Source organism: Cellulomonas sp. P5_E12 (assembly GCF_054049315.1).
Genome location: NZ_JBFUMP010000004.1, coordinates 115344 through 172450, shown reverse-complemented (window position 1 = coordinate 172450; position 57107 = coordinate 115344). Strand labels below are relative to the sequence as shown.

The following is a 57107-nucleotide window of genomic DNA, read 5'->3' as shown; positions in this document are numbered from 1 at the left end:
CGGCGCCGCCGACGCGGGGCTCGTACTCCATGGGCCACAGCCAGCCGCCGTTCCCGTCGGTGATCGCGTCCCAGACCTCCTCCGCGGGGGCGTCGATGTCGTGCTCGCGGACGATCTCGAACTCGCGGGCCATGTCAGTTCTCCTTGGTCGAGGTGATCGGTGTCTTGAGGGCGGGGTGCAGGGCGACGACGAACCGGTGGTCGCGGCCGTCGGGGGCGTCGTACCTGCCGACGAGGTCGGCGAGCAGGACGGACAGCTCGTCGGCGAACGAGGCGCGGGAGGCCGCGCTGGCGAACCGAACCTGGCCGTCGACGGCGTAGGTGGCCAGCCGCTGGCCGGCTTGCTGGGCGCCGATGATGAGCGAGCCCATCTCGTGCACGAGCCGGGCGCCGAGCGCGAGCATCCACTGCGCGGAGAGCTGGTCGCGCAGGGCGTCGGCGTCCGGCGCCACGGCGGGCAGCGCGACGGGTGAGATCACGTACGACGCCGCGGTCGCCTGGAGCACGCGCTCGGTCATGTTGCCCTTGCGGCGCTCGTCGACGAGGACGACCAGGCCGTGCTTCTCGAGCGTGCGCAGGTGGTAGTTGACCTGCTGGCGGGACAGCCCGAGCGGACCCGACAGGGACGTGGCCGACCCGGGCGAGGCGAGCGCCGCCAGCAGCCGTGCGCGGGTCGGGTCGAGCGCGGCCTCGGCGACGGCGGGGTCCTCGATGACGGTGATGTCGAGCATGGGGACGACCGTGTCACCGAAAACAAGTCATGTCAAGAAAGGGACTGCTTTCAAGCCAGTGCCGCGAGCGCCGCGTGGAGGTTCGCCGAGACAGTCGCGCGGTGGCCGTCGACCCAGTCGCCCTCGAACTTCCGCGGCGTGATCTCGATCGCCATCACGAGGCAGTGCCGCATCCGGTACAGCTCCAGGCGCGTGCGGGCGGACCCACTGGTGACGTCGAGCCCGGGGCCGTACCCCTCGAGCAGGGCGGCCGGCGGGGGGTCGCGGCGCATCTGGTGCACGCCGACGAGCTCGAGCACGGGGTCGCCCCACAACGCGCGCTCCGGGTCGATGACCCCGACCAGCGCCCCGGTCCCCGGCGTGACGAACAGGTTCCCCGCCCAGAGGTCCGTGTGCACGAGCGCGGGCCTGTCGACGGACGCCAGCACGTGCGCGTGCCGGGCCACGGCCGCGCGGACCTCGGCGGCGGGCACGGCGACGGACCACCGGTCGGCGTCGGCGAGGAGGTCCTCGACCATCCGCTCGAACGCGATCCGCCAGGTGGGCGCCGGCGCCGACGGGTACCCGAACGCGTCCCCGGTCAGACCGTGCAGCGCCGCCATCACCGAGCCGAGGTCGCGCATGGTCCGGGGGTCGTCGTCGGCGAGGCCCGAGTCGACCATCGGGACGCCGGGCAGGTGGCTGACCACGAGGACGTCGCTGGGCAGGACGGTGCGCGAGAAGTCCGTGAGCAGCACCCGCGGCATCAGCAGCTCCGGGACCGACGCGGCGAGCCCGTAGACCAGCGCCTCCGCGCGCAGGAGGTCGCGCTCGTAGGTCAGCAGCTGGTCGGTGCCCACCGGGGCGGTCTTCACGACCACCCGGGAGCCGTCGGTCATCGTCACGCGGTACGTCGTCGCGAACTGGCCCCCCGTGAGCAGGTCGGCGTCCTTCAGGGTGCCGAGGGGGGCGACCAGCGAAGTGAGGGCGTCGATCACGGCCCGAGGGTACCCACCGACCGTGCCGGTTCCACGGCTTCCGCGACCTCGCACGCCGCCACGGCCGCGCCCCCGGTCGCGGACGGCGACCCGGCCTCGACGGAGTCGTGGACGTGCTCGCCGGCATCGCCGCGCAGGGTCCGGAAGGCCGCCAGCGTGGCGACGACCGCGAACCCGGCGGAGACGACGACCACGAGGAACCCGGCGTGCGAGCCGTTCGCGTCGATCTGCGCTCCCGCGATGGACGAGCCCACCGACACGCCGACGCCCAGCGAGGTGCCCACCCAGGTCAGCCCCTCGGTCAGCCGCTCCCGGGGCACCAGGTCCTGCACCAGCCCGTTGCCGTTGATGAGCGTCGGAGCGATGGCGAACCCGGTGACGAACATCACGGCCGCGAGCGCCACGAGGGACTGCACGAGGAAGAAGAAGCAGACGCCGACGGCGAGCGCGACGACGCCCGTGGCGAACCGCAGGTGCAGCGGCCGCTTCCACTGCCGGGTGCCGTAGAGCAGGCCGGAGATCAGCGAGCCGAGCGCGAAGATCGCCAGGATGATGCCGGCGGTGCCCTTGTGACCGGACTCGTCGGCGAAGGCCACGGTCGAGACGTCGGTGGCGCCGAAGATCGAGCCCATGGCGACGAACACGAGCGCCAGGACGATCATGCCGGGCCGTGCCAGCACCGAGCCGCGGGGGCGCGGGCTGCCGACGGGCGCGGCCGGGGGCTCGGTGTGCCGCAGCGAGAGGAACCAGTAGCCGCCCACGATCATCGCGACGAGGGGCACGACGAGCCCGGCGGTGGGGGCGACGCCGGTGGCGAGGAGCGTGGCGAGCACGGGGCCGACGATGAAGACCAGCTCGTCGAGCGCCGACTCCAGCGAGTAGGCGGTGTGCATCCGGTGGGCGTCGTCGCCGAGCACCCGCGCCCAGCGCGCCCGGACCAGCGACCCGAACGACCCGATGGCCGCGCCGGTGACGACCGCCGCGAGGTAGAGCCAGACCTCGTGTGCCCGGGTCGAGGCCGCGACCACGAGACCGACCAGCCCGACGGCCGCGATCGCGATGGCGGGGCGCATGACCCGCGACTGTCCGTGCCGGTCGACGAGGCGGGCCAGCTGGGGCGAGCACAACGCCTGCGCGACGACGTAGACCGCGGACACCTTGCCGGCCAGCCCGTAGGAGTCGTAGAGCGACGAGACCATGAGCACGATGCCGATGCCGACCATCGACATGGGCAGCCGGGCGACCACGCCCGAGCCGGAGAACGCGAGCGCCCCGGGACGCGACAGCACGTCTCGGTAGGGCTGGAGCATGAAGTCAGTGTGTCATCAGGTCTACCGCCGTCGCCCGTCGTGCCCCACCATCGATGGCATGACAGACGTGCAGGTCAGCGACGCCCCCGACGAGCACCGGTTCGAGGCGCGCAGCGCCGACGGCGAGCTGATGGGGTTCTCGGTGTACGACACGATCGGCCCGACGGTGATCTTCACGCACACCGAGGTCGACCCGAAGTTCGAGGGCCAGGGCGTCGCGTCGACGCTGGTGAAGGAAGCCCTCGACGCGGTCCGCGCGAGCGGTCGGGACGTGGTCGCGTTCTGCCCGTACGTGAAGGCGTGGATCGCGCGGCACCCCGACTACCAGGATCTGCTGCGGCCCGCCCGGAGCTGACGGCTACCCGCCGAGCGCCGCCGAGACCACGTCCTTCGCCTCGGCCTGCACCTGCGCCAGGTGCTCGGCGGACACGAACGACTCGGCGTAGATCTTGTAGACGTCCTCGGTGCCCGACGGCCGCGCGGCGAACCACGCGTTCTGGGTGGTGACCTTGAGGCCGCCGATCGCCGCGTCGTTGCCCGGCGCGTTGGTCAGCTTGGCGGTGATCGTCTCGCCCGCCAGCGTCGTGGCGGTCACCTGGTCGGGCGTGAGCTTCGAGAGGGTCGCCTTCTGTTCGCGGGAGGCGGCCGCGTCGACCCGCGCGTACCAGGACTCGCCGAACTCGGCGACGAGGTCGCGGTGGTGGGCCGAGGGCGACTTACCGGTGGTCGCCAGGATCTCCGATGCCAGCAGCGCCGGCAGTATGCCGTCCTTGTCGGTGGTCCACACGGTGCCGTCCTTGCGCAGGAACGACGCCCCGGCGGACTCCTCGCCGCCGAACCCGACCGACCCGTCCACCAGCCCGGGCACGAACCACTTGAACCCGACGGGCACCTCGAGCAGCCTCCGCCCGAGCTTGCCGGCCACGCGGTCGATGAGGCTGGACGAGACGAGCGTCTTGCCGATGGCCGTCCCGGCGGGCCAGCCCTGCCGAGCCCCGCCGTACAGGTAGGAGATGGCGACCGCGAGGTAGTGGTTCGGGTTCATCAGGCCGTCGGGCGTGACGATGCCGTGCCGGTCGGCGTCCGCGTCGTTGCCGGTCGCGATGTCGAAGGGTGCCGGGTCGCCGGCCATGCGAGCCACCAGCGACGCCATCGCGTACGGCGACGAGCAGTCCATCCGGATCTTGCCGTCCCAGTCGAGCGTCATGAACGCCCATCGCGGGTCGACGGTCGGGTTCACCACGGTGAGGTCGAGCCCGTAGTACTCGCCGATCTCGCCCCAGTACTCGACGGACGCGCCACCGAGCGGGTCGGCGCCGATGCGGACGCCCGACGCGCGGATGGCCTCGACGTCGATGACGTTGGCCAGGTCCGCGACGTACGACGACAGGTAGTCGTGCTTGAGGGTGGTGTCCGCCGCCAGCGCGGTCTCGGCGCTCACGCGCGCGACGCTCTTCCACCCGGTCGCCAGGATCTCGTTGGCGCGGTCGGCGATCCACCCGGTCGCCTCGGACCCCGCGGGGCCGCCGTGTGGCGGGTTGTACTTGAAGCCGCCGTCGCGCGGCGGGTTGTGCGACGGGGTGACGACGATGCCGTCGGCCAGCCCGGGACCCTGCGTGCGCACGCCCTCGGAGCTGCCCGCGCCGTTGTGCCGCAGGATCGCGTGCGAGACGCCCGGCGTCGGGGTCCACGAGTCGCGGGCGTCGACGTGCACCTCGACGTCGGCGGCGGCGAGCACCTCGAGCGCGGACCGCCAGGCGGGGTCGGACAGCGCGTGGGTGTCGCGGCCGATGAACAGGGGGCCGTCGGTGCCCTGATCCCGGCGGTACTCGACGATCGCGGCGGTGATGGCGACGATGTGCGCCTCGTTGAACGCGGTGTCCAGCGCCGACCCGCGGTGGCCGCTGGTGCCGAAGACCACGCGCTGCCCGGGGTCGTCGAGGTCGGGTTCACGGTCGTAGTACGCGCTGGTCAGGGCGTCGAGATCGACGAGGTCGGACGGCTGGGCGGGTGTTCCGGCGCGCGGGTCCATGTCGCGATCCTCCCCTAACGCCCCGTCCGCCGCGACCCCCTGCCGGACCGACCGGGCGAGACGTGGACCGGTCGGCCCGGCTGGTCGGTCCCGGAGGGACCGGTAACCTTTGCGCCATGGCCAAGAACTCGTCCGACTTCGTGCTGCGCCCGTTCGAGGGGCTCCCCGGTGAGCCCGACTGGGTCGCGCTCAAGGAGCTGGTCCCCGCGGCCACGGCGACCGCCCGCACCACGAAGGAGCACGGCGCGCGCGAGGTGCTGGTCACCACCGTCCTGCCCACCAGCTGGCCGGCGCTGCACCGCGCCGACGGCGTCGTCCTCCTGGCCCTGCAGACCACCAGCAGCTCCAACGACGTCAGCCGCGACCTCGCGCACGCGCTGCTGGAGGCCCTCGAGGTCGAGGCCGGCACCGCCGTCGAGACCATCGGCCTGCCCGAGCCCGGCCCGCGCCTGCAGGACGTGCTCGACCTGTCCGTGCCGTTCGACGTGACCGTGCAGGACTCGTTCGCGTACTGGCTCGCCCCCGACACCGAGCGCACCCCCGACCTGCAGGCCGCCATCGAGGAGGCCGACGCCGGCATCATCGACACGGTCAAGCTCGAGTCCGCCGACGCCGCGTACTGGTGCCGGATGGGCGCCCGCGAGTTCCTCCGCTGGGCCCAGCCGCACGAGGAGCAGGTCGTGCTCGACGGCCTCGCCCGCCTGCACGCCAAGCGCGAGTCCGGGTTCGAGGGTGCGAAGTTCGTCGGCTACTTCCGCTCCGCGGGCCTCGTGGTCCCGGTGTGGGAACTGGCAAAGGGGTCCGAGGCCGAGGACATCGAGAAGCCGGTCGCCGACTTCCTGCCCCGGTTCACCGCCGCCCTCGAGGACTCCTCGCCGCTCGACGCGAACGAGCGCCGCGCGCGCGCCGGCCTCGTCGCCCGCCAGGTCACGCTGCGCTGACGCCGTCCACAGACCGGTGTCGCCGCGGGCGGCGCCCGCGACGATGGATAGGGTGGCGGACGTGATGCGCAAGGGCCGACGGGCCGCCGACCAGCCGGCGGGAACCTCCGTGCCGACCCCCGACGACGCCACCCCGACCGAGGTCGTCGACCCGCCCGCGGCACCTGTCGTCGCGCCGCCGACCGTCGCCGACGTGCGCAAGGCCGCGGTCGACGAGCGCAAGGCGGCCGCGCACAAGGCCCGCCAGCGGGTGGCCGTGATCATCCCCGCCAAGGACGAGTCCCGGCGCATCGCCGCGACCGTCCGGTCGGCCCGCGCGATCCCTCACGTGGACCTGGTCCTGGTGGTCGACGACGGCTCCGAGGACAACACCCAGCACGTCGCGCGCGAGGCCGGCGCGGTCGTCGTCCGGCACTCGCACAACCGGGGCAAGGCCGCCGCGATGGAGACCGGCGCCGCCGTGGTCGCCATGCGCGACGCCCCCGACCGGCAGCCGCGCATCCTGCTGTTCATCGACGGCGACCTGGGCGAGACCGCGGTCAACACCGCGCCGCTGGTGCCGCCGGTGTTCGAGGGCCACGCCGACCTCGCGATCGCCCTGATCCCGCCGCAGCCCGGTGCGGGGGGCCGCGGGATCGTCGTCGGCGCCGCCCGTCGCGCCATCGCGTCGATGACCGGCTGGACGCCGACCCAGCCGCTGTCCGGCATGCGCTGCCTGACCCGTGCGGCCTTCGAGGCGGCGACGCCGCTGGCACACGGGTGGGGCGTCGAGACGGGCATGACGATCGACCTGCTGCGCCGCGGGTTCCGCGTCGTGGAGATCCCGTGCGACCTCAAGCACCGGCCGTCGGGATCGGACCTCAAGGGCCAGATGCACCGCGCCGCGCAGTACCGGGACGTCCAGCTGGCGGTCAACGCGCGCCGCGTACGCCGCGCGGCCGGTGCCGTGAAGCGGACCGTCACACCGGCGCAGAAGCCTCCGCAGACTCACCGGTAGACGCCGAGCCGGTCGGCGTCGAGCCGAGAGACGCCGCGGCGGTCTCCTCCAGCTCGCCGTCCGGCGCGCCCAGCCGCCACTGCGCGGCCGCGGCCACCAGGCACGGCACCGCGAGCGCGATGCCCGTGGCCGGCACGACGATGCCGGAGTCGTTCATGAGGAACCCGATGGTCAGCGCCGCGGCGATCGCCGCCACCGCGGGCCGCAGGAGCGGGACGGCCCGCTGCAGGCCGGCCATCGAGCTGCCCGTGCCCATGAGCGCGCCGCGCCGGGGTCGACCACCGGCGATGACGAGCCAGGTCAGCAGCACGCCGCCGATGGCGAGCACGAGGTAGCGCCAGGAGGTCAGGACGCGGAGGTTCACGGCGATCTTGCGGCCGACCACGTCCCACAGCCCGCCGTCGAGCACGGTCGCGAAGAAGCGGCCGAGGTGGGTGCGGTCGGCGGGCGGTCGCAGCCAGTCGAGGACCGCGAAGCCGCCGACGACCACGACCCCCGCCAGGGCGATGAGCCCGATCCACTTCCAGCTGACCTTGCGGCCGCTCACCACGATCGTGAGCATCGCGAACGCGAGGATGAGCGCGGGCGGGCCGCCGAAGTCGCTGCCCAGCCCGGGGGTGCCGTCGACGACCACGAGCAGCAGCCCGAGCCCCGCGACCGCGGCGGTGGCCAGCCGCCGACGACCGCGCCGCAGCAGCGGGTCCGCGATCGCGACCGCGAGCAGCAGCCCCGCGGCCGTGAGCAGCGCGAACGCCTGGTTGCTCAAGCCGTAGAAGCGCGCGGCGAGCACCCGGTGGGCGCCCATCGGGGAGTCGATGACGAGTGTCGAGCCGGTGCAGGCGTCGACCACCAGCACGAGGACCGTCACCCCGGCGACGGTGCCCGTGGGCCCCAGCAGGTTGCGCCGCCACGGCCCGACCAGGGCCACAGCCGTGACGAGCGCGATCCACCCGAGCAGCACCCACCAGAACGTCGTGACCGGCCTGTCCGCGCTCCACCACGGCACGAGGTTGGTGAGGAACGACGCCACCGGCGCGGCGGCGAGGGCCAGCGCGGCGACCCGGAGCACCCGCAGTGCGGGCCGCAGGGGCGTGCGGTCGGATCGGCCCTTGCGGGTGAGGATGATCGCCGCGGCGATGAACAGCACGGCCTGCACGAGCACCAGGCGGGTCGAGTACGCACCGGCGACGCGGGTGACCATCGTGGCGTGCCGCTGGATGTCGAGGAGGCGGTCCACGCGGGCGGTCGCGACGGCGGTCGACGGTCCGGGCAGGATCACGGCGCCGCTCAGCGCGGCGGCGCTGTCGTCGAGCCCGATGCCGTCGAGCAGCGTCGGCGTGACGTCGACCGTCTGGATGAGGCCGGCCTGCCGGGTCGAGCCCGAGGTCAGCAGGCTGTCGGCGTACTCGGCACCGTTCGGCGCGCGCCCCGTCGCGGCGGCCAGCTGCAGCGCGGTGCGGCCGGAGTCCGCCAGGGAGACGACGAGGACGGTCGCACCGGAGCGCTGCGCCCCCGCGATCGCGGCGCCGATCCGGTCGTCGATCACCTGGGCCTGCAGGGCGCGCGACGGCTCGATGATCGCGTCCGGCGTCGACACCTCGGGCGCGACCGGCTCGTCGACGTCATCGCCCGGTGCCGACTCGGTGGGCTGCGGGGTGCTGGGCCGGGCGGCGGTGGCGTAGCCGGGGTCGCGCAGCGAGCCGGCGTCGATGACCACGAGCTGCGAGGTGTCGAGGGCGTCGCGCACCGCGCGCGTGATGCCGGAGCCGGAGGTCGGCAGGTTCAGGTACGCGCCGACGGGGACGCCCTGCTCGTCGGCCAGCGCGATCGCGGCGCCCGGGCCGATCCCGGTGACGTCGGATCCCGCCTCCGCGAGCATGTTCCCGAACAACCCCGGGGTCGCGCCGTACGACTCCGCGTCCGCGGCGGCGACGTAGTCGTCCCAGCCGGGTACCTTTCCGCTCTCGTCGGGGTCGCGGAGGGTCCGGCACGTGCCGTCGTCGGCCCGCACGTCGGCCGCGCGGGTACCGGTGGAGACCGCCAGCCAGCCGTCGGCCGGGCAGGAGCGGGACGCGACGCTGCGGGCGGCGACCAGGCCGACCGATCCCTCGCGCGAGACGCTCCACAGCGCGGGCGTCGTGAGCGTGGTGACGTCGTCCCAGCGGACCCCGGTCACACCGACCAGGAGCACGGGTGGCTCGTCCGCGGCCTGCGCCGGGGTGGCCAGGAGCAGTCCCGCCAGGCCCAGCACGAGGGTGAGCACCACGCCGCGGAGCAGGGACGCGCGCGAGCGGGCAGGGGTCAGCACCGTTCCAGCCTACGGGCGCACTACCCTCGACCCCGGCGGCGCTGCGGGGTATCCGTGCAGCGTGCACATCATCTGCACGGGAGGAACGCCATGTCGAAGGGGCTGCCGAGGTACGCCTACCTGGGCCCGGCCGGCACGTTCACCGAGGCCGCGCTGCGGCAGGTGGTGCCCGTGGGTGCGTGCGTGGACCTGCCCGTGTCGGACGTCGCCTCCGCGATCGAGGCCGTGCGCACCGGCGAGGCCGACTTCGCGGTGGTCGCCATCGAGAGCACGGTCGAGGGCGGCGTCACCGCCACTCTCGACAGCCTCGCGGGGGGCGACCCGCTGGTGATCCTGCGCGAGATGCTCGTGCCGGTGCAGTTCACCCTCGCCGCCGCCCCGGGCGTGCGGCTCGCGGACGTGCAGCGGATCTCGGCCCACCCCCACGCGTGGGTGCAGTGCCGGCGCTGGCTCGCGCACCACCTGCCGAACGTCGTGCACGTCCCCGCCACCTCGAACACGGCACCGGCGGCGCTCCTGGCGGAGCGGCCCACGGCGGATCTCGGCTTCGACGCCGCGCTCGTCCCGCCCGCCGCGGTCGAGTCGTACGGGCTCGTGCCGCTCGCCCAGGACGTGGCGGACAACGTCTCGGCGCAGACCCGGTTCGTCGTCGTCAGCCACCCCGGCGACGTGCCGCCGCCCACCGGCGCGGACAAGACCACGCTCGTGGTGCACCTGCCCGACAACGAGGCCGGCGCGCTGCTCGCCATGCTCGAGCAGTTCGCGGTGCGCGGCGTGAACCTGTCCCGCATCGAGTCGCGACCGATCGGCGACGCCCTCGGCCGGTACTCGTTCTCGCTCGACGCCGAGGGGCACATCACCGACGAGCGCGTCGGCGAGGCCGTCATGGGCCTGCACCGGCGCTGCCCGTACGTGCGGTTCCTCGGGTCGTACCCGCGCGCCGACGCGGTCGCGCCGACCGTGCACGTGGGCACGGCGGACACGGACTTCGTCGGCGCCCGGGCGTGGTTGCAGGGGGTCCGGGGCGGCACCGCGACCTGACGGTCAGAAGGCCACGCGGACCACGAGCGCGGCGTGGTCCACGCGGGCCGAGAGCTCGGTGACCCGGCCGACGATGTCGCCGTCCACCTGCACGTGCTCGCCGCCCTGGACGACGACGCGCACCTCCTGTGCGCGCGTGTGGTCGATACGGCCGATCTTGGCCGGCAGGTCGTTCCGCATGCCCGCCCCCTGCATCATCACCTCGCCGAACAGCTGCGCCCAGCCCGCGATCCCGCCGCGGGTGTCGATGGCCGCGACGTCCAGCCAGCCGTCGTCCAGCACCGCGTCCGGGAGCAGGGTGATCCCGCCGGGCAGCTTCCCGCAGTTGCCGATGAGCAGGCTGCGCAGCCGCGTCGTGGTCATCGGCTGGTCGTCGAGCCGCACGTGCATGCGGGTGCGGCGGCCGTGCAGGTGGCGCATGCCGGACACGAAGTAGGCGATCCAGCCCACCCGGCGCTTGAGCTGCTCGTCGGTGTCGGCCACCATCGCGGCGTCGAAGCCCAGGCCGGCGATGACCAGGAAGATGTGGTCGCGCGGGAGGTCCTCCTCGTCGGGGAGGTCGTCGACCGCCTCGGTGACGGCGTCGTCGATGTCGGACTCCCAGCGCAGCACCCGCAGCCAGCCGACGTCGATGGTCCGGTCCCGGCCCTCCAGCGCGATCCGCATCGCGGCCAGCGGGTCGCTCAGCGGCAGGTCGAGGTTGCGGGCCAGCAGGTTGCCGGTGCCCAGCGGCATGAGGCCCATGGGCACGCCGGTGCCGACGAGGGCCTCGGCCACCGCGCGCACGGTCCCGTCCCCGCCGATGGCCACGACGACGTCCGCTCCCTGAGCGACCGCCGCGCGCGTCTGCCCGACGCCGGGATCCTCGATCGTCGTCTCGAACCAGAGGGGCTCGGGGTACCCCTGCGCCTCCCGCGCGCGCAGGACCGCCGCCTTGAGGGCGGGCACGTCCGACTTGGACGGGTTGGCGACGAAGGCGACGACCTGCCCGGCCTCCTCGACGTCCCGCGCCAGGCGCAGAGCCCGTGCGCTGGTGCCGGCGCCCGGCGACTCGATCCGCCTGCGCAGCTCGCGCTGCCGGACCCACAGCACCAGCACCAGGACGAGCGCCGCGAGCGCGGCGATGCCTGCTGCCACGGCGACCCACGCCTCCCACGTCATGCGGAGAATCTACGGCCCCGCCCGCGTGCGGCCGGAAAAGCAGGGGGGTGCGGGTCTGTAGGGTTCTTGCGTGATCGATCTGCGGCTCCTGCGGGAGGATCCCGACCTCGTCCGGGCGAGCCAGGTGGCGCGGGGGGACGACCCCCACCTCGTCGACCAGGTTCTCGACGCCGACGCGCGGCGACGCTCCGCGCTGACCGAGTTCGAGACGGTGCGGGCCGAGCAGAAGTCCCTGGGCAAGCAGGTGGCGCGAGCACAGGGCGAGGAGAAGCAGGCGCTGCTGACCCGCACCAAGCACCTGGCGGAGCAGGTCAAGGCGCTGCAGGCCGACGCCGCCGCGGCCGAGACGCACGCGACCGAGCTGAGCCGGCGGATCTCGAACGTCGTCGAGGACGGCGTCCCGGCCGGCGGCGAGGACGACTACGTCGTGCTCAAGCATGTCGGCGAGGCGCGCGACTTCGACTTCCGGGTGCGCGACCACCTCGAGCTGGGCGAGGGCCTCGCGGCCATCGACACCGAGCGCGGCGCCAAGGTGTCCGGCGCGCGGTTCTACTTCCTCACCGGCATCGGCGCGCGGCTCGAGCTCGCGCTGCTCAACGCGGCGGTCGACAAGGCCCTGGCCGCCGGGTTCACGCCCGTCATCACGCCGACGCTGGTCAAGCCCGAGATCATGGCCGGCACCGGCTACCTCGGCGCCCACGCGGACGAGGTCTACCACCTGCCCGCCGACGACCTGTACCTCGTCGGCACCAGCGAGGTCGCGCTCGCGGGCTACCACTCGGGCGAGATCCTCGACCTGTCGGCGGGTCCCCAGCGGTACGCGGGCTGGTCGGCCTGCTACCGGCGCGAGGCCGGCTCGTACGGCAAGGACACCCGCGGGATCATCCGGGTGCACCAGTTCCACAAGGTCGAGGCGTTCAGCTACACCACCGTCGAGGACGCCGCCGACGAGCACCGCCGCATCCTCGCCTGGGAGGAGGAGATGCTCGCGCTCGCCGAGCTGCCCTACCGCGTGATCGACACGGCCGCGGGCGACCTGGGCTCGAGCGCCGCGCGCAAGTTCGACTGCGAGGCCTGGCTGCCCAGCCAGGAGCGGTACCTCGAGCTCACCTCGACCTCCAACTGCACGACGTTCCAGGCCCGCCGCCTGGGCATCCGCGAGCGCACCGCCGACGGTTCGACGCGGGCGGTCGCCACGCTCAACGGCACCCTGGCCACCACCCGCTGGATCGTCGCGCTGCTGGAGAACCACCAGCAGGCCGACGGGTCGGTGCGCGTCCCGGAGGGGCTGCGGCCGTATCTCGGGGGCCTCGAGGTGCTGGAGCCCGTGCGATGACCCGCTGCCGCCTCGTCGCCCTCGACGTCGACGGGACGCTCATGTCCTACGACGGTGTGATCTCCGACGAGGTGCGCGAGGCGGTCGGCGCCGTCCGTGACTCCGGGCTGCACGTGGTGCTCGCGACCGGCCGAGGGGTGCACTCGGCGGCGCCCGTGGCCGCCGAGCTCGGGCTGACCGACGGCTGGGTCGTCTGCTCGAACGGCGCGGTCACCGCGCGGCTCGACCCGACCATCGACGTCGGCTACGAGATCGTCCGCGTCGTCACCTTCGACCCCGGACCGGCGCTGCGGGCCATCGCGCTCGAGCTGCCCGACGCCCTGTACGCCGTCGAGGACCTCGGCCTGGGCTTCCGGGTCTCGGCCGACTTCCCCGACGGGGAGCTGTCGGGCGACCTCGAGGTCGTCTCGTGGGAGGAGCTGACCTCGACCCCGGCCACCCGCGTGGTCATCCGCAGCCCCGACAGCACGCCCGAGCTGTTTCACGAGCTGGTCCAGCGGGTGGGTCTGCACGAGGTCGAGTACGCCGTCGGCTGGTCCGCCTGGCTCGACCTGACCCCCGGTGGCATCTCCAAGGCCAGCGCGCTCGAGGAGGTCCGCCAGCACCTCGGCGTGCAGCCGCACGCGACCGTGGCGATCGGCGACGGCGGCAACGACGTGCAGATGCTGCGCTGGGCGGCCCGCGGGGTCGCGATGGGCCACGCGCCCGAGGCGGTCCGTGCCGCTGCCGACGAGGTCACGGGCGGCATCGAGGACGACGGAGCCCTCGCGGTGCTGCGGAGCCTGCTCGTCTGAGCCGGCGCACGATCCGGTCATCTCGTCGGTCTGCCGCATGAATCCGGGCCATCTCGGCCGTGCCCGGCCGCCGTGCTCGCGTCGTGACTGAATCGTGACCGGTTTGCCCTGTCTTTCCTGTTGCGCCGGTGTTGCGTAACGGCTTGCATCGCTTGCGAGGGCGCGGGGGCATTCCCCTGCGCTCAACCGGTACATGACGACGTGGAGGTCTCATGAACGGCACGCGGAAGCGTCGCGGGTATGTGGCAGCAGCAGCAGCGAGCGCGGGCCTCGCGCTCGTGCTGACGGGGTGCTCGAGCGGTGGCGGGGGAGACGACGAGAGCTCGGCCAACCCGTCGTCGGACTGCTCGATCTACGACACGTACGGAGATCTGAGCGGCAAGACCGTCTCGATCTACGCCGGCATCACCACCCCCGAGGACAAGCCGTACACGGACTCCTTCAAGGCGTTCGAGGACTGCACGGGCGTGAAGGTCGACTACCAGGCCGACAAGAGCTTCGAGCAGCAGATCCTCGTCCAGGCGCAGGCGAAGAACACGCCGGACATCGCCATCGTCCCGCAGCCCGGCCTGCTGGCCCAGCTGGTGGCCACGGGCACGGTCGTCGCCGCGCCGAAGGCGGTCGCGGACAACGTCGACAAGTTCTGGCAGCCGGCCTGGAAGGACTACGGCTCGGTCGACGGCACCTTCTACGCGGCCCCCTCGGGTGCCAGCGTGAAGTCGTTGGTCTGGTACTCGCCGAAGCAGTTCAAGGACAACGGCTGGGAGGTGCCGACGACGCTCGACGAGCTGCAGTCGCTCTCCGACGACATCGCCGCGACGGGGATCAAGCCGTGGTGCGCCGGCATCGCGTCCGGTGACGCGACCGGCTGGCCGATCACCGACTGGATGGAGGACATGATGCTCCGGGTCGCCAGCCCGGAGTCCTTCGACAAGTGGGTCTCGCACGAGGAGGCGTTCAACTCGGCCGACCCGACCAAGGCGCTCGACGCCGTGGGCGACTACCTGAAGAACACCAAGTACGTGAACGGTGGCTTCGGCGACGTCACGTCGATCGCGAGCACGGCGTTCCAGGACGGCGGCCTGCCGATCCTCGACGGCCAGTGCGCGCTGCACCGTCAGGCCTCGTTCTACGCGGCCAACTGGCCCGAGGGCACCAAGGTGGCCGAGGACGGCGACGTGTTCGCGTTCTACCTGCCGGGCGTGAAGGCCGACGACCACCCGGTGCTCGGTGCCGGCGAGTTCGTCACGGCGTTCTCCGACCGTCCCGAGGTGCAGGCGCTCCAGACCTTCTGGTCGACGGACACCTGGGCCAACATCAAGGCGAAGGCCAGCTCGGAGGACACGGGCGGTGGCTGGATCACCGCCAACAACGGGCTCGACAACGCGAACCTGGTGAACCCGATCGACCTGCTGTCCGCCAAGATCCTGCAGGACCCGAACTCGGTGTTCCGCTTCGACGGCTCGGACCGCATGCCGGCCGCCGCGAACACGGCGTTCTGGAAGGAAGCGACCAACTGGATCACCGGGCAGGACACGAAGTCGACGCTCGACAAGATCGAGGCCGCCTGGCCGGCGTCCTGAGCTGAGGCCCGTCCCCGGGAGTCGTCCGCGGCTCCCGGGGACGGGCCTGCACTCCGACAGTGCCGTCGTCCGTCGTCGGCCACCGTTGTCCGCCGTCGTCCCCGTCCGGAGGTCCGATGCAGCTCGCCGACAAGCTCGGAGCGATGGTGCTCGCGCTGCTCGCGTTCACCGTCGTGATCGGTCTGATCCTGTTCGTCGTCTCGCTCCTGGAGAAACGAGGCGCCAGACGGGTCGCCTGGTTCTTCGTCGGGCCGACGTTCCTGCTCCTCCTGCTCGGCCTGGTCTACCCGGCCGTGCGCACGATCATCCGCTCGTTCTTCGACGCCGCCGGCAAGGCCTTCATCGGCGTCGACAACTACACGGCGATCTTCACGTCCCCCGACCAGCTCGTGGTCCTGCGCAACACCGTGCTCTGGGTGCTCGTGGCCCCGGTCGTCGCGACGGTCGTCGGCCTCATCTACGCCATCATCGTCGACGGCGCCAAGGGCGAGGCGCTCGCGAAGTCGCTGATCTTCCTGCCCATCGCCATCTCGTTCGTCGGGGCGTCGATCATCTGGAAGTTCGTCTACGAGTACCGGTTCTACGACCCGACGCTGAAGGTGAACCCCCAGCAGATCGGCCTGCTCAACCAGATCATCGTGTGGCTCGGCGGCACACCCCAGCAGTTCCTCATCAACCAGCCGTGGAACACCTTCTTCCTCATCGTGGTGATGATCTGGATCCAGGCAKGTTTCGCCATGACGATCCTCTCCGCGGCGATCAAGGCGATCCCGGCGGACATGGTGGAGGCGGCGCGGCTCGACGGCGTCTCGTCGTGGGGGATGTTCCGGTTCATCACCATCCCGACCATCCGGCCCACCCTCGTGGTCGTCCTGACCACGATCGCCATCGGCAGCCTCAAGGTCTTCGACATCGTGCGCACCATGACCGGCGGCCAGTTCGGCACCAGCGTCGTGGCCAACGAGTTCTTCACGCAGAGCTTCAGCGCGGGCAATCAGGGACTGGGTGCGGCCCTCGCTGTGCTCCTGTTCATCCTGGTGATCCCGATCATCGTCTACAACATCCGGCAGATCCGGCGATCGGAGGCACGATGAGCACCGTCGGACCCCAGCTGGACATGACCGGGGTCGTTCGCGGCACGGACGACCAGGCCGGCGACGTCCGGGGTGTCGCCGAGGCGACGAAGAAGCGGCTGACGTCCCCGTGGGCCTCGCTGGCCGCCGTGGTGCTGGCGGTCGTGTGGACCGTGCCGACCCTCGGGCTCTTCATCAGCTCGTTCCGGCCGGCGGAGGACATCAACAAGTCGGGCTGGTGGACCGTCTTCACCAACCCGAACTTCACGCTCGAGAACTACCAGACGGTGCTCTCGTCGGACAGCTCGTCGTCGCTCGCGCCGTACATCATCAACTCGATCGTCATCACGATCCCGGCCGTCCTCATCCCGCTGCTCATCGCGTCGCTGGCGGCGTACGGGTTCGCGTGGATGGACTTCAAGTTCAAGAACGTGCTGTTCGTCGCGGTGTTCGCGCTCCAGATTGTGCCCATCCAGGTCACGCTCATCCCGCTGCTGACCATCTACGCGGACATCAACATCGCGGGCACGTTCTGGGCGATCTGGCTCTCGCACACCATGTTCGCCCTGCCGCTCGCCGTGTTCCTGCTGCACAACTTCATGAAGGAGATTCCCGGGGAGCTGATCGAGGCTGCGCGCGTCGACGGCGCCGGGCACGTCACGATCTTCTTCCGGCTGATGCTGCCGATCCTCAAGCCCGCGCTCGCGGCGTTCGGCATCTTCCAGTTCCTGTGGGTGTGGAACGACCTGCTCGTCGCCCTGACGTTCGCCGGGTCGTCCCAGGCGGTCGCGCCGATGACCGTCGCCCTCTACAACCTCACGGGCCAGCGCGGCACGCAGTGGTACCTGCTCACGGCCGGGGCGTTCGTCTCGATCATCGTGCCGGTGATCGTGTTCCTCAGCCTGCAGCGGTACTTCGTCCGTGGGCTGCTCGCCGGGTCCGTGAAGGGGTGAGGCCTCGCCTAGCCTGAGGCCGTGCCCGCGCCCCTGCTGTTCGTCCTGTCGGGGCTGACCCAGTACCTCGGGGCGGCGCTCGCCGTCGGCATCTTCGGCACGATCGCCGCCGGCACGGTCGCGTGGCTGCGCATCGCGGTCGCGGCGCTCGTGCTGCTGGTCTGGCGGCGCCCGTGGCGGTCCCGCGCCCTGTGGACGGGACCGGAGCTGCGCACCGCGGTGGTGTTCGGCGTGGTGCTGGGCGTGATGAACGTGGCCTTCTACATCGCCATCGACCACCTGCCCCTGGGCACCGCCGTGTCCATCGAGTTCCTCGGGCCGGTGGCCGTCGCCGCCGTGACGGGGCGCGGCTGGCGGGACCGCGTGGGCATCGCGATCGCGGCGGTCGGCGTCGTCCTGCTGGCCGGGGTGAGCCTGGACGCGGGACCGGACGCGGTGATCGGGCTCGTCGCGATCGGCGTGGCGGCCGCGTGCTGGGCGGCCTACATCCTGCTGGGCCGGCGCGTGGCGCGGGCGGCCTCGGGCGGGATCACGGGCCTGTCCGTGGCGATGGCCGCGGGGGCGGTGGTGCTCGCGCCGTTCCTCGCCGGTGGTGCCGGCCCGGTGCTGCACGACGCCCGGCTCGCCGCGCTCGTCGTCGCGATCGCGGTGTGCTCGTCGGTGATCCCCTACGCGCTGGAGCAGGTGGTGCTGCGGCGCGTGCGGGCGGCGACGTTCGCCGTGCTGCTGGCGATGCTGCCCGCGACCGCGGCCGTCGTCGGGGCGGTCGTGCTCGGGCAGGTGCCGCACGGGCTCGAGGTGGTCGGGCTGCTGCTGGTCTCCGGCGCGATCGTGCTCACCGGCCTGGACCGCGAGGAGCCGGCGACCGACGAGGCGCCGCCGCCGGCGTGAGGAGCTAGAGGTACTGCCCGGTGGACGGGTCGCGACGCCCGACGTCCGCCTGCGGGACCTGGCCGGGCGGCAGCTGGCGACGCATCCCCGTCAGCTGCGACTGCGCCGCCATCTGCTGCGCCACCAGCGCGGTCTGGATGCCGTGGAACAGTCCCTCGAGCCACCCGACCAGCTGCGCCTGCGCGATGCGGAGCTCGGCGTCGGAGGGGGCCTGGTCCTCGACGAACGGCAGCGTGATGCGGTGCAGCTCCGCGACGAGCTCGGGCGACAACCCCTCCTCGAGCTCGTGCAGCGACCGCTCGTGGATCTCCGCGAGGCGGGCGCGGGCGGCGTCGTCGAGCGGTGCGCTGCGCACCTCGTCGAGAAGCTGCTTGATCATCGTGCCGATGCGCATGACCTTGGCGGGCTGGCCGACCAGCGAGGTGATGTCCTCGGGTGCGTCGTCGTCCTGCGGCGAGTCGAGCACCACCACGCGAGGCTGCTCGTCCTGGGGGGAGTCCTGCGAGTCGTTGTCGGTCACTCGGGCATTCTGACCGACTCCGGCGCTCGGCGCAGGGGCTTCGGCGTCGTCGCTAGGGTGGTCGCCATGGCCTGGCTCACCACACCCGCCCACGCCCGCTGGCTCGAGGCCGAGACCGACCGGCTCCTCGCGTTCGGTCGGGCCTCCGTGGTCCCCGGCGGGTTCGCCCGGCAGGACGAGGCGGGGCTCGCGGTCGACGGACCCCTGGAGCTCTGGATCGCGTGCCGCATGACGCACGTGTACGCGCTCGGTCACCTGCTGGGCCGGCCCGGCTCGGCCGCGCTGGTCGACCACGGCCTCGCGGCCCTGACCACCACGTTCCGCGACGACGAGCACGGCGGCTGGTTCGCCGAGGTCGAGCGCGACGGCACCCCGCGGGACACCGCCAAGGCCGCCTACCCGCACGCGTTCGTCATCCTGGCGGCGTCGAGCGCGGTCACGGCGGGCCGACCGGGTGCCCGCGCGCTGCTGGACGAGGCGCTCGCCGTCTCCGAGCAGCGGTTCTGGGACGACGAGGCCGGCATGGTCGTCGAGGAGTGGGACCGGACGTTCACGACGCTGGACGGCTACCGCGGGGTCAACGCCAACATGCACACGGTCGAGGCCTACCTCGCGGCCGCCGACGTCACCGGGCAGCGCGTCTGGCTGGACCGCGCCCTGCGGATCGTCGAGCGCGTGGTGCACGGCTGGGCAGCCGGGAACGCGTGGAGGATCCCCGAGCACTTCGACGCCGACTGGGTGCCGGACCTCGAGTACAACGCGGACACCCCGGCGCACCCGTTCCGGCCCTACGGCGCCACCATCGGCCACTGGCTCGAGTGGGCCCGCCTGACCCTGCACGCGCGCGCCGCGGTCACCGCGCGCGGCGACGTCGCCCCCGCCTGGCTGCTCGAGGACGCAGTCTCGCTTTTCGACGCCGCCGTCCGCGAGGGGTGGGACGTCGACGGCGCTCCCGGCTTCGTCTACACGGTCGACTGGTCCGGGGCGCCCGTCGTTCGTGAGCGCATGCACTGGGTGGCCGCCGAGGCCGTTGCCGCCGCCGCCGCCCTGCACGCCGCAACGGGCGAGGAGCGGTTCGACGCCGCCTACACGCAGTGGTGGGAGTACATCGGCGAGCACGTGCTCGACCGGGTCGGTGGGTCGTGGTGGCACGAGCTCGGCACCGACAACCGGGTGTCCCGGACGGTCTGGGCGGGCAAGGCGGACCTCTACCATGCCGTCCAGGCGACCCTGATCCCGCGCCTGCCCCTGACCCCGGTGATCGCCCCGGCGCTGGCCGCGGGCCTGTTGGACTAAGCCGCAGGCAGCTCCGGGACGTCCGCGCTCGGTGCGCCCCTGACCCGCACGAGTGCGGACGTCGTGCGCATCAGTCCAGCAACGTCCGCACTCGGTGCGCCCCTGACCCGCACGAGTGCGGACGTCCGGCGGTCGGGTCAGGGGAGCAGCAGCACCTTGCCGAAGGCCTCGCCGGTCTCCAGCAGGCGGTGGGCGGCGGCCGCCTGGTCGAACGGCAGGCGGGCGTGCACGACAGGTCGCACGGAGCCGTCGGCGACGAACGGCCACGCGTGCCGGCGCACGCCGTCCATGATCGCGACCTTCTGCTCCAGCGGGCGCGATCGCAGCATCGTGCCGAGGATGCTCGCCCGCTTGCCGAGCAGCACCGCCAGGTCCAGCTCGCCCCGCCGGCCCTGCTGCATGCCGATGACGACGAGCCGGCCGTCGTCCGCGAGCATCGCGAGGTTGTCCGCCAATCCGCCCGCGCCCAGCACGTCGAGCACGACGGCGACGCCGCTGCCCCCTGTCGCCTCGAGCACACGGTCGACGAGGCCGGGCTCGCGGTGGTCGACCACCACGTCGGCCCCGAGCTCGCGGACGCGGGCGCACCGCTGCGGGCCTCCGGCCGTCGCGATCACGCGGGTGCCGAGCGCGTGCCCGAGCTGGACGGCGGCGGTCCCGACGCCCCCCGATCCGCCGCGCACGAGCAGCGTCTCGCCCGGGGACAGGCGGGCCGCGCGCAGGTTCGACCACACGGTGGCCAGCGCCTCCGGCAGCGCGGCGGCGTCGACGGTCGAGACGCCCTCGGGGATCCGCAGCGCGAGCGCGGCCGGCACGGCGACCCGCTCGGCGTACCCGCCACCGGCCAGCAGACCGGCGACCCGGTCGCCCACCGCGAGGTCGTCGGGACCCAGGCCGTCCCCGCGCGCGACGACCGTCCCGGACACCTCGAGTCCCGGCCATGCCGGGGCTCCGGCGGGCGGCGGATAGTGACCGGCGCGCTGGAGGAGGTCGGCCCTGTTGACTCCGGCCGCCGCGACCTCGACGATCAGGTCCAGCGGTCCGGGGGCGGGTTCGGCCACCTCGTCGACTGCGAGGACGTCCGGATCTCCCGGCTTCGTGATCACCACCGCACGCACGTCCGCACAGTAACCCCGCACGGGAACCCAGGAGACGCAGCCCCCCTGCTAGCACATGGCACCCGAAAGGGCCGTCACGTCGCCGTATCCCACCGGGTGAGGTCCATGGCAAACTCTGCCGCGGGCTAATGGTCCGACGTCCAAGAGCCGATGAAGGGCAACGGGACACCTCGCGGTCCGACTGACCAGAGGGCACCACCGGTACGACTTGGCGGCAACACCCGTTGCCGGAAGACGGAAGGGAACGACATGCTGCGACGGCTCGGCATCCGCGCCAAAGTGATGGCTGTCCTCGCCGTCCCCATCCTCGTCATCTTCGGCGCCGGCGCGTACATCTCGTTCGGAGCCCTGCAGGACCTGCGCTACGCGAAGGCCGCCGAGGGCGTCGTCACCACGCTCGAGGCCTACGGCCCGCTGGCGACCGCCGTTCAGATGGAGCGGATCCTGTCGCTCAACGGCGGATCGACCGAGCAGATCGCCGCGGCGCGTGCGGAGACGGACGCGGCTCTGGCCTCCGTCCGACCCAACACCGCGAAGCTCGACCTCTCCCAGTTCCCGCAGTCGGTCGTCAACCAGTTCCTCGCGGTCCAGTCGGCGTACAACACGATGCTTCCCTCGCTGCGTAACCGCGTGGACACCAAGGCCCAGCGCGCCCTGATCCAGCGCAACTACGGCGACCTCATCACCAGCCAGATCGCCCTCGTCGAGCAGGTCTCGAACTCCCTGCACAACCGTGAGCTGTCCTCCTACGTGACGGCCTACCAGGAGACCAGCCAGACGGCCGACAACCTGGTCGCCGAGCTCATCAACGGCGTCGCCCTCTGGAGCGCCCGGGCCGAGGCGCCCGCCCTGCTGCGCACCTTCACCAACAGCACCGCGGCCACCGAGATCTCTCGTGGACGCGCCCGGAACACCGTCTCCGGCCTCGGGGTCCCGGGCCTCGCGCTGCCGCAGAAGGACCCGACGTCGAAGTTCACGCAGATCCGGTCGCTGCTCTCCCAGGGCAACGCGCAGGGCTTCGCCGCGGTCGATCCCACCGCCTTCGCGGGGGAGGTCCAGTCTCAGCTGGCGAATCTCTCCGCTGTGAACGACAAGATCCTGGCCGAGGCCGGCGAGGTCGCTTCGCAGGCCGCCGCCGACGCCCAGACCCGGGCGTTCGTCACCATCGGCGCCGCCTTCCTCGCCGCGTTCCTGTCCCTGCTCCTCGCCCTCGTCGTCTCCCGCTCGATCATCGTCCCGCTGCGCCGTCTGACGAAGGCTGCCGGTGACGTCCGCGAGCAGCTGCCGCGACTGGTCGAGCAGGTGGCCGTCCCCGGTGAGGGCCCCGAGATCACGCTGGCGCCCATCCCCGTGACGTCCCGCGACGAGGTCGGCCAGCTGGCCGCCGCGTTCAACTCGGTGAACCAGACCACGGTCCAGGTCGCCCAGGAGCAGGCCGCACTGCGTGGCTCCATCGCGGAGATGTTCGTCAACGTCGCCCGCCGCGACCAGGTCCTGCTCAACCGCCAGCTGTCGTTCATCGACTCGCTCGAGCGTGCCGAGGAAGACCCGAGCACCCTGGCGAACCTGTTCCGCCTCGACCACCTCGCCACCCGCATGCGTCGTAACGCGGAGTCCCTCCTCGTCCTCGCCGGCATCGACTCGGGCCGTCGCCTGCGTGACGCCATGCCGCTCTCGGACGTCGTCCGCACGGCCTCCTCCGAGATCGAGCAGTACGACCGCATCGATCTCGACCTGCAGGTCGACCCGCACATGCACGGCTTCAACGCCCTCGGCGCCGCGCACCTGCTCGCCGAGCTGCTCGAGAACGCGACGATCTTCTCCGAGCCGGAGACGCCCGTCACCGTCACCACCGGCATCTCGGGCGAGTTCGTGGTCGTCCGCGTCCTCGACCAGGGCCTGGGCATGAGCGACCAGGAGCTCGAGGCCGCGAACGCGAAGATCTTCTCGACCTCAGCGAGTGACTCCCTGGGCAACCAGCGCCTCGGCCTCTTCGTCGTCGGCCGCATCGCCCAGCGCCTCGGCGCCGAGGTGAAGCTCCTCAAGGCCGCGCACGGCACGGGCACCGAGACGATCGTCAAGTTCCCCGCCACGCTGTTCGTCGCGACCGAGACCGCCCTCTACGGCGGCGGCGCGCCGGCTGCCCTCGCGGCGCCGCGCAACGACCCTGGCGTGCCGCAGATCGAGGCCCCGGTCGTCGAGGAGGTCGACCTCGCGTCGCTGACCGACGGCCAGACGCCGCTCGGCCTGCCGCACCGTCGTCGTCGTGAGGACGGCTCGGACGAGCACGCCGGACCCATCCCCGTCACCCAGCTCGCGCAGTCCACCGGGCTCCCGACGCGGTCCAAGAAGACGTTCGACGAGGACAACCTCGTCCTGCCCGAGGCCCCCGACGGCCACATCGCGCCCGAGATCCAGGCCGCCGGCTCCGACTGGCAGCCCGCGACCCTCGCGCCCGAGAAGGGCGGCCTGCCCAGCCGCAACCGCGCCTCGACCTCCGCCTGGGCCCAGCCGGAGGAGCAGACGTCGACGGCGTCCGCCGCGCCGGCCCCCGCGGCCCGTGCCGGACTCTTCTCCGGCTTCCGTGGCCGCACCGAGACGCCCGCCGCGACCACCGACGCCGACGAGAACCTGGTGGTGCCCGCCCTCGAGTCCGAGGACGAGCGCGCCCTGCCGCCCGCCCAGTCGAACGCGGTCCGCGCCCCCTGGATGTCGAGCGGCGCGCACGCTGCGCCGGCCGAGCCCATGGTCGTGCCGCAGCTGGTCGACGACGAGGACTCGTGGGAGGCGCAGGAGGCCGAGCACCGCGAGGCCCAGAGCGTCGCCGCCGCGGCGCTGGTCGAGGTCGCGCCCGAAGCCGACGAGGCTCCCGCGTGGGCGCCGACCGCCGCGTGGGACACCGCCGAGACTCCTGTCGAGGAGGCTCCGGTCTGGGAGCCGACGCTCGCCTCGGACACCGCTGAGACGGAGGCTCCTGTCGAGGAGGCTCCCGCGTGGGCGCCGACCGCCGCGTGGGACACCGCCGAGGCCGAGGCTTCTGATGCGGAGGCTCCGGTCTGGGAGCCGACCCTCGCCTCGGACACCGCTGAGGCCGAGGCTCCTGTTGAGGTGGCTCCCGCGTGGGCGCCGACCGCCGCGTGGGACACCGCTGAGACGGAGGCTGCCATCGAGGAGGCTCCGGTCTGGGAGCCGACCCCCGCGTGGGACGCCGCCGAGCTCGACACGCCCGCCGAGCAGGAGTCCGCGTCGTGGGAAGCACCCGTCGCTGAGGCTCCGGCCTGGGAAGCGCCGACCGCCGCGTGGGACACCGCTGAGGCCGAGGCTCCTGTCGAGGAGGCTCCCGCCTGGGAGGCGCCCGTCGCCGAGGCTCCGGCCTGGGAGGCGCCCGTCGCGCAGGAGACCCCCGCCTGGGAGCCGCCCGCGGCGTCCGACACCCACGCGTGGGACCAGGCGATCGTCGACGACGAGCCTGCCTGGGAGGCGCCCGTCGTCTCCGAGGAGGCTCCGGTCGCGCTGACCGCCCGAGTCGCCGCGCCGGCGCCCGCTGCCGAGGCCGAGGTGGCCGAGGTTGCTGCCCCGGTCGAGACCGCTGCGCCGGTCCAGAGCTTCACGTCGTACAGCGGCTACTCGGGCTGGGGCGCCCCCGCCTCGGACGTGCCCGCGCCGTACGTCCCGTTCGAGCGGACGCTCGACGAGGCCCGTGCCTGGCACACCGGCGCCATGCCGATCGTGCCGGAGCCCGTTGCCGAGGTCGTCGCCTCGGTCGAGGAGCCCGCGGCCGTGGAGCAGCAGCCGGAGCCCGTCGCCGACGACACTGCCTGGCCGGCCCCCGCCTGGGAGCCGCCGACCTGGCAGGCGCCGCAGTGGCAGGAGCAGGCCGCCGAGGTCGCGCCGGAGCCCGAGCCCGAGCTGGCCGTCGTCGACGGTGTCGCGTTCCAGCGCGTCTACCTCGCGCCCGAGTCCGAGGTCGAGGCCGAGTACCAGGCCGATGCCGAGGTCCCGGCCGAGCCCGAGGCGCAGCCGGTCGCGGAGCAGGAGGCTCCCGCGTGGGCGGCCCCCGTCCAGGAGGCGCCGGCGTGGCCGGCGTTCCAGGCACCGCAGGCCGGGGTCGACTCGCCGACGCAGCTGTTCACGCCGATCGAGGCGGAAGCCGCCGTCACGCCGGAGCCCGCTGCCGACGTGCCGCAGGCCCCCGCGTACCAGGAGGCACCGGTCGCGTTCGCGGCACCGGAGCCCGCCGACGCTCCGGCGTGGGCACCGACCGCAGCGCCGGCCGCACCGGCAGCGTCCGAGGCCGCGTTCTCGGAGCTCGTGCAGACGCCGTCGGACAACGCCAAGGGTCGTCGCCGCTGGAGCCTGTTCGGCAAGAAGAAGGCCGAAGAGGTCGCACCCGAGGTCGCCGCCCCGGTCGCGCAGGCGCCGCTGGCCGCCCCCGCACCGGTCAACCCGGCCGCGCCGGTCCGCACGTCGGCCTGGACGTCGGAGGCAGCTGCCCCGCCGTCGCCCGTCGGCGCCGACTCGTCGCAGTCGTGGATGGCGTCGACCGCCTGGTCGGCCCCCGTGGCTCCGGCCCCGGTCGCGCCGGTCCCGGCCGCCCAGGTGCCGACGGCGCCGGCTCCGCTGGAGCCCGCACCGACCGGTTCGTGGCAGCCGCCCGAGTGGGCTGCTCGTCCGGGTGGCAACCCGACACCCGCCTCGACGGTCCCGCAGCCCGCGCTGCCGCCGTCGGTCGCACCCCGCGTCGGCACGCTCGACGACGAGGTGGCGGCGATGCTCGCGCTCCGTTCGGACATCCAGGAGCAGGCACTCTCCGAGCTCTCCCAGCTCTCGGCCTACCGGCCGGCGACGTCGGGTGGCAACGCCGAGCGCCTGACCAAGCGAGTCCCCACAGCTGTCCCGGCGACGACTGTCACCGAGGACGAGGGGAAGCCCGTGCAGCGTGACGCGGACCAGCTCCGGTCCCGTCTGTCGAGCTTCCAGTCCGGGACCACCCGTGGCCGTCGTGCCATGGAGGACCCGTCCGGCCAGAACGGCGTGAGCTGATGACTGCCCCGCACCCCACAACCGTCGTCACCGCCATGGTGGCGTCTGACCCCGCAGTCATCGACTGCACCAGCAAGGAGGAAGTGTGACCGCGCTCAGCACCGAGGCAGCCAACTTCGGCTGGCTCCTGGACAACTTCGTCCGGACCGTGCCCGGCACCCGCCACACACTCGTGGTGTCTGCGGACGGTCTTCTCATGGCGATGTCCGAGCAGCTCGACCGCACCAGCGGCGACCAGCTCGCGGCCATCGTCTCCGGGATGTCGAGCCTGACCCGTGGCGCCGCGCGCCAGCTCCGTGCGGGGGAGGTGCGTCAGGCGATCATCGAGATGGACAACTTGTTCCTCTTCCTCATGAGCGTCTCGAACGGCTCCGTCCTCGCCGTCGTGGCGGAGGCCAGCTGCGACGTGGGCCTCATCGGCTACGAGATGGCGATGCTCGTCTCCCGTACCGAGGCGACCCTCACGCCGCAGCTCATCTCCGAGATGCGCGGCCAGCTTCCCGTCGACGGCGCCACGCGCGCGCCGGTGGCCTGACAGCCTCGAGGAGAGACCGACTCATGAGCGAGCACATCGAGTACGAGGCCAGAACGGTCCGGCCGTACGCCGTGACCGGTGGCCGCGTGCGCTCGGCGCGCTCCGACCTGCCTCTCGAGGCACTGGTCGAGGTGATGCCCGGCGCCGTCGCGAGCCAGGGTCTGCCGCCCGAGAAGCGGGCGATCCTGCAGCATGCAGCGTCCAACTACATCTCGGTGGCAGAGCTCTCCGCTCTGCTCCACCTGCCACTCGGCGTGATCCGGATCCTGGTATCCGACCTGTCTGACCAGCAGTACGTGCGCGTGCACACCTCACAGCCGGTCGAGGTCAACACCGGTGAGTCCCCTGCCCTGTCCCTCAGCGTGCTGGAGAGTGTTCTCAATGGCATTTCCGCCCTCTGACGCCGCTGTGGCCGCTCCGGCGGGCACGGCAGGAAGCGTCGCACCCACAGTCGTGAAGATCGTCGTCGCCGGCGGGTTCGCCGTCGGCAAGACGACCTTCATCGGCTCCATCTCGGACATCGAGCCCCTCAACACCGAGGCCGCGATGACGGAGCACTCGGTCGGCGTCGACGACGCCGGCGGCGTGTCGGACCGCAAGACCACCACGACGGTGGCGATGGACTTCGGTCGCATCGCCCTGCCGGGCTCGCTCTGGCTCTACCTGTTCGGCACCCCCGGACAGGACCGGTTCCTGTTCATGTGGGACGACCTGGTCCGCGGTGCCATCGGCGCCGTCGTGCTGGTGGACACCGACCGGCTCGACCAGTGCTTCCCGGCCGTCGACTACTTCGAGAGCCGTGGGATCCCGTTCGTCGTGGGCGTCAACTGCTTCGACGGCGTCGCCAAGCACCAGCTGGACGACGTCCGCGAGGCGCTCGCCATCCCGGCTCACGTGCCCGTGCTCTACACGGACGCCCGGTCGCGCGCGGCCACGAAGCAGGCGCTCATCTCGCTCGTGCAGCTCGCGATGGAGCGTCTGCGCAGCCGGTGACCACTGAGGTCACACCCGACGGCGGCCGGCCCCTGCAGGGGGGCCGGCCGCAGTCGTCTGCCGGCGAGGTGGGGGATCATAGAGGGGTGCCAGACTCGTCCTCCGTCCCGCCGCCACGCCCGCGTGGTGGCGACGGCACGGGCGTGCTCCCGCAGCCGCGCGCGGCACGCGACGACGAGCCGGCGGGCTCGCCGCCGCCGCTCCGGGCCGACGATCGAGCACCTCGTCGCGGCGTCACGCCGACCCAGCGCGTCTACGCCGACGGCTCCGCACTCTCCCGGTATCTCGACGGTGCTCCGTGCCGCGAGCAGTGGATGGCATGGACGGCCGACCACGAGGCGGAGCTCCTCACGACCCCGCTCGGCCTGACCGAGCTGCGCCGTGTCGCGCGCCCTCGGGGTGTCGAGGCGAACGGCGTGGCTCACGACGTCGAGGAGCGCGTCGAGGTCATCCGCTTCTCCGACCAGACGCTGCGCGCGGCGACGCGGGTCTCGGGCGTGCTCCCCCCGTTCGTCGCCCTGCACATCGGCGCGGCGCTGGCGCACCCCGAGGTCGCGAGCGTCGCGACGTACGACGTCCAGCTCGCTCAGGTCTCGGCGCTGCACGGGCTCACGGTCGTCTCACCCGGCTGGCCGGCCCACTGGTGGGAACGGGTCGGGTGAACCTGCTGCTCAGCCCCCTTCCGCGCAGCCCCCGACCGGCCTAGTTTCGGGAAATGAACCAGAGCGCCGGCGCGAAGCCCCCGATCGATCTGCCCCCAGGAGCCTTGCGATCCGTGCCGCCGTTGCGGCCGCACCGCCGCCGGGCCGCCGACCCGGTGACCCACCTCAGCCGCGACGAGCGCGCGGCCCGCGGTGCGGCGGCCCGGGTCCTGCTGCCGCGCGAGGCGCTCGCCGACGTCGGTTCCGGCTTCTCCCGCCCCGACCCCATCGAGCTGCTGGTCTCGCAGGGCCACACGCGCCTGCCCGAGCTGGTTCCGCTCCGGTACGGCCGGATGGTGGCCACCCCGTTCACCTTCTACCGCGGCGCCGCGTTGATCCAGGCGTCGGACCTGGCCGCGACGCCCGACACGGGCCTCGATGCGCAGCTGTGCGGCGACGCGCACCTGTCGAACTTCGGCCTGTACGGCACCCCGGAACGTCGGATGCTGTTCGACCTCAACGACTTCGACGAGACCCTCCCGGGCCCGTTCGAGTGGGACGTCAAGCGGCTCCTGGCCAGTGTCGAGATCGCAGCCCGTGGCAACGGATTCAGCCGCAAGGAACGTCGCGACCTCGTACTGAGCGTCGCCAAGGCCTACCGGACGACCATCCGGGGGTTCGCGGCCAAGCCGAACATCGACGTCTGGTACGCCCGGCTCGACGTGGACGACTTCCTGGCGAAGAACGGGACCACGTTCGGCAAGGCGCAGACCAAGACTGCCCAGTCCACCGTGAAGAAGGCTCGCACACGCGACCACCTGCAGTCGGTGGCGAAGCTCACGGAGGTGGTCGACGGCCACCGGCGTTTCCTCTCGGACCCGCCGCTGGTCACGTCGATGTCCGAGCTGCTGGGCGCGGAGGGCGCCGCGCGCTTTGCCACCGGGATGAACGGCCTGGTGCGTGCCTACCAGGCGAGCCTGCAGCCGGACCGGCGGCACCTGGTGGGTCAGTACCGCGTGGTCGACATGGCGCGGAAGGTCGTCGGCGTCGGCAGCGTCGGCACGCGCGCCTGGATCCTGCTGCTGGAGGGGGCCGACGGGGACGACTACCTCGTCCTGCAGGCCAAGGAGGCGCAGGCGTCCGTGCTGGAGCAGTTCCTCGGAGCCAGCGAGTACACGCAGTCCGGGCAGCGCGTGGTCGAGGGCCAGCGGCTGATGCAAGCGGCCAGCGACACCATGCTCGGATGGCAGCGCAACGAGGGGATCGACGGCGTCACCCGGGACTTCTACGTGCGCCAGCTGCGTGACTGGAAGGGGTCGGCCGTGGTCGAGACCATGGCGCCGGTCGGCATGCGGGAGTACGGGGCCCTCTGCGCCTGGACACTGGCCCGCGCCCACGCACGGTCGGGGGACCGCGTCGCCATCGCCGCGTACCTCGGGGGTTCCAAGGTGGCGGACGAGGCGTTCGCCGACTTCGCCGCCGGCTACGCCGACCGCACGGAGAAGGACCACGCCGCACTGGTCACCGCCATCGCCTCCGGACGGCTCGAGGCGGTCCAGGGCGTCTGAACCCGGCCCTCAGCGGCGCCCGAGGGCGGCGGCGGCCTCGGCCACCATGGCGGGGTCCGTCGTCGTCCAGCCCGACGAGCCGCCTCCCGGACCGCCGGACTCGTCGACGTGCCGGCTTGCCGAGAGGTGCACGGCGTCGACGCCGGCCGCGACCAGTGCGCGGATGTCGGCCGGCCGCACCCCGCCGCCGGCCATGACCTGCAGGCGACCGGCTGCCAGGGCCACGGTCGAGGCGAGGCGGTCGACCCCGTCGATGCTGCGCGCCGCACCGCCGGACGTCAGGACGCGGACGACGCCGAGCGACGCGAGCGCGTCGATGGCCGGACCCAGCGACGAGACGGTGTCGAGAGCGCGGTGGAACGTGACCTCGCGCCCGTCCGCGGCCTCCACCAATCGCTCCAGCGCCGTCGTGTCCACGGTCCCGTCGGGGGTGAGCGCGCCGACCACCACGCCGGCCGCCCCCGCCGCGACGACGGCCCGCACGTCCCTGACCTGGACATCGAGCTCGTCGGGGGAGTAGACGAACGACCCCGCGCGGGGCCGCACGAGGACGTGGACGCCGACGCTCGCGGGGACGGTGGCGAGGACGGCGTCGAGCAGCCCGATCGACGGCGTGATGCCCCCGGTCGCGGCGAGCGCGGCGCAGAGCTCGATCCGGTCGGCCCCCAGCGCGGCCGAGACCGCCGCGCCAGAGACGTCCTGGACCGCGATCTCGAGGCGGGTCACGCCCACGACGCGTCCAGCGCGGGGCGGCGGCGCGGCACCGTCGCCGGTCGGGGAGCCCGCAAGGGGACCCGGACGCTGTAGCGGTCGGCGCGGTAGCAGGCGCGGGAGAACATGATCGCCGCGTCGACGGAGTGGGTGCGGCGCTCGGCGCGCAGCACCACCCGGGCGTCGCCCAGCCCGAGCAGCGACGCCTCGGTGTCGGTGGCCTCGTCGGCTGACAGCGTGTCCTCGCCCCACTCGGGTGCCAGGCCCAGGTCGCGCAACGCCCCGTACATGCTCGCGGGCGGTCCGGCGTCGAGGAGCGAGGGCGCGAGCGCGACGGGCACCCAGACCTGCTCGATGCAGATGGGCGTGCCGTCGGCGCTGAGCACGCGGTACAGGAAGTGCACCCTCTGCCGCGATTCGATATCGAGCGCGGTCGCGACGTCAGGGGTCGCGGCAACCACCTGTGCCGTCAGCACCGTCGTCGCCGGCTCCATGCCGCGACGGCGCATCTCCTCGCCGAACGAGGTCAGCCGCATCTCGAAGTCGATGCGCTGGGGTGCGACGAACGTGCCGCGCCCGTGCTCGCGGACGAGCACACCGTCGCTGACGAGCGTGTCGACCGCCTGCCGCACGGTCATCCGCGAGAGGCCGAACTGCTGGCTGAGGCGGCGCTCGGAGGGGATCGCGTCGCCCACCCGGAGCTCCTGCGCGACGAGGTCGGCGAGGTGGTCGCGCACCACGAGGTACTTGTGACCGGCACTGTGTTCCCACTCGTCCACGCGCAACCCCGCTCCGTCGTGTGCCTCGTGCGCGCCTTGACCGGTTGTCCACCGCACGGTGCGACACTCATCATGAGGTCTAGACCAGAAGGCTCGCAACCCGTCCGGACGGGCCTGCCTCCGCGCGCTGGCCCACGACGGGAGCGTTCGGTCGGTGTCCGCGGGGGCCGCGCCCGACCGGACCTCGCTGCCCGGCGGTGGCGACGGACGTCCGCCGGTGTTCGCGATGGTCACCGTCGCCGGCAGCTTGCCGGCCGCCGCGACGAACTGCGCGGGGGGCGTGCATGCAGCCCCCGGAGAGAGCGACGACGGAACGCTGCCTGGCCGCCTCCAGGACGGGTCGGTGACGCGCGGGCGACTCGACTGGTCTAGACCACGTCGGCGCCAGGGCTTGTGGGAGACTCGTGCCGCGACGGGCTCGAGGCCCGCGCGGGAGGGCTGTCTGAGCGGCCGAAAGAGACGGTCTTGAAAACCGTTGGAGCGGGACAACCCCGTTCTCGTGGGTTCGAATCCCACGCCCTCCGCCCGTCGGACCCCGCCGTTCGTCACCGTCCACGGGTAGCGCCTTCGAGGGGCTCACACGTCCCGGCGCAGGTACCGCCAGGCGAGGAACGCGCACACGAGCCCGTTCGCCATGCCGACGAGCACGTCCGTGGGGTGGTGCATGCCGCGGTAGAGGCGGGCCGTCGCCACTGCGACCGGGACGAGAAGGCAGATCACCGTCAGTCCCCACCGCAGCCACGGTCGGGTGATCCGCTGGGAGAGCAGCGCGAGCGACACGTAGAGCGCCGCCGAGGCGCTGGTGTGGCCGCTCGGGAACGCCGTGGTGGGGGGCGAGTCGTCCAGCAGTGCGACGTCGGGCCGCCCGCGGCCGACCAGCAGCGAGGAGGTGTAGAAGAGGATCGCTTGCAGTCCGAGCGCGATCGCCGGGACCACGGCCAGCCACCACTGCCGGGTGCGCCACCAGAACAGCGCCACCACGAGCACGCACACGGCGATGGCGTACTGCGTCTGACCGAAGTTCGACAGCCACAGCGTGAGGGAGTTCAGGCCGGCGGCGCGGCGGGCCTCGAACCACCTGTTGACCCCGGTCTCCGCGGGCAGGTCGTGCAGCGGCCCCACGATGAGAAGGCCGATCCCGACCATGACGAGCCACCACAGGACGCCTGGGAGCACAGCCCGCGTGGCGAGATCGCGGCACGCCGAGCCGAACGCGGGGCGGGAGGTGTCGAGCTCGTAGCGGTGCACGAACGTCCGGACGGAGCTGGGCTTCTTCGTCTCGCCGACGAGGAGCGTCATGAGATCCCTTCAGTGGGGGGCCGCAGGCTCCAGCCCTGGTAGCCGATGTACGAGGCGCCGGCCATCGAGGTGCCGAGCAGCATGCCGGCGACGACGTCGGACGGGTAGTGCACGCCGAGGAACACGCGGTCCGCGGCGGTGATCAGCGTGACGGCGGCGGCGACGACCGGGACGACGACCCGGCCACGCCGTCCGAGCAAGGGCCACACGAGAAGCGTGAGCGTGACGGCCGCTGCGGCGGTGTTCGTCGCGTGCCCGGAGGGAAAGCTCGACCCGGGGGCGTGCTCGAGGGCGTCGTCCACCACGGGGCGGGCCCGCTGCACCAGCCCTTTCGCACCGATCTGCAGCACCCACGCGGACATCAGGGTGACGAAGGCCCACATCGCCCGGGTGGCCAGGCCGTGCCGTCGCCAGACCCACAGGCACACCAGGCCACCGGCGAGGTTGACCCACACCGGTTGCAGGAGCTTCTGCCACACCAGGAGCGTCCGGAGGAATGCCGGGTGCTCACGGGTGAACGAGGTCGCGGCGGCGATCGTCTCCTCGTCGAACCGGATCAGCCCGGGCGCCTCCGCGCGCACCAGGTAGGCGAGGAGGAAGACGGGCACGGATACGCCCACGCCGAAGCCGACGGCCCGCAGGAGGGCTCGGCGGCGGAACATCGGCTGGAGCATCCCCGCAGGCTAGGAGACCGCGCGGAGTTCGGCTCGCTGGGCCGTTGTCGGGTCGTGGACATCACACCCTTTTGCCCCATTCCCAAGTCGGCCGACGGGTGGGAGCATCAACCTCCTTGCATCGTGCTCGACGACGACGTCGGAGGAACCTATGTCTCGATGGTCCGTGCGACTCGGAACGACGATTGCTGCGGCGGGGCTCGCCGCGGCGTCAGGACTGCTGGCGGCGCCTGCGTTCGCGGAGCACGGGCCCGGTGATCCCGGCGAGCAGAGGTACAAGGACATCCAGCTGCTGGCCATCAACGACTTCCACGGCAACCTGGAGCCACCGACGGGGTCGTCGGGCACGGTGACCCGGCTCAACCCGGACGGCACGACGGTCGCGCAGACGGTCGGCGGCGTCGCCTACCTCGCGACGCACCTGGCGCAGGCGCGGCAGGGCCACGACCGTTCGGTGACCGTCGCCGCTGGTGACCTGATCGGCGCAAGCCCGCTGCTCTCCGGGGCGTTCCACGACGAGCCGACCATCGAGGCGATGAACGCGCTCGAGCTCGACGTCACCAGCGTCGGCAACCACGAGTTCGACGAGGGCTCGACCGAGCTCAAGCGGATGCAGAACGGCGGCTGTCGCACCAACCCGGACGGCACGCCCGCCGCCGACAGCTGTCCCGCCGGGCCCGGCTCGTTCACGGGAGCCGACTTCCCGTTCCTGTCCGCGAACGTCGTGGTCGACGCGACGGGCGAGACCCTGTTCCAGCCGTACGTCGTCAAGAAGCTCGACGGCGTGAAGATCGGTTTCATCGGCATGACGCTCAAGGGCACCCCGGACATCGTCACCGCGGCAGGCGTGCAAGGCCTCTCGTTCCTCGACGAGGTGTCCACCGCCAACAAGTACGCGGCGGAGCTGCAGCGCGAGGGCGTGCAGTCGATCGTGGTCCTCCTGCACCAGGGCGGCACGCCCGCCAGCAGCTCCTACAACTACGACTGCAACGCTGGCGGTGGCCTCGGCCTGAGCGGCGCGATCGTGCCGATCGCCCAGCAGATCAGCCCGGCCGTCGACCTGATCGTCACGGGGCACACGCACACCGCGTACACGTGCAACATCCCCGACCCCCTGGGCCAGCCGCGCATGGTGACCAGCGGTTCGTCGTTCGGGCGCCTGTACACGGACATCGAGCTGAAGTACGACCCACGGACCAAGGACATCGTCCGTCCGTCGGTGGTCGCGACGAACATGCCGGTCCTCCGCGACGTCACGCCCGCACAGGCGGAGACCGACATCATCGGCCGCTACAACACCTACCTCGGTCCGATCGCCAACACGGTCGTCGGCTACATCGGCGGCACGATCCTCGGCCGCGGCTGCAACACCACCCTGTGCCCGGCGTCGGGCGAGTCGCCGGCCGGCGACCTCATCGCCGACGCGCAGCTGGAGGGCTTGAAGACGGACCCGCTCAACACCGGTGGCGCCGACTTCGCGATCATGAACCCCGGGGGCATCCGTGGCGACTTCGTCTGCGTCCCCGCCACGGCGCCGTGTGCCCAGACCTACAGTCAGGCCTTCACGGTCCAGCCGTTCACGAACATCATGAACGTGATCTCGATGTCCGGGGCGGACGTGATCACGATGTTCGGCCAGCAGTGGGTGGGCCAGGGCAGCGCGCCCAAGGTCCTGCAGGTCTCGGCGAACGTCAGCGAGGTCATTCGGCCGACCGGGGCGCTCAACGAGAACCGACTGGTCTCGGTCGCGATCAACGGCGTGCCGGTGAACCCGACGGCGACCTACCGCGTCGCCATGAACGAGTTCCTCGGCGGGGGCGGCGACGGATTCACCGCCATCCGCAACGGCACCAAGGTGTTCGTCGGCAAGAGCGACCTCGACGTGCTCATCGCCTACCTGGGCAATCACTCGAGCCAGGCCGCGCCGTACCCGGTCCCGACCGGTGGGCGCATCACCCTGGCCCCGTAGACGGAACGGATGGCCCTCGCCGCCGACGGCGCGCGAGGGCCATCCTCCCGTCGACGAGCCACCCGCATATGACGGGCGTGCGCGCCGCCGCCCGCCTAGGCTCGCGACGTGCCCCGACGCCACGTCCAGCTGCACGCCCGCCCGCCGCAGGAGGCGCAGGGGGAGGCGGTCGACGTCCTCGTCCGACGGGGTCTCGACGCCCTGCGCCGCGAGCTCGACGTCCCCGCCGACTTCCCGCCGGCGGTGCTCGCGGAGGCGGCGTCCGTGATCCGCAGCGGGCCGGACCTCCCGCGGGTCGACGCCACCGACGTCCCGTTCGTCACCATCGACCCCGAGGGTTCGAAGGACCTGGACCAGGCCGTCCACCTCGCCCGGCGGCGCGACGGATTCCGCGTGCAGTACGCGATCGCCGACGTCGCCGCGTGGGTGAAGGCCGGCGGCGCGATCGACGACGAGGCCCGCGACCGCGTCGAGACCCTGTACGCCCCCGACGGCCGCACGCCGCTCCACCCGCCCGTGCTGTCCGAGGGTGCCGCGAGCCTGCTCCCCGACCAGGTGACCCCGGCGCTGCTCTGGACCATCGACCTCGATGCCGAGGGTCAGCCCGTGTCCACGACCGTCGTGCGCGCCTCGGTACGGAGTCGCGCTCAGCTGACGTACGTCGGCGCCCAGACCGCTCTGGACGACGGCTCCGCCGACGAGTCGCTGCGGCTGCTGCGCGAGATCGGCACCCTGCGGGAGGCGGCGGAACGCGCGCGCGGCGGCATCACCCTCCCCACGCCGGAGCAGGTGGTCGAGCAGGGCACCGACGGCGTCTGGAGGCTGGGCAGCCGCGCGACCCTGCCGGTCGAGGAGTGGAACGCGCAGATCTCCCTGCTCACCGGCATGTGCGCAGCGCGATTGATGCTCGACGGCCGCGTGGGCATCCTGCGCACCCTGCCCGACGCCGACCCCCGGGACGTCGCGCGCCTGCGCCTGTCCGCCCACGCGCTCGGCGTGCCGTGGCCCGACGGCGCTACCCCGGGGGACGTCATCCGGGACCTGGACGCCGCCAACCCCGCGCACGCGGCCCTGCTCACGGAGGCGACCTCGCTGCTGCGCGGCGCCGCCTACGTCGCGTTCGACGGCGAGCTGCCCGCGTTCACGATGCACGCGGCGATCGCCGCGCCTTACGCGCACACGACCGCACCCCTGCGCCGACTGGTGGACCGGTTCGTCGGCGAGACCTGCCTGGCCCTCAGTGCTGGCACGCCCGTCCCCACGTGGGTCCGCGACGCCCTGCCTGAGCTGCCCGGGCTCATGGCGTCGGGGGACAAGCACGCCGCCGAGTTCGAGCGCGGGTGCATCGACCTCGTCGAGGCCGCCCTGCTCACGGGCCGGGAGGGCGAGGTGTTCGAGGGCGCGATCGTCGACGTCCGCGCCGACCGCGATGCCGGCATCGTCCAGCTGCGCGACCCCGCGGTCCGCGGCCGCATCGAGGGCGCCGGTCTGCCCCTCGGCGAGGACGTCCGCGTCCGCCTGCTCGAGGCGTCCGTGCCGCAGCGCAAGGTCCGCTTCGAGCTGGAGACCCCGCGGGTCGGACCATGAGCGACTTCGACGACGTCGTCGACGACCTCTACGGGGGAGCACCGGCGGATTTCATTCCGCGACGCACGGCAGCCGTCAAGGCGGCGAAGGCCGACGGGGACAAGGAGCTCGCGGCCGCCATCGGCGACCTGCGCAAGCCGACGGTCTCGGCCTGGCTGGTCAACCTGCTGGTCCGCGACGACCCCGCCCTCGCGGGCCAGATCGTCGCGCTCGGCGAGGGCCTGCGCGAGGCGGAGAAGTCGCTCGACGGCCCGGCCCTGCGCGAGCTGTCGTCGCAACGCCGCCAGCTGGTCCGCTCGCTGGTGGCCCGGGCGCGGCGCCTGGCGCAGCAGAAGATCGGCGACGCCGTCACGCAGGAGCTCGACGCCACGCTCACCGCGGCTCTGGCGGACCCGGAGGTCGCCCGGGACGTCGTCTCCGGACGGCTCACGGCGGCGCGCGAGTACTCAGGCTTCGGCAGTGCGGGCGGCGCATCGGTGACGACGGGTGGGAGCTCGTCGGCAGGTTCGTCGACGAAGGTGGACGCGGCGCCGCGCAAGCCGCCCGCCCGTCCGCGCCTCACCGTCGTCGGCGGCTCGGGCGCCTCCCGCCCCACGCGCGCGACCGCCGACCAGGCGCCCGAGCCCGAGGAGAGCGCGGAGTCCCGCGCCGAGCGCGAGCGACGCCAGCGCCGGGAGGAGCGCGAGCAGCGCGCGCGGGACGAGGCCCAGGCCGCCTGGGAGAAGGCCGACCGGGCCGCACGGGAGGCACGGGAGCGGCACGACGCTGCCGTCGCCGCCCGCGACGACTCCGCCGCGCAGGTGTCCCGGGCCGAGGAGGCCGCCAGGCGCGCGCACGAGGAGGAGGACGACCTGGTCCGCGAGCTGGCCGAGGTCCGCCGCCGGCTCGCGGCCGCCGGCAAGGCCGCCGTCGCCGCCGACCGCGAGGTCGGCCTGGCCCAGCAGAACCTGCGCCACGACGACCGCGAGGTCACGACCACGGAACGCGAGCTCACGCGCGCCGACCGCGCGCGAACCATCGCGGCCACGGCCCGCTACTCCGCGCCGTAGCACCGCAGAGGAGGGAGCGCATGGTCGGCAGGGACGACGCCCCGTGGGTGCACGTCGAGACGGTGCAGGAGTGGCGGGACTGGCTCCTGGCCAACCACGCGACGTCGTCGGGCGCGTGGCTGGTGTCGTGGAAGGCGCCCACCGGGCGGCCCGCGGTGAAGTACGAGCTGGCGGTCGAGGAGGCGCTCTGCGTCGGCTGGATCGACTCGGCGGGCCGCACGATCGACGACGAGCGCCGCGCGCTCTGGTTCACGCGGCGCAAGCCGGGCAGCGGCTGGGCGCGGACCAACAAGGAGCGGATCGTGCGGCTCGAGGCCGACGGCCGGATGACCGACGCGGGCCGGGCGCTCATCGACGCGGCGAAGGCGGACGGCTCGTGGACGCTGCTCGACGACGTCGAGAACCTGGTCGTGCCGGACGACCTCGCCGCGGCCTTCGACCACTACCCGGGCTCGCGCGCGCAGTTCGACGCGTTCCCGCCCTCTGCCCGCCGCACGATCCTCGAGTGGCTCGTGCACGCCAAGCGTGAGACGACGCGAGCCGCGCGTCTCGAGGAGATCGCGCGGCTCGCGGCGGAGGGGCGGCGGGCGTACCCGCCGCCCCCACGGACTGCCTAGGCGGCGACCGCCGACTCGGCCGGCAGGTCGTCCTTCTTGGCCGTGATCAGGGTCAGCGCCGCGACGAAGCCCAGGGCCAGCAGGATCGCCCCGCCGAGGTACGCCACGTGGAAACCGGCGACCTGGGCGGTCGCGAGCGTCGTCGCCGCCGACGCGTCGGCCCCGCCGGCGGTGAGGTCGGCCAGCTTGTTCGCCGTCGCGCTGAGGGAGAACGTGCTCAGCAGCGCGAGGCCCAACGAGCCGCCGACCTGCTGCGACGTGGTGAGCAGGGCGCTGGCGACGCCGGCGTCGTGCTTGCCGACCCCCACGAGCGCCGTGCTCGACGCCGGGATGAAGACCGCAGCCATGCCGAGGCTCATCACGACGATGCCCGGGAGCACGCTCGTGGCGTAGGACGACTCGGGCGTGGTGCGGAGCAGCAGGAGCATGCCGGTGGTGGCCAGGGCCAGGCCGACGAGCATGAGCGGCTTCGGCCCGACGCGCGGCAGCAGCTGCGCGACCACGCCGGCCATGGCGATGATCCCGATGCTGAACGGCAGGAACGCGAAGCCGGCCTTCAGCGGCGTGTAGCCCAGGACGTTCTGGAAGTAGAGCGTCATGAACAGGAACATCGAGAACAGCCCGGCGCCGACCAGGAAGAACACCAGGTACGAGCCGCCGCGGTTGCGGTCCAGCGCGACGCGCATGGGCAGCAGCGGGTTCTTCACCCGGGTCTCGACGACAACGAACGCCACCAGGCACAGGACCGCGAACCCGAGGAAGCCGAGCACGGTGGGGTCGGTCCAGCCGACCGTCGCCAGGGTGCCGTCCGGACGGACCTCCTGCTTGGCGGCCTCGGTGAACCCGTAGACCAGCGTGGCCAGGCCGAGGCTGGCCAGGATGGCGCCGGGGACGTCGAGCCTGGTGTCGCCGGGCGCCTTGGACTCGCGCAGGTAGCGGACGGCGAGCGCGCCGGTGACCAGCGCGATCGGCAGGTTGACGAACAGGCACCAGCGCCAGTTGAGGTACTCGGTGAGCACGCCGCCGAGCAGCAGGCCGATCGCAGCGCCACCGCCAGAGATCGCGCCGAACACGCCGAACGCCTTGGCGCGCTCGCGGCCCTCCGTGAAGGTCACCGTGATGAGCGCGAGGGCGGCGGGCGCGAGCAGCGCGGCGAACGCGCCCTGCAGAGCGCGAGCGGCGAAGAGCAGGCCCTCCGTCGCCGCGGCGCCGCCGAGGCCGGAGGCGAAGGCGAAGCCGACCAGGCCGATGACGAACGTGGTCTTGCGGCCGAGGTAGTCGGCGATGCGCCCACCGAGCAGCAGCAGTCCACCGAACGCCAGGGTGTACGACGTGATCGCCCACTGGAGGTCCGCCGACGCGATGCCGAGGTCCTTCGCGGCGGACGGCAGGGCGATGTTCATGATCGACGAGTCGAGGACGATCATCAGCTGCGCGATGGCGATGATCCCGAGGATCAGCCAGCGGCGGGAATCGGGGGTCTCGGTCGTCGACGGAGCGTCCGCGACGGTCGTGAGGGCAGGCTCGGACATAGAGCACTCCGATGAGGAGAAGGGGGGCGGCTTCGCCAGGGGAGAGGGGGACCGCTGGGGGTCCGAGGGCGGACCCGACGAGACGGGCGCCGGGATCAGCACACCAGTGCCGCCGGGGCCGGTCAACGAGTTTTCGGCCGGGTCCGCAGCGATCCTCTCAGCCGTCCCTCAGAAAGTTGCAGTCGGCAAGCTGTGGCGATGTTCACGGTCGACGCCGGGAATGAAACGACGCGCCGCCGCAGGTCAGACCCCGCTTTGGAGGTGGGCCACCCGCACGGGTACCCTGTGCTGGTCCTGGAGACGTCGCATAGCCCGGTCTAGTGCGCGACCCTGCTAAGGTCGTGAAGGCGTAAGCCTTCCGTGGGTTCAAATCCCACCGTCTCCGCTCTCAGAAAGCCCGGTCCCTCGGACCGGGCTTTCGTTGTCTCCGGCTCAGCACGATGTCGCCGACGATGACCGCGAGCAGGACCGCGTTGGACACCCAGTTCAGCGCCAGCGGCGTGAGGGCGTCCCGCAGCAGGAACACCGCGAGCACCACGACGACGCCGGTGAGGTGCGGGAAGGACCACCGGCCGCCGGTCGCTCGTCGGAAGAAGGCGTTGCCCAGCAGGTAGACCGCCGCCGCCCCGCAGACCAGCCCCGCGGTCCACGTGCTCGTGTGGCCCAGCGGGTGCTGCAGGACGAGCTCGTCGGCGACCGCGGTCAGGACGATGCCGACGATCAGCAGGAACGGCACGTAGGTGTAGGCCGTCTGCGCGACCATGCCGGGCTCGTCCTGCCGGGAGAAGTAGGCCGTGGCGGACTGCTCGGACCGGTCGAAGAACAGCAGCCACATAAGCACCGTGCTGACGAACGCGGCGAGGAACGCGAGCAGCGTCGTGCCGGTCAGCTCCAGCTCCGCGAACGCCGTGCCGGTCACGATGATCGACTCGCCCAGGCTGATGATGAGGAAGAGCGACACGCGCTCGGCCATGTGGTCGCCCCGCACGGCCCACGTCGTGGGGTCCGTCGGTCCCATGAACGGCACCCAGAACAGGGCGCGGGGGCCGACGAGGTCGATGAGGGCGGCGATCACCCAGAGCACGAGCCGCACGTGCTCGTCGGCGAGGGCACCGGCGATCCAGAACGCGCCGGAGACGCCCAGCCAGACGGCGATCCGCACGAAGTTGACGGCGTTCTCGGGCCAGTGCCGGCCCATCGCCCAGAGGGTGAACAGGGTGCGCCCGAGCTGGATCGCGACGAACGGGACCGCGAACACCAGCGGCTTCGACTCGAACGCCTCCGGGATCGCGCTCGACATGACCAGCCCGAGCAGCATCAGGACCAGCAGCATCGTGCGGACTGGCACCTTGTCGGGGTCCAGCCAGTTGGTCACCCACGTGGTGTCGATCCACAGCCACCACACCGCCCATCCGAGCACCAGGGTGTGCAGCAGCGTGGTGAGGTCGGGGTGCGCGATCAGCGAGTGCGACAGCTGCGTCACCGCGAAGACGAACACGAGGTCGAAGAACAGCTCGACGTAGCCGACGCGGCTGCTGTCGCGGCCGTCGCCGTGCCGCAGCACGTCGGCCCGCATGCCCCAGCGGCCGCCCCCGGTGCCCAACCGGTGCGTGGTCGTCATGGCCGCGATCCTGCCACGACCGTGTCCCGGGTCACGGCCATCCGGTTTGGGCGACCGGGCCTCTGGCCTGTATCGTCGTCTCCGGCCCTGCGGGGCCATGCGCCCGTAGCTCAATGGATAGAGCATCTGACTACGGATCAGAAGGTTGGGGGTTCGAGTCCCTTCGGGCGCACATCAGAGAGGCGCACCGCGGTCACGCGGTGCGCCTCTCGCTTTCCCGGGTGACGCCGCGACGCCCTTCCCGGCCTCCGGACCGAGGAGGACACTCGGTCGGGAGGGAGCCCGAGGTCGCCGCGAGGCGACGAGTGGAGGCGCGCCGTGCGGCGACGACGGCTGATCTCCCGGTCGACGGTGGTGGTGCTCGCGCTCGGCGCCGTGGTGGGCCTCGTGCTCCGGATGACGGTCGGCGGCGAGTTCGGCATCGGCCAGGCCCTCCTTGCCATGGCGTTGGCCCTGGTGGCGTCGGTCGAGGCCGGCGCGGTCGTCGGCGCGGTCCGGGACCGGAGCGCGCCGGAGCGCCCACCGAGTCGCACGTGGTGGGTGTGCGAGCCCCCCGTCGACCATCCATTCGTGCTCGTCGCGGCGTCGACCGCGGACAACCCCACCTGGCGGTGCCGGCGGTGCGGCACGGAGCGGCACACCCCGCCGCCGCGGACGGTCGTCGACTCGATCTCCTCCGCGGAGACCTCGTGGGTCGAGCGGCGCGACGCCTTCTGAGGGGCGCCGTCAGCGGGCGGGGCTGTGGGTCCGCACGGCGCGCGCGAGCGTCGCGTCGAAGACGACCAGGTCGCCGAACTCGACCCAGCGGCACGAGCCGGGCGGCAGGCCGTGCTGCGCCGCGAGGTCGTCTCGCGCCGCCCGCATCGACCGTCGCCACAGGACGATCGAGGCCGCGAAGCCCGTGGTCCCGACGGCCGCGAGGACCCACCCGGTCGTCGGCCCGTTCACCGCCCCGAAGACCCAGGACACGAAGAGGACGACGAACGACAGCCAGGCACTCAGGCGTGCGAGCTGGACCACCAGCGGGCGGCGCGCCGCGTAGGGGCTGAGGCGGGTCTGCCACTCGGCTGAGATCCGCGCCGCGCGGGGGTCGCGGGGCGGGCGTGGTATCGACACGACCCACGCGCGCGCCGGCGCGGTCCTCAGGAGGAGCAAGGGGACGCCGCCCGCGGCGAGGCACGCCGCGGCGACGGTCGCGGAGCCGGCCGAGCGCTCGACCAACGAGTCGATGGCTCCCCAGACGGCGGCCAGCAGCAGCATCACGAAGGGCGACGAGACCAGTACCGTCCGCCCGGCCCGCCGGAGCGCCCGCGCGCCGAACGCGAGCATGAGTGCCATCGCGACGAGGAGCTCGGCTACGGCGAACACGCCGCGGTCGACGAAGTTGTTCTCCCACGAGGTCACCGGCACCCAGGCGTGGGCGACGACGACGGCGGCGCAGCCGATCAGACCGGCGGCGACCAGGACAGCCCACGCGACGACGACGCGGACGGCGACCGGGCGCGGCCCGCTCACTCGAGCACCTCGTACTCGTCGGCAGCCAGGTCACGTCCGACCAACCTGCGGCCGATCGCCGTGACCTCGGTGACGCCGGGCGGGTACGGCGCCCGGAAGACCTCGTGACCGCCCGCAGGGTCGTAGGCCACGAGTGCGGGGGTCGCCCCGCCGAGTGCTGCCAGCACATGCTGCCCGTCGGTCAGGACGGCGCGCGGCTCCAGGTCGGTCGCCCGGCCGGTGGTCCACAGGACCCGGCCGGTGCGGCCGTCGAGCGCGACGACCTCCCGGCTGGTCGCGAGGTAGACGCCGCCGCGCAGGACGAGGGCGTTCGAGACGAGCCCGACGTCGTGCGTCCACCGGCTCGCGCCGGTGCCGGCGTCCCAGGCGTGCACGCCATCGGCGGACGTCAGGAGCAGTCCGCGGACGCTGCCGTCGTCGACCGTCACCCGCAGCGGCTGCCCGTCGACCGTCACGTCGCTGTCCGGGTCGCCGTCGGCCGCGACGAACGTCGTCCGCGGGGAGCCCGTCGCGTCCACGCTCTGCATGACGAGCAGGCCCGTGCGCGGATCGGTCATCCAGCCCCAGCTGCCGTCGCCGACCGTGTCGCTCATCCGGCGGACCACGGTGCCGTCCGTACCGACCAGCTGCAGCGATCCGCCCGACGGGGCGTACCCGAGGAGCTCCCCGGCGCGGAAGATCGAGACGTACCGCACACCCGAGTCCGAGAGGGCGAACCCCTCGGGCTGCCGGTCCACGTGCGACCACCGCTGCTCGCCGGTGAGCGAGACGTACGCCGTGAGGGTGATGTCCCGGGGGGTGGCGGACCCGAGCACCACGCCGCCGGAGAAGAGCGCCATGCTGTCGCCTCGGTCGACCGGCCACTGCGCGAGCACGGTGCCGTCGTCGGCGGACAGGACCACGACCCGGCGCGCGGTAGCCGGGACCTCGGCGAACCCGCTCCCGCCGTCGACGATCGAGCCTCCGTCGGTGACCAGGCACACCAGGTGCGAGGCCGTGCTGGGCTCAGCGCCCGGAGCGCTGTCCAGCTCGCACGTCGTGCCGACGAGCACGTCCCCTTCGGCGTCGGCGAACCTCTCATCGGCGCCGGTCAGCTCCGTGGTCCACCCGTTCCAGGTGATGGTCTGCGAGCCGTCGCCGGCGACGTCCACGACGCCGCCGGTGTCGGCGTACAGCACGCCGAGCTCGGCTGGGGGAACCCGGCGCGCGACCACCAGGGTGTCGTCGACCGGCCTGAGCACCCCCGGCACCTCGGCCAGCTGCGCCATCGCGGCGCGCTCGCGGGCCGCCCCGACCCACTGGGTCAGGGCGACGGTGATGACGGTGGCGATGCCGGCCACGACGAGCCACCGTCGGGGGATGCGGCGATGCTCGGGGCTCGGTGCGGGGGCGCCGTCATCATCGAGGAGCTCGACCTCGAGCATCCCGCCTCCGCGCGCCATGCCGAGACAGTACCCACGCGGACGGACCCGAGGGCACCCGAGTTCCCGACGATGTGCGGGCGCGTCCGAGGGAGCGATCTAGCGTGTTCCTCCGTGCGCCGTTAGGTTCCACTGAAGGCTCGCCGGGCGGGCGGCGCACGGAGAGCGGGGAGTACATGGCCGAGGTCGTCACCACGACCGGCGGGGACGACGCGGCGGTCGCCGTGCCCCTGGACCGCCGCCCGAAGGTCGGCGACAGCGACCGCCTCGACGACCGGTGGCCTGACCGGTTCGCCGCGGTGATGTTCCTGGCCAGCGCCCTGGTGCTGGTCGCCGCAGCGGTCCCCCCGTGGCGGCAGTACTTCGCGCGCGAGGACGACCTCGTCTCGATGCTGGCGCTGCCGATCATCCCGAACCTCGTCTACGCGGCGCTGCTCGCCAGCGTCGGGATCGCCCTGCACCGCCGGATGCGGTCGGCCTGGTGGATCCTCGTCGTCTGGTGGGTGGTGCTCCCGCAGCTCGACCGGGTCCTGCGGCTGCTCGAGGGCGGCTCGCCGGTCAACCTGATCGGCTTCGTGCTCATCACCGCGGTCCTCGTCGTGCTGCTGCGCTCGCGTCGGCAGTTCGGGGCCAAGGCGGTCCGGGGCAGCTTCCTGCGGGCGCTCGCGCTGTTCCTCGTGGGCGGCGTGGTGGTGCTCGTCGTCGGCTCGTGGCTGGTCGCGACCTTCGGCCACGCGCCCACCACGGGTTCGTCCGCCCTGTTCGTGTGGGACAGCATGCTCGGCGACATCGGCGAGGTGGACGACGCGAGCGCCGCGACCGCGCCGCTGTGGGTGCGCGCGGTGATCAACCTGCTCGCGGCGGCGACCGTCGTCGGCTCGACCGTCCTGCTGTTCCGCTCGCCGGCGTACACGCACACGCTCGACGCCGCCGACGAGGCGCGGGTCCGCACGCTGTTGCGGGAGTTCGGGTCCGAGGACTCGCTCGGGTACTTCGCCACGCGGCGCGACAAGTCGGTGGTCTGGGAGTCGGGGGAGGCCGCGACGGCGCGGGCGGGGGTGTCCTACCGAGTGGTCGGCTCGGTGAGCCTGGCCAGCGGCAACCCGGTCGGCGATCCGCTGGCCTGGGCGGCCGCGATCGACCAGTGGCGCCGGCAGGCTCGGACCAACGGGTGGTCCCTTGCGGTGATGGGCGCGGGCACCGCGGGCGCGCTCGCGTACACCGAGGCCGGGCTGACCGCCTGGGAGATCGGCGACGAGGCCATCCTCGACATGTCCACGTTCTCGCTGGCCGGCGCCGGCATGAAGGCCGTGCGGCAGTCGGTGACCCGGCTCCAGCGGCGCGGGTACACCACCCGGGTGTCCAAGCACGAGTCGCTCGACGCCGAGCAGTTCGCGGCGCTCGACGCGGCGGCCGCGCAGTGGCGCGGGGACGGGGGCGACGAGCGCGGCTTCTCGATGGCCCTCGGCCGGCTGGGCGACCGGCTGGACGGCGACTGCGTGCTGGTGGAGGCGTTCGACGACGACGGGCGGCTGCGCGGGTTCCTCAGCTTCGTCCCGTGGGGGCGCACAGGCGTCTCGCTGGATCTCATGCGTCGCGACCCGACCGCCGACAACGGGCTGGTCGAGCTCATGCTGGCGTCGCTGGCCGAGCGGGCGACCGCCTTCGGCGCGGGCCGGGTGTCGCTCAACTTCGCGATGTTCCGCGAGGCGTTCGAGCGCGGCGCCGAGGTGGGCGCCGGGCCCATCGCGCGGCTCTGGCGGCAGTCCCTGGTGCTCGCCAGCCGCAACTGGCAGCTCGAGTCGCTGTACCGCTCGAACGCGAAGTACCTGCCCGAGTGGCAGCCGCGCTTCATCTGCTTCGAGTACACCTCGGACCTGCCGCGCGTCGGCACGGCCGCGGGCAGCGCCGAGGGCTTCCTCACGCGGCCGTCGCTGCGCCTGCTGAACCGGCGGGGGAAGACCACCGACGCCTTGGACCGAGCCGGGGACGAGTACGCGGCGGCCGTCGAGGCGCAGATCCCGCAGGCCCCGGACGCGGTCGAGGAGGCGTTGTCGGCCCACCGGCTCCCGGAGCAGCAACGGGTGCGCCGCGAGAAGGCGGATCGCCTGCGCGCCCGCGGCATCGACCCGTACCCGGTCACGTACCCCCGCACGCACACGCTGGCCGCCGTGCGCGCCGAGGCGGGGGACCTTCCCCCCGACACGGTGACCGGGCGGACCGTGTCGGTAACGGGCCGGCTCATCCGCAAGCGCGACGGCGGGAAGCTGGGCTTCGGCACGCTGCGCGACGGCACCGGCGACCTCCAGGTCATGGTCGGTGCGGACTTCGTCGGCCCCGACGACCTCGACCTCTGGCGGCACGACATCGACCTGGGCGACCACGTCGGTGTCACCGGCGAGGTGGTCACCACCCGTCGGGGGGAGCTCTCGGTTCGGGCCCGGTCGCTCCAGATCACCAGCAAGTCGCTGCGGCCGCTGCCCGACAAGCACAAGGGCCTCATCGACCCCGAGGCGCGCATCCGCGCCCGCTACGTCGACCTGATCGTCCGGCCGGCCGCGCGCGACATCGCCTACACGCGCGCGACGGTCGTGCGCAGCGTGCGCGACTCGCTGCACGCCCGCGGGTTCACCGAGGTCGAGACGCCGATGCTCCAGGTGGTCCACGGCGGTGCCAACGCGCGCCCGTTCGAGACGCACATCAACGCCTACGACATGGACCTCTACCTGCGGATCGCGACCGAGCTGCACCTCAAGCGGCTGGTCGTCGGCGGCATGGAGAAGGTGTTCGAGATCGGCCGCCAGTTCCGCAACGAGGGCGTCGACTTCAAGCACAACCCGGAGTTCACGTCGCTCGAGCTGTACGAGACGTACGGCGACTACGACACCATGCGCGTCCTGACGCAGGAGATCATCCAGGAGGCCGCGACCGCCGTGTACGGCTCGCCGGTCGCGCGTCGGACCGACGCGGACGGCACCCTCACCGAGTACGACCTGTCGGGCACCTGGCCGGTGAAGACGGTCTGCCAGGCGGTCTCGGAGAAGCTCGGCGACGAGATCACCGCCGACACGCCCCTGGAGGTCCTTCGCCGGCACGCCGACGCGATCGGCCTGGAGCTCGAGCCGGACGCGACCTGGGGCGTCGTGCTCGAGGAGATCTACGGGGAGCTCTGCGAGAGCACCACGACAACGCCGGTCTTCTACACCGACTTCCCCAAGGAGAACGCGCCGCTGACCCGCGAGCACCGCGTCGACCCGCGGCTGGCCGAGAAGTGGGACCTGGTGATCTTCGCCTCCGAGCAGGGCACCGCCTACTCCGAGCTGATCGACCCGCTGGACCAGCGCCGCCGGCTCGTGGCCCAGTCGTTGCTCGCCGCGGCCGGCAACCCCGAGGCGATGCAGGTCGACGAGGACTTCCTCACCGCGCTCGAGTACGCGATGCCGCCGACCGGGGGCATGGGGATGGGCGTCGACCGCCTGGTCATGAACCTGACCGGGCTCAGCATCCGGGACACGATCCTCTTCCCGCTGGTGAGGCCGACCCCCTGAGCGTCAGGCGGTCGCCGCGCGGTTCTTGTCGATCCGGTTGCGCAGGAAGATCAGCGGCAGGACCAGCGTGGCGAGCATGGTGACGAGCCAGACCGTGAGCGAGCCGAAGACCCAGGCGGTTCCCGTCTTGATCGTGATCGAGTTGTTGATAAGCGTCGCGATCCAGAGCGACACCACCGTCGAGACCAGCCCGACCGCGCCCGTGAGCGCGTTGGCGTACTTGCGCGTCATCACGACGAACCACGGCGTGAGGATGCTCTGCAGGGCCGCGAACACGACGACCGCGACGAGGAAGCCTTCGGCGCTCACCGAGAAGTCGTCGACGATCAGCGAGGCGATCCACAGCCCGAGGGCGGCGGAACCGAGGAAGATCAACGCGCGGATGAGGAAGACGACCATGGGCGCACGCGCTCCTTCGTCGGCGGCAGCGGGAGGGTCCTCCCTGAGAGCCACCCTAGAGACAGGCCCCGGCGAGCGGAATCCCCAGCAGCGGTGTGACCAGTCCGTTTGTTACGAGTGATCACCATGTCATGACCAGTTCACACTCGCCCGCTACCGTGGCACGGGTGACGGACAACACGACACCCATCGCCACCCCCGAGCACACCGTGGAGGGGTTCGTCCGCGAGTTCCTCAGGGAGCTGAACTTCGGGCAGGGCACCGACCTGACCAAGGCCTCGGTCAACGACAAGTACCTGGCGATGGCGCGGACGGTCCGCCATTACCTGATGGTGCGGTGGATCGCGACGCTGCGACGGCAGTTCGAGATCCAGGCGAAGTCGGTGGCGTACCTGTCGGCGGAGTTCCTGCTCGGCCGGCAGCTGGACAACGCGCTGCTGGCGTCGGACCTCGAGGGGGTCGTCGAGGACGGTCTGAAGTCGCTCGGCATCGACCTCGCGGAGCTGCGCGAGGCGGAGGTCGAGCCCGGTCTCGGCAACGGCGGCCTCGGCCGGCTGGCGGCCTGCTTCATCGACTCGCTGGCGACGATGAACGTGCCGTGCATCGGCTACGGCATCCGCTACGAGTACGGGATCTTCCGGCAGACGTTCGTCGACGGCTGGCAGGTGGAGAAGCCCGACAACTGGCTGGCCCTCGGCTCGCCGTGGGAGTTCCCGCACCCCGAGTCGGCCGTCACGGTGGACTTCGGCGGCCACACCGAGCACTACGACGACGAGGGCGTCGAGCGCTCGCGGTGGGTGCCGGGCTGGAGCGTCCTCGGCGTGCCGTACAACTACATGGTCCCGGGCTACGAGAACGGGCGCGTCAACACGCTGCGGCTGTGGAGCGCGCGGGCGACGCGGGCCTTCGACCTCGAGATCTTCAACGCCGGCGACTACGCGCAGGCGGTCCGGGCGCAGACCTTCGCGGAGAACATCTCCAAGGTGCTGTACCCGGAGGACTCCACGCCGCAGGGCAAGGAGCTCCGCCTCCAGCAGCAGTACTTCTTCGTCGCGTGCTCGCTGCGCGACTTCATCGACCAGGTGCTGCCGCCGGAGTTCGACCTGCACAACCTGCCCGACCGCATCATCTTCCAGCTCAACGACACCCACCCGGTCATCGCGATCCCCGAGCTCATGCGGATCCTCGTCGACGAGCGCAAGTGGGAGTGGGAGGACGCCTGGGCGATCACCCAGAAGTGTTTCGCGTACACCTGCCACACGCTGCTGCCCGAGGCGCTCGAGGTGTGGTCCGTCGACCTGCTGGGCAAGCTGCTGCCGCGGCACCTCGAGATCATCTACAAGATCAACGAGGACTTCATGGAGGAGCTGCGCGAGACGTACCCCGACGACGAGCTGCGCGTGCGCCGCATGTCGATCATCGCGGAGTACCCGGAGCGGGCCGTCCGGATGGCGTACCTGGCCACGGTGGCCGGTGCGAAGGTCAACGGCGTGGCCGCGCTGCACTCGCAGCTGCTCAAGGACAAGGTGCTGCACGACTTCTCCGACTACTACCCGGACAAGTTCACCAACGTCACCAACGGGGTCACCCCGCGCCGGTTCGTCCGCCTGGCCAACCCTGGCCTGTCGGAGCTGATCACGGCGGCCATCGGCGACGGCTGGGTCACCGACCTCGAGCGCCTCAAGGAGCTGGAGCCGCTCGCGGAGGACGCCGAGTTCCGACGGGCGTTCCGCGAGGTCAAGCGCGCCAACAAGCTGCGGCTGGTCGACGTCCTCGCCGAGCGCGACGGCATCACCATCGACCCCGACACGATGCTCGACGTCATGGTCAAGCGGCTGCACGAGTACAAGCGGCAGACCCTGAAGCTCCTGCACGTGGTCACGCTGTACGACCAGGTGACGTCCGGAGCGGTCAAGATCGAGGACGTCACGCCGCGCACGTTCGCGTTCGGCGCCAAGGCCGCCCCCGGGTATCGCATGGCGAAGCAGACGATCGGCCTGATCAACGCCGTCGGGCGCACGATCAACTCGGACCCGGCGCTGCAGGGCCGGCTCACCGTGGCGTTCCCCGCCAACTACAACGTCACGCTCGCGGAGAAACTCATCCCGGCGGCCGACCTGTCGGAGCAGATCTCGCTCGCCGGCAAGGAGGCGTCCGGCACGGGCAACATGAAGTTCGCGCTCAACGGGGCGCTGACCATCGGCACCGACGACGGTGCCAACGTCGAGATCCGCGAGCTCGTGGGCGACGACAACTTCTTCCTGTTCGGGCTGCTCGAGCCGGAGGTCGCCGAGATCGTCGACGCCGGCTACCACCCGACGTCGTACTACGAGAAGAACCGCTCGCTGCGGCACGCGCTCGACCTCATCGCGTCGGGGGCGTTCTCCGACGGCGACCGGACGACGTTCGAGCCCATCGTGTCGAACCTGCTGTCGGAGGACCGGTTCCTGGTGCTCGCGGACTACCAGGCGTACATCGACGCCCAGGAGCGCGTGGACCTCGCGTACGCGGACACCGAGGCGTGGACGCGGTCGGCCGTGCTCAACGTCGCGCGGTCCGGGTTCTTCTCGTCCGACCGCAGCATGCGCGACTACATCGACCGCATCTGGCACACCAACCCCGTCCCGCCCGAGCGCTGACCTGGTTGGACGAGCGCTGACCCAGCCCGACACGCAACGTCCGAGGAAGTGGCTGCCCTGGCGCACACTTCCTCGGACGTTGTGAGGGGTGGTGGGCGTCGGGCCTACCCTTGACGCGTGACACCCGCGAAGAAGTCCCAGGAGATGAAGGCGTCGACCGCCGCCGCCAAGCTCGACGTGTACCTGCCGGCGACGCCGGAGGACTTCCAGAACCGGATGATCACGCGCGACGAGCTGACCGACCTGCAGCGCACGCCGCCGCAGTGGCTGGTCGACCTGCGCCGTGACGGGCCGCACCCGCGCAGCGTGATCGCCGGCCGGCTGCGCATCTCGATCAGCGGGCTCGCGCGCGGCGGCGTCACGGACGCTCTGACCACCGCCGAGATCGAGGCGCTGCAGGCGGACCCGCCCAACTGGCTCGTGCGCGAGCGCGAGATCGCGGCGCAGGTCCGGCTGGAGGAGCGTCTGCAGGAGTCCCGCGAGGCCGACCGCAAGGCTGCCGCGGCCCGGGAAAGCTGAGGACTCGAACGCGTCCGCCGAGAACAACATCAGACCCGTCATCCGCCGTCAGGACGGGTCCAGTGTTGTTCTCGCTGGTCACCGAGGGCGCGGCTTGCGCGGGTTCGGCTTGGGCTTGCCCTTCGAGCGGGCCGACGAGCTCTTGGCCGGGGTCGAGGCGCGAGGCTTCGACTGCGGGGCGGGAGCGGGGACCGGGGCGCCGATGCCGCGGCTCGAGGTGGCCGTGCGGCCGCGGACGATGCCGATGAACTCCTCGGTGAACTCGTCGTAGCGGTCGGTCACCCAGGCGAGGCCCACGGCCGACCCGGGGGCGTCGCGCACGACTCGCGCGGTGAGCCCGCGACGCTGGTGCAGCCGTCCGAGCGACTGCGGCAGGACGAGCACGCCGACGCCGGCCGCGACCAGCTCGATCGCGTCGGGCGTGGTGGGGACCGGGTCGCCGGCGAAGAGTATGCCGGGCGGGTCCGTCCAGCGCAGCGTGTCATCGAGCGGGACGACGACCGTCTCGTCGGCCAGGTCGGCCGCGTCGATCTCGTCGACGACCGTGACCACGTGGTCCTTCGGCACGACGACGACGGTCGCCTCCGTGTAGAGCGTGATGACCGACAGGTCGTCGCCGGTGGTCGGCAGCCGGAGCAGCGCCACGTCGGCGGCGCCGGACCGCAGGAAGTCGGCGGCGACGGCCGGCTCGGTGTGCACCAGCTCGACAGGTACGGTCCGGAGCCGCTCCGCCCAGACCCGCAGCCAGCGGTCGGGATTCACGCCCGGGACGAGCGCGACTCGGAACACACGTGGCCCGTTGCGGGCAGGAGCGGGGCTCATCGGACCCTCCGGAAGACGAGGTCGCGCACCTCGTGGCCGAGGTCCAGGCCACGCTGCTCGAACTTGGTGACCGGGCGGTCCGACGGGCGCGGCGCAAACCCGTCGGCCGTGTTCTCGAGCCCGGGGTCGGCGGTCAGCGCGTCGAGCATGGCGTTTGCGTAGTCGACCCAGTCCGTCGCGCAGTGCAGGGTGCCGCCGACGCGCAGCCGCGAGCGCAGCAGGGCGACGTGCGACGGCTGCACCAGGCGGCGCTTGTGGTGACGAGCCTTGGGCCAAGGGTCGGGGAAGAAGACGTGCACCGCGTCGAGGCCGGGGCTGGTTGAGGACTTTGTCGCGCCGGGCGCGACGAACTCTTCACCGAGGCCGTGGACGACCGGGAGGGCCGTCCGGACCAGGTCGAGGGCGTCGCCGTGGGCGATCCGGACGTTCGTCAGGCCCGCGCGGTCGACGAGGCCGAGCAGGTTCGCGACGCCCGGCAGGTGGGCCTCGACGGCCAGGTAGTCGCGCGACGGGTCCGCGGCGGCCATGGCGGCGGTCGTCTCGCCCATCCCGGACCCGATCTCGAGCACCAACGGGGCGGTCCGGCCGAACAGGGACGCGGTGTCGAGAGTGCCGTCGGCCCGGCGCGGGACCGGGGAGCGCGCGTCGTGCACGGAGAACCCGAGCCGCGGCCACAGCACCCGCAGCGCCGCCTCACGCTCCGGCCCGAGGGGTGCGCGGCGCGGGTGGAACGTGCGCAGCGGCTCGTGGGGCCGCGAGGCGACGTGCCGGAACGCGTCGGACGGGAGGCTCATGATCGACCAGCCTAGGTGGCCGGAGGTCAGGCGCCGACGACGGGCCCCATGAGCGCGAACACCTCCCCGAACGGCCCGGCCGCGATCGCCATGCGCCCGAACGGGGTGTCGGTGGGCGGGCTGACGACGGTCCCGCCGAGCTCGGTGACCTTCGCGGCCGACGCGTCGGTGTCCGTGACCGCGAAGTAGAGGGTCCAGGCGGCGGGCGCGTCCGTGCCGGCCTGGGCGCCGTAGCCCCCGACGCCCGCCAGCGGGGCACCGCCCAGGGAGACCGACGCGTACTCGAACCCGGGCGCGCTGAGGTCGTCGACGGAGTACCCGAACACCCGCTGGTAGAACGCGAGCGCGCCGGGCTGGTCGTGCACCATCACCTCGGTCCAGACGACCGCGCCGGGCTCCTCGACCACGTCCCAGCCGGTGTGCGAGCCGGGTTGCCAGACCCCGAAGACGGCACCGGCGGTGTCGACGAAGATCGCCATGGTGCCGAGGTCCATGATCGGCATCGCGGGCACGATCTCCTGCCCGCCCGCATCGGCGATGGCGGCGGCGGTCGCTGCGAGGTCGTCGGCGGCGAGGTAGACGCACCAGGCCGGGGGAGGTGCGGGCTCCGTGCCCATCGGCTCGCCCAGCCCGACGACGCGCTTMCCGTCCACGAGAGCCTGTGTGTAGCCGCCGACCTCCGGACCGCCCACCTCGAACTCCCAGCCGAGCAGCGGTCCGTAGAAGGCCTGGGCGACGGCGAGGTCGGGGACGGTGATGTCGGCCCAGGCGGGGGTGCCGGTGGGCCAGGCCGCACGGTGGGTGGTCATGGTGCCAGCCAACACCCGTGCCCATCGACGCGCCAACAGGCGCCCGGACCAGCGCAGATGCGGCGCAATGGGAGACATGAGACATCTCGTGTGCTACTCACGTCTCATGGCCGACGCACCCCCCGACGAGAGCGAGCGGGCCGTCGACGTCGTGGGCGGGTCGTCCGCCCCGGAGGGGAGCGAGAGCGCGTTGACCGTGGTCCTCGCGTTCGGGGCCAACCTGCTCATCGCCGTCGCGAAGACGGCAGCGGCGATGATCACGGCGTCGGCGTCGATGCTCGCGGAGGCCGCGCACTCCTGGGCGGACACCGGCAACGAGGTGTTCCTGCTCATCGCGCAGCGCCGGGCGGCCAAGCCGGCCGATGCCACCCACCCGCTCGGGCACGGCCGCGAGGTCTACGTGTGGTCGCTGTTCGCGGCCATCGGGCTCTTCGCGGTCGGCGCCGGCGTCTCCATCACGCACGGGATCTCCGAGCTGTCCAACCCCGAGCCGGCCGGCGACTTCGGCGTCGCGTACGTGGTGCTCGCCGTGTCGTTCGTGCTCGAGGGCGTCTCGTTCTTCCAGGCGTCGCGGCAGGCCAAGCAGGGCGCCGCGCGGCAGGACAAGGACCTCGTCGCGCACATCTTGCAGACGTCCGACCCGACCGTCCGCGCGGTGTTCTTCGAGGACGCCGCGGCGCTCGTCGGCATCCTGATCGCCGCGGTCGGCATCGGCCTGCACCAGGCGACCGGCTCGCCCGTGCCCGACGCGATCGGCTCGATCCTGGTCGGCGTGCTGCTGGGCATCGTGGCGATCGTGCTCATCGACCGCAACCGCCGGTTCCTGGTGGGGCAGGTGGTGGACCCGCAGCTGCAGGCCGCGGTGGTGGAGGCGCTGCTGGAGCTGCCGGAGGTCGAGCGGGTCACCGAGCTGCGGCTCGAGTACGTGGGTGCCCGGCAGGTCTACCTGACCGGCGCGGTCGACCTCACGGGCAACATGGCCGAGGACGACGCGTCGCACGTGCTCGCGTCGCTCGAGCGTCGGATCGCGCGGACGCCGGCGGTCGTCGGCGCGATGCTCTCGCTGTCCGAGCCCGAGGACCCGTCGTTGTGAGCAGCACCTGGCCGACCCTGCGTCTCGACATCGTCCCGACCACCGACCAAGGAGCACCGTCATGACGGAGCCGACCGCCCCCGCAGCGCCGTTCCACGTCCCGGTCGGCAACCTGCTCAAGCTCTCGATACCCGCCGTGGTCGTCGGCATCGTGTCCGCCCTGACCCTCTACGGGCTGAGCAAGCTGGCCAAGCTCATCGAGGACTGGGTGTGGGACGACCTGAGCGCGGCTGTGGGGGTGAGCTCGGACTCTCCCTGGTGGATCATCGGCGTGCTCACCGCGGCCGGCCTCGCGATCGGACTGGTCGTCCGCTACGTCCCCGGCCACGCCGGTCCCGACCCCGCGACCCTCGAGCTGGTGGCCGAGCCGCTGAAGCCGAAGGTCCTGCCGGGCCTCGCGCTCGCCCTGGTGCTCATGCTCGCCAGCGGCGTGAGCCTCGGCCCGGAGAACCCGATCATCGGGATCAACGTCGGCCTCGCGGTCGCGCTCGGCATGCGGTTCCTGCCCAAGGTCAACGCGCCGATGTGGCTCGCGATGGCGGTCGCGGGCACCATCGGCGCGATGTTCGGCACGCCCGTGGCGGCGGCGCTCTTGTTCTCCGAGCTGGACGCGGGCGACCGCCGGATCCCCCTGTGGGACCGGCTCTTCGCGCCGCTGGTGGCAGCGACCGCAGGAACTCTCACGATGCTGCAGCTGGAGTCCCTGAGCCTGGCCGTCGCCGCACCCGCATACACGTACGGCGGGCTCGAGGACCTCGGCTTCTCGGTCCTCATCGCCCTCGGTGCCGCGGCCCTCGGGCTGGTCGCCGTGTACCTCTTCGTGCCGCTGCACCGCGCGTTCCTGCGGATCGGTCACCCGGTGCTCATGCTCACGGCCGGCGGCCTCGTGCTTGGTCTGCTGGGCGCGCTCGGCGGCGAGGTGACGCTGTTCAAGGGCCTCACGCAGATGCAGGAGCTGCCCGGGCTGGCCGCGACGACCACCGGCGCGGGTTTCCTCGCGCTGGCGGGCATCAAGCTGCTGGCCATGCTGGTCGCCGCGACGTCGGGGTTCCGAGGCGGGCGCATCTTCCCCACCCTGTTCGTCGGGGTGGCCCTCGGGTTCGCGATCAACGCCGTGTGGGACGCCGTCCCTCTGGCCCTCGCGATCGGGGCCGCGGTCGTCGGGATCATCGTCGCGGCCACCCGCAACGGGTGGCTGAGCCTCTTCATGGCGGTTGCGGTGGTGCCGCAGGTGTCGCTGCTGATCGGGCTGCTGCTCGCCGCACTGGCGGCCTGGCTGCTGGTGACCAACCGCCCGCCGCTCCTCGATCCGGTCGAGGAGCGGGCCCCCGCCTGACGCGTCAGACGGTCTGCCAGGTCACGGAGTCGTCGCGCCCGCGGACGAGCCGCCCGAGCACGCCCTCGTCCTGCGCGCACGCCTGCCCGATGACGCAGGCCAGCACCAGCGCGAAGCTCAGGGCGAACAGCCACCCGATGTAGGCGAACACGAGGCCCAGCACGCCGAACTGCTTGGCGCCCGAGACCAGGACGATCGGCAGGTAGAGCTGACCGGCCAGGCTGAGCAGGCCGAGCAGCAGCGACGTCACGACGCCGGTGAACGCGAGGACGCGGACCGGGATCTCGGCGCGCAGCAGCGCCCAGGGGATGTAGGTCCAGACGACGGCCCAGACCACGACCCGCACGAGGAAGTCCCACAGGGCGGGCAGCGGGATCCCCTCCGTGGCCTCCCGCGTCAGCTCGATCAGCGCGACGGCGAGGACGACGGCCAGCACGGTGGCCAGCCAGCGCCACGCGGACCGCAGCCCGGGACGCCTGACCTGCCAGACCTTGGCGTACATGCGCTCGAGGGCCCGGGAGTAGGAGGTCGC

Annotated in this window: 49 protein-coding genes and 3 tRNA genes (2 of these 52 cut by a window edge); 30 read left to right on the top strand and 22 right to left on the bottom strand. The window is 72.4% G+C overall.

What is annotated here, in order from left to right; translation table 11 throughout:
* The 4 genes in view from ACXJKA_RS04955 to ACXJKA_RS04940 are tightly spaced (at most 50 nt apart) and all read right to left on the bottom strand, a layout consistent with a single transcriptional unit that may run on beyond the window.
* Positions 1-133 carry the 5' portion of an SRPBCC family protein gene (locus tag ACXJKA_RS04955; RefSeq protein WP_456824062.1) on the bottom strand. Its footprint begins 548 nt before the window's first position, so the window shows 133 of its 681 coding nt (coding positions 1-133); it begins with the start codon at positions 131-133; its stop codon lies beyond the left edge, outside the window.
* A 1-nt stretch (position 134) separates the two neighbouring features.
* Positions 135-731 carry an ArsR/SmtB family transcription factor gene (locus ACXJKA_RS04950; RefSeq protein ID WP_456824061.1) on the bottom strand — a complete coding sequence of 199 codons (597 nt, stop codon included), beginning with the start codon at positions 729-731 and terminating at the stop codon, positions 135-137.
* 50 nt (positions 732-781) lie between these two features.
* On the bottom strand, positions 782-1708 hold the full coding sequence (locus ACXJKA_RS04945) for a phosphotransferase family protein (RefSeq protein ID WP_456824060.1): 927 nt from the start codon (positions 1706-1708) through the stop codon (positions 782-784).
* The gene (locus ACXJKA_RS04940; RefSeq protein WP_456824059.1) at positions 1705-3018 is read right to left on the bottom strand and encodes an MFS transporter; all 1314 of its coding nucleotides are present in this window, start codon (positions 3016-3018) and stop codon (positions 1705-1707) included. The genes ACXJKA_RS04945 and ACXJKA_RS04940 overlap by 4 nt, the downstream gene beginning before the upstream one ends.
* A gap of 58 nt (positions 3019-3076) precedes the next feature.
* Here ACXJKA_RS04940 and ACXJKA_RS04935 point away from each other — a divergent pair, with 58 nt between their 5' ends.
* Positions 3077-3373 carry a GNAT family N-acetyltransferase gene (locus tag ACXJKA_RS04935; protein ID WP_456824058.1) on the top strand — a complete coding sequence of 99 codons (297 nt, stop codon included), beginning with the start codon at positions 3077-3079 and terminating at the stop codon, positions 3371-3373.
* A gap of 3 nt (positions 3374-3376) precedes the next feature.
* On the opposite strand, the gene pgm is transcribed toward ACXJKA_RS04935, so the two are convergent.
* Positions 3377-5050, bottom strand: a complete 1674-nt coding sequence (gene pgm / locus ACXJKA_RS04930) for a phosphoglucomutase (alpha-D-glucose-1,6-bisphosphate-dependent) (protein ID WP_456824057.1) — start codon at positions 5048-5050, stop codon at positions 3377-3379.
* A 116-nt stretch (positions 5051-5166) separates the two neighbouring features.
* Here pgm and ACXJKA_RS04925 point away from each other — a divergent pair, with 116 nt between their 5' ends.
* Positions 5167-5991, top strand: a complete 825-nt coding sequence (locus tag ACXJKA_RS04925) for a DUF5926 family protein (RefSeq protein WP_456824056.1) — start codon at positions 5167-5169, stop codon at positions 5989-5991.
* A 61-nt stretch (positions 5992-6052) separates the two neighbouring features.
* Positions 6053-6988 (top strand): glycosyltransferase family 2 protein, encoded by a 936-nt coding sequence (locus ACXJKA_RS04920; protein WP_456824141.1) that lies wholly within the window; start codon positions 6053-6055, stop codon positions 6986-6988.
* Here ACXJKA_RS04920 and ACXJKA_RS04915 read toward each other — a convergent pair.
* Positions 6951-9296, bottom strand: coding sequence for a hypothetical protein (locus ACXJKA_RS04915; RefSeq protein ID WP_456824055.1), 2346 nt, complete (start codon positions 9294-9296; stop codon positions 6951-6953). The two genes, ACXJKA_RS04920 and ACXJKA_RS04915, sit on opposite strands and share 38 nt — an antisense overlap.
* 90 nt (positions 9297-9386) lie before the next feature.
* Between ACXJKA_RS04915 and pheA the strand changes: the two genes are divergently transcribed.
* Positions 9387-10337 carry a prephenate dehydratase gene (gene pheA, locus ACXJKA_RS04910; protein ID WP_456824054.1) on the top strand — a complete coding sequence of 317 codons (951 nt, stop codon included), beginning with the start codon at positions 9387-9389 and terminating at the stop codon, positions 10335-10337.
* A 3-nt stretch (positions 10338-10340) separates the two neighbouring features.
* Here the strand turns inward: pheA and ACXJKA_RS04905 are convergent, their stop codons facing one another.
* Complete coding sequence (locus ACXJKA_RS04905; RefSeq protein ID WP_456824053.1) at positions 10341-11498, bottom strand: diacylglycerol/lipid kinase family protein; 1158 nt, start codon at positions 11496-11498, stop codon at positions 10341-10343.
* A gap of 70 nt (positions 11499-11568) precedes the next feature.
* Here ACXJKA_RS04905 and serS point away from each other — a divergent pair, with 70 nt between their 5' ends.
* The 6 genes from serS (at position 11569) to ACXJKA_RS04875 (ending at position 18128) form a co-directional block, all read left to right on the top strand.
* Positions 11569-12834 carry a serine--tRNA ligase gene (serS, locus tag ACXJKA_RS04900; RefSeq protein WP_456824052.1) on the top strand — a complete coding sequence of 422 codons (1266 nt, stop codon included), beginning with the start codon at positions 11569-11571 and terminating at the stop codon, positions 12832-12834.
* Positions 12831-13628 (top strand): HAD family hydrolase, encoded by a 798-nt coding sequence (locus tag ACXJKA_RS04895; protein WP_456824051.1) that lies wholly within the window; start codon positions 12831-12833, stop codon positions 13626-13628. Before serS ends, ACXJKA_RS04895 begins: the two co-directional genes overlap by 4 nt.
* Positions 13629-13840: 212 nt before the next feature.
* Positions 13841-15211: an ABC transporter substrate-binding protein gene (locus tag ACXJKA_RS04890; protein ID WP_456824050.1), complete on the top strand. Its 1371-nt coding sequence runs from the start codon at positions 13841-13843 to the stop codon at positions 15209-15211.
* Between the two features lie 116 nt (positions 15212-15327).
* Entirely contained in the window at positions 15328-16305 is a 978-nt protein-coding gene (locus tag ACXJKA_RS04885) for a carbohydrate ABC transporter permease (protein WP_456824049.1), read from the top strand.
* 23 nt (positions 16306-16328) lie between these two features.
* Positions 16329-17237, top strand: a complete 909-nt coding sequence (locus tag ACXJKA_RS04880) for a carbohydrate ABC transporter permease (protein ID WP_456824140.1) — start codon at positions 16329-16331, stop codon at positions 17235-17237.
* A 21-nt stretch (positions 17238-17258) separates the two neighbouring features.
* Complete coding sequence (locus ACXJKA_RS04875; RefSeq protein WP_456824048.1) at positions 17259-18128, top strand: EamA family transporter; 870 nt, start codon at positions 17259-17261, stop codon at positions 18126-18128.
* A gap of 4 nt (positions 18129-18132) precedes the next feature.
* Here the strand turns inward: ACXJKA_RS04875 and ACXJKA_RS04870 are convergent, their stop codons facing one another.
* Positions 18133-18648 carry a bacterial proteasome activator family protein gene (locus ACXJKA_RS04870; RefSeq protein WP_456824047.1) on the bottom strand — a complete coding sequence of 172 codons (516 nt, stop codon included), beginning with the start codon at positions 18646-18648 and terminating at the stop codon, positions 18133-18135.
* 66 nt (positions 18649-18714) lie between these two features.
* Here ACXJKA_RS04870 and ACXJKA_RS04865 point away from each other — a divergent pair, with 66 nt between their 5' ends.
* Positions 18715-19944, top strand: a complete 1230-nt coding sequence (locus ACXJKA_RS04865; protein WP_456824046.1) for an AGE family epimerase/isomerase — start codon at positions 18715-18717, stop codon at positions 19942-19944.
* 137 nt (positions 19945-20081) lie between these two features.
* Here ACXJKA_RS04865 and ACXJKA_RS04860 read toward each other — a convergent pair whose 3' ends face one another.
* On the bottom strand, positions 20082-21062 hold the full coding sequence (locus tag ACXJKA_RS04860) for an NAD(P)H-quinone oxidoreductase (protein WP_456824045.1): 981 nt from the start codon (positions 21060-21062) through the stop codon (positions 20082-20084).
* Positions 21063-21311: 249 nt separating this feature from the next.
* On the opposite strand from ACXJKA_RS04860, the gene ACXJKA_RS04855 reads away from it, so the two are divergent.
* From ACXJKA_RS04855 to ACXJKA_RS04830, 6 genes are all read left to right on the top strand, one after another.
* Positions 21312-26105, top strand: a complete 4794-nt coding sequence (locus ACXJKA_RS04855; protein WP_456824044.1) for a nitrate- and nitrite sensing domain-containing protein — start codon at positions 21312-21314, stop codon at positions 26103-26105.
* An 85-nt stretch (positions 26106-26190) separates the two neighbouring features.
* Positions 26191-26640, top strand: coding sequence for a roadblock/LC7 domain-containing protein (locus ACXJKA_RS04850; RefSeq protein ID WP_056018997.1), 450 nt, complete (start codon positions 26191-26193; stop codon positions 26638-26640).
* 23 nt (positions 26641-26663) lie between these two features.
* Positions 26664-27041, top strand: a complete 378-nt coding sequence (locus tag ACXJKA_RS04845) for a DUF742 domain-containing protein (protein WP_456824043.1) — start codon at positions 26664-26666, stop codon at positions 27039-27041.
* On the top strand, positions 27022-27633 hold the full coding sequence (locus tag ACXJKA_RS04840; protein ID WP_055916480.1) for a GTP-binding protein: 612 nt from the start codon (positions 27022-27024) through the stop codon (positions 27631-27633). The genes ACXJKA_RS04845 and ACXJKA_RS04840 overlap by 20 nt, the downstream gene beginning before the upstream one ends.
* Positions 27634-27719: 86 nt before the next feature.
* On the top strand, positions 27720-28295 hold the full coding sequence (locus ACXJKA_RS04835) for a hypothetical protein (RefSeq protein WP_456824042.1): 576 nt from the start codon (positions 27720-27722) through the stop codon (positions 28293-28295).
* A gap of 53 nt (positions 28296-28348) precedes the next feature.
* The gene (locus ACXJKA_RS04830) at positions 28349-29842 is read left to right on the top strand and encodes a DUF2252 domain-containing protein (protein ID WP_456824041.1); all 1494 of its coding nucleotides are present in this window, start codon (positions 28349-28351) and stop codon (positions 29840-29842) included.
* 9 nt (positions 29843-29851) lie between these two features.
* On the opposite strand, the gene ACXJKA_RS04825 is transcribed toward ACXJKA_RS04830, so the two are convergent.
* Both ACXJKA_RS04825 and ACXJKA_RS04820 read right to left on the bottom strand, forming a co-directional pair.
* Positions 29852-30574 carry a copper homeostasis protein CutC gene (locus ACXJKA_RS04825; protein ID WP_456824040.1) on the bottom strand — a complete coding sequence of 241 codons (723 nt, stop codon included), beginning with the start codon at positions 30572-30574 and terminating at the stop codon, positions 29852-29854.
* On the bottom strand, positions 30565-31332 hold the full coding sequence (locus tag ACXJKA_RS04820) for a GntR family transcriptional regulator (RefSeq protein ID WP_456824039.1): 768 nt from the start codon (positions 31330-31332) through the stop codon (positions 30565-30567). The genes ACXJKA_RS04825 and ACXJKA_RS04820 overlap by 10 nt, the downstream gene beginning before the upstream one ends.
* A gap of 432 nt (positions 31333-31764) precedes the next feature.
* Between ACXJKA_RS04820 and ACXJKA_RS04815 the strand changes: the two genes are divergently transcribed.
* A tRNA-Ser gene (locus ACXJKA_RS04815) sits at positions 31765-31856 on the top strand.
* Positions 31857-31908: 52 nt separating this feature from the next.
* Here ACXJKA_RS04815 and ACXJKA_RS04810 read toward each other — a convergent pair.
* Positions 31909-32631, bottom strand: a complete 723-nt coding sequence (locus ACXJKA_RS04810; protein WP_456824038.1) for a phosphatase PAP2 family protein — start codon at positions 32629-32631, stop codon at positions 31909-31911.
* The gene (locus ACXJKA_RS04805; protein WP_456824037.1) at positions 32628-33305 is read right to left on the bottom strand and encodes a phosphatase PAP2 family protein; all 678 of its coding nucleotides are present in this window, start codon (positions 33303-33305) and stop codon (positions 32628-32630) included. Before ACXJKA_RS04805 ends, ACXJKA_RS04810 begins: the two co-directional genes overlap by 4 nt.
* Positions 33306-33471: 166 nt before the next feature.
* Here ACXJKA_RS04805 and ACXJKA_RS04800 point away from each other — a divergent pair, with 166 nt between their 5' ends.
* The 4 genes from ACXJKA_RS04800 (at position 33472) to ACXJKA_RS04785 (ending at position 38527) form a co-directional block, all read left to right on the top strand.
* Positions 33472-35274 (top strand): bifunctional metallophosphatase/5'-nucleotidase, encoded by a 1803-nt coding sequence (locus ACXJKA_RS04800; protein WP_456824036.1) that lies wholly within the window; start codon positions 33472-33474, stop codon positions 35272-35274.
* Positions 35275-35382: 108 nt separating this feature from the next.
* Positions 35383-36861 carry an RNB domain-containing ribonuclease gene (locus ACXJKA_RS04795; RefSeq protein WP_456824035.1) on the top strand — a complete coding sequence of 493 codons (1479 nt, stop codon included), beginning with the start codon at positions 35383-35385 and terminating at the stop codon, positions 36859-36861.
* The gene (locus ACXJKA_RS04790; RefSeq protein WP_456824034.1) at positions 36858-37910 is read left to right on the top strand and encodes a hypothetical protein; all 1053 of its coding nucleotides are present in this window, start codon (positions 36858-36860) and stop codon (positions 37908-37910) included. Before ACXJKA_RS04795 ends, ACXJKA_RS04790 begins: the two co-directional genes overlap by 4 nt.
* 20 nt (positions 37911-37930) lie before the next feature.
* On the top strand, positions 37931-38527 hold the full coding sequence (locus ACXJKA_RS04785; protein ID WP_456824033.1) for a YdeI/OmpD-associated family protein: 597 nt from the start codon (positions 37931-37933) through the stop codon (positions 38525-38527).
* Here the strand turns inward: ACXJKA_RS04785 and ACXJKA_RS04780 are convergent.
* The gene (locus tag ACXJKA_RS04780) at positions 38524-40059 is read right to left on the bottom strand and encodes an MFS transporter (protein ID WP_456824032.1); all 1536 of its coding nucleotides are present in this window, start codon (positions 40057-40059) and stop codon (positions 38524-38526) included. The two genes, ACXJKA_RS04785 and ACXJKA_RS04780, sit on opposite strands and share 4 nt — an antisense overlap.
* Before the next feature lie 296 nt (positions 40060-40355).
* Between ACXJKA_RS04780 and ACXJKA_RS04775 the strand changes: the two genes are divergently transcribed.
* Positions 40356-40444: transfer RNA gene (locus tag ACXJKA_RS04775), tRNA-Ser, on the top strand.
* Between the two features lie 3 nt (positions 40445-40447).
* Here ACXJKA_RS04775 and ACXJKA_RS04770 read toward each other — a convergent pair.
* On the bottom strand, positions 40448-41680 hold the full coding sequence (locus ACXJKA_RS04770; protein WP_456824031.1) for a low temperature requirement protein A: 1233 nt from the start codon (positions 41678-41680) through the stop codon (positions 40448-40450).
* A gap of 99 nt (positions 41681-41779) precedes the next feature.
* Between ACXJKA_RS04770 and ACXJKA_RS04765 the strand changes: the two genes are divergently transcribed.
* Both ACXJKA_RS04765 and ACXJKA_RS04760 read left to right on the top strand, forming a co-directional pair.
* Positions 41780-41852 (top strand) — tRNA-Arg (locus ACXJKA_RS04765).
* Between the two features lie 146 nt (positions 41853-41998).
* The gene (locus tag ACXJKA_RS04760) at positions 41999-42397 is read left to right on the top strand and encodes a hypothetical protein (RefSeq protein WP_456824030.1); all 399 of its coding nucleotides are present in this window, start codon (positions 41999-42001) and stop codon (positions 42395-42397) included.
* Positions 42398-42406: 9 nt separating this feature from the next.
* On the opposite strand, the gene ACXJKA_RS04755 is transcribed toward ACXJKA_RS04760, so the two are convergent.
* Together ACXJKA_RS04755 and ACXJKA_RS04750 are read right to left on the bottom strand one after the other, a co-directional pair.
* A complete protein-coding gene (locus tag ACXJKA_RS04755) occupies positions 42407-43195 on the bottom strand; it encodes a hypothetical protein (protein ID WP_456824029.1) in 789 nt (262 codons plus the stop codon).
* Positions 43192-44637, bottom strand: coding sequence for a hypothetical protein (locus ACXJKA_RS04750; RefSeq protein WP_456824028.1), 1446 nt, complete (start codon positions 44635-44637; stop codon positions 43192-43194). Before ACXJKA_RS04750 ends, ACXJKA_RS04755 begins: the two co-directional genes overlap by 4 nt.
* Positions 44638-44792: 155 nt before the next feature.
* On the opposite strand from ACXJKA_RS04750, the gene lysX reads away from it, so the two are divergent.
* Entirely contained in the window at positions 44793-48164 is a 3372-nt protein-coding gene (lysX, locus tag ACXJKA_RS04745) for a bifunctional lysylphosphatidylglycerol synthetase/lysine--tRNA ligase LysX (protein WP_456824027.1), read from the top strand.
* 3 nt (positions 48165-48167) lie between these two features.
* Here lysX and ACXJKA_RS04740 read toward each other — a convergent pair whose 3' ends face one another.
* The gene (locus ACXJKA_RS04740) at positions 48168-48563 is read right to left on the bottom strand and encodes a hypothetical protein (RefSeq protein WP_456824026.1); all 396 of its coding nucleotides are present in this window, start codon (positions 48561-48563) and stop codon (positions 48168-48170) included.
* A 131-nt stretch (positions 48564-48694) separates the two neighbouring features.
* Here ACXJKA_RS04740 and ACXJKA_RS04735 point away from each other — a divergent pair, with 131 nt between their 5' ends.
* Together ACXJKA_RS04735 and ACXJKA_RS04730 are read left to right on the top strand one after the other, a co-directional pair.
* The gene (locus tag ACXJKA_RS04735; protein WP_456824025.1) at positions 48695-51202 is read left to right on the top strand and encodes a glycogen/starch/alpha-glucan phosphorylase; all 2508 of its coding nucleotides are present in this window, start codon (positions 48695-48697) and stop codon (positions 51200-51202) included.
* A 144-nt stretch (positions 51203-51346) separates the two neighbouring features.
* Entirely contained in the window at positions 51347-51721 is a 375-nt protein-coding gene (locus tag ACXJKA_RS04730) for a DUF5997 family protein (protein WP_456824139.1), read from the top strand.
* Positions 51722-51799: 78 nt separating this feature from the next.
* Here the strand turns inward: ACXJKA_RS04730 and ACXJKA_RS04725 are convergent, their stop codons facing one another.
* The 3 genes from ACXJKA_RS04725 to ACXJKA_RS04715 are packed head-to-tail and all read right to left on the bottom strand — an operon-like array spanning position 51800 to position 54146.
* On the bottom strand, positions 51800-52543 hold the full coding sequence (locus ACXJKA_RS04725; RefSeq protein ID WP_456824024.1) for a LysR substrate-binding domain-containing protein: 744 nt from the start codon (positions 52541-52543) through the stop codon (positions 51800-51802).
* Positions 52540-53337, bottom strand: coding sequence for a tRNA (guanosine(46)-N7)-methyltransferase TrmB (trmB, locus tag ACXJKA_RS04720; protein ID WP_456824023.1), 798 nt, complete (start codon positions 53335-53337; stop codon positions 52540-52542). The genes ACXJKA_RS04725 and trmB overlap by 4 nt, the downstream gene beginning before the upstream one ends.
* Before the next feature lie 26 nt (positions 53338-53363).
* Positions 53364-54146 (bottom strand): VOC family protein, encoded by a 783-nt coding sequence (locus ACXJKA_RS04715; protein WP_456824022.1) that lies wholly within the window; start codon positions 54144-54146, stop codon positions 53364-53366.
* Positions 54147-54252: 106 nt separating this feature from the next.
* Between ACXJKA_RS04715 and ACXJKA_RS04710 the strand changes: the two genes are divergently transcribed.
* Together ACXJKA_RS04710 and ACXJKA_RS04705 are read left to right on the top strand one after the other, a co-directional pair.
* The gene (locus ACXJKA_RS04710; RefSeq protein ID WP_456824021.1) at positions 54253-55239 is read left to right on the top strand and encodes a cation diffusion facilitator family transporter; all 987 of its coding nucleotides are present in this window, start codon (positions 54253-54255) and stop codon (positions 55237-55239) included.
* A 61-nt stretch (positions 55240-55300) separates the two neighbouring features.
* Positions 55301-56575, top strand: a complete 1275-nt coding sequence (locus ACXJKA_RS04705) for an ion channel protein (RefSeq protein WP_456824020.1) — start codon at positions 55301-55303, stop codon at positions 56573-56575.
* A gap of 4 nt (positions 56576-56579) precedes the next feature.
* Here ACXJKA_RS04705 and ACXJKA_RS04700 read toward each other — a convergent pair whose 3' ends face one another.
* A protein-coding gene (locus ACXJKA_RS04700) for a hypothetical protein (RefSeq protein ID WP_456824019.1) crosses the window boundary here: on the bottom strand, positions 56580-57107 show its 3' portion. It continues 348 nt past the right edge of the window; the window shows 528 of its 876 coding nt (coding positions 349-876); its start codon lies off the right edge, out of view; it ends in the stop codon at positions 56580-56582.

Coding starts and splice junctions, on each gene's coding strand:
- ACXJKA_RS04805 (WP_456824037.1), bottom strand. CDS start 33,305: ATGCTCCAGCCGATGTTCCGCCGCCGAGCCCTCCTGCGGGCCGTCGGC.
- ACXJKA_RS04865 (WP_456824046.1), top strand. CDS start 18,715: ATGGCCTGGCTCACCACACCCGCCCACGCCCGCTGGCTCGAGGCCGAG.
- ACXJKA_RS04730 (WP_456824139.1), top strand. CDS start 51,347: ATGAAGGCGTCGACCGCCGCCGCCAAGCTCGACGTGTACCTGCCGGCG.
- ACXJKA_RS04950 (WP_456824061.1), bottom strand. CDS start 731: ATGCTCGACATCACCGTCATCGAGGACCCCGCCGTCGCCGAGGCCGCG.
- trmB (WP_456824023.1), bottom strand. CDS start 53,337: ATGAGCCTCCCGTCCGACGCGTTCCGGCACGTCGCCTCGCGGCCCCAC.
- ACXJKA_RS04735 (WP_456824025.1), top strand. CDS start 48,695: ATGACCAGTTCACACTCGCCCGCTACCGTGGCACGGGTGACGGACAAC.
- ACXJKA_RS04830 (WP_456824041.1), top strand. CDS start 28,349: ATGAACCAGAGCGCCGGCGCGAAGCCCCCGATCGATCTGCCCCCAGGA.
- ACXJKA_RS04790 (WP_456824034.1), top strand. CDS start 36,858: ATGAGCGACTTCGACGACGTCGTCGACGACCTCTACGGGGGAGCACCG.
- ACXJKA_RS04880 (WP_456824140.1), top strand. CDS start 16,329: ATGACCGGGGTCGTTCGCGGCACGGACGACCAGGCCGGCGACGTCCGG.
- ACXJKA_RS04840 (WP_055916480.1), top strand. CDS start 27,022: ATGGCATTTCCGCCCTCTGACGCCGCTGTGGCCGCTCCGGCGGGCACG.
- ACXJKA_RS04940 (WP_456824059.1), bottom strand. CDS start 3,018: ATGCTCCAGCCCTACCGAGACGTGCTGTCGCGTCCCGGGGCGCTCGCG.
- ACXJKA_RS04895 (WP_456824051.1), top strand. CDS start 12,831: ATGACCCGCTGCCGCCTCGTCGCCCTCGACGTCGACGGGACGCTCATG.
- ACXJKA_RS04890 (WP_456824050.1), top strand. CDS start 13,841: ATGAACGGCACGCGGAAGCGTCGCGGGTATGTGGCAGCAGCAGCAGCG.
- ACXJKA_RS04740 (WP_456824026.1), bottom strand. CDS start 48,563: ATGGTCGTCTTCCTCATCCGCGCGTTGATCTTCCTCGGTTCCGCCGCC.
- ACXJKA_RS04770 (WP_456824031.1), bottom strand. CDS start 41,680: ATGACGACCACGCACCGGTTGGGCACCGGGGGCGGCCGCTGGGGCATG.
- ACXJKA_RS04845 (WP_456824043.1), top strand. CDS start 26,664: ATGAGCGAGCACATCGAGTACGAGGCCAGAACGGTCCGGCCGTACGCC.
- ACXJKA_RS04780 (WP_456824032.1), bottom strand. CDS start 40,059: ATGTCCGAGCCTGCCCTCACGACCGTCGCGGACGCTCCGTCGACGACC.
- ACXJKA_RS04905 (WP_456824053.1), bottom strand. CDS start 11,498: ATGACGTGGGAGGCGTGGGTCGCCGTGGCAGCAGGCATCGCCGCGCTC.
- ACXJKA_RS04785 (WP_456824033.1), top strand. CDS start 37,931: ATGGTCGGCAGGGACGACGCCCCGTGGGTGCACGTCGAGACGGTGCAG.
- ACXJKA_RS04750 (WP_456824028.1), bottom strand. CDS start 44,637: ATGGCGCGCGGAGGCGGGATGCTCGAGGTCGAGCTCCTCGATGATGAC.
- ACXJKA_RS04925 (WP_456824056.1), top strand. CDS start 5,167: ATGGCCAAGAACTCGTCCGACTTCGTGCTGCGCCCGTTCGAGGGGCTC.
- lysX (WP_456824027.1), top strand. CDS start 44,793: ATGGCCGAGGTCGTCACCACGACCGGCGGGGACGACGCGGCGGTCGCC.
- ACXJKA_RS04725 (WP_456824024.1), bottom strand. CDS start 52,543: ATGAGCCCCGCTCCTGCCCGCAACGGGCCACGTGTGTTCCGAGTCGCG.
- pgm (WP_456824057.1), bottom strand. CDS start 5,050: ATGGACCCGCGCGCCGGAACACCCGCCCAGCCGTCCGACCTCGTCGAT.
- ACXJKA_RS04935 (WP_456824058.1), top strand. CDS start 3,077: ATGACAGACGTGCAGGTCAGCGACGCCCCCGACGAGCACCGGTTCGAG.
- pheA (WP_456824054.1), top strand. CDS start 9,387: ATGTCGAAGGGGCTGCCGAGGTACGCCTACCTGGGCCCGGCCGGCACG.
- ACXJKA_RS04855 (WP_456824044.1), top strand. CDS start 21,312: ATGCTGCGACGGCTCGGCATCCGCGCCAAAGTGATGGCTGTCCTCGCC.
- ACXJKA_RS04810 (WP_456824038.1), bottom strand. CDS start 32,631: ATGACGCTCCTCGTCGGCGAGACGAAGAAGCCCAGCTCCGTCCGGACG.
- ACXJKA_RS04710 (WP_456824021.1), top strand. CDS start 54,253: ATGGCCGACGCACCCCCCGACGAGAGCGAGCGGGCCGTCGACGTCGTG.
- ACXJKA_RS04705 (WP_456824020.1), top strand. CDS start 55,301: ATGACGGAGCCGACCGCCCCCGCAGCGCCGTTCCACGTCCCGGTCGGC.